Source organism: Pseudomonas sp. FG98, assembly GCF_057808595.1.
The window spans coordinates 1-49,872 of sequence record NZ_JBMDIJ010000048.1 but is presented as its reverse complement, the minus strand read 5'-3'; the positions used below and the strand labels follow the sequence as shown (position 1 = coordinate 49,872).

The window sequence follows — 49,872 nt, the reverse complement described above, 5'->3', positions numbered from 1 at the left end:
AGAATCTCCCACAGAGTTCGTGTTGCGCCTAATTGAGATGTGTAGATACCCATGCCTATCGCTGGCAAGCCAGCTCCCACAGGTTCAGCGGTGCACGCGGTCACTGTGGGAGTTGGCTTGCCAGCGATGAGGCCACCAGCATCACAGCACCCCCAACGCCTTCACCCGCCACTCCCGCGGCTGCTGGAAGCGCTCCACCCACTCCACCACCTGCCCCGCCGGCATCGGTCGGGAGATGCCATAGCCCTGGGCGATATCACAGCCCAGGTCCATCAGCAACTCGCCGTGGGCCACGGTCTCCACGCCTTCGGCAATCACCTGGCGATCGAACTCCCGGGCCAGCCCGATCACCGCACGGGTCAGCGCCAGGTCGTCCTGGTCATGGAGGATGTCCTGGATAAAGGACTTGTCGATCTTCATGGTCTGGGTCGGTAGTCGCTTGAGGTAGCTGAGCGAGGAATACCCAGTACCGAAATCATCCAGGGAGAAGCGCACGCCAAGGCGCTGGCAAGCTTCCAGGCAGTCGCTGACGCGCTGGATATTCTCGATCGCCACCGACTCGACAATCTCCAGATCGAGCATCTGCGGCGCCACCGAGGCATGCCGCGCCAGCAAGCGTTGCAGACGCACGACAAAGTCATCGCGCTGGAAATGCCGGGCGGCGATATTCACGCTCACCGGCCAGTGGCAGCCCAGCGCCTGCCATTGCTGCATCTGCGCCAGCGCCCGGTCGATCACCCATTCGCCGATATCGACGATCAGGTCGGTGCGTTCCACCAACGGCAGGAAATCCCCTGGCGGCACCACGCCGCGGACCGGGTGGTTCCAGCGCAACAACGCCTCGAAACCCACCACCGCGCCGCTGCGCATGTTGACCTTGGGCTGGTAATAGAGCGACAGGTCACCGTGGTGCAGGGCATGGCGCACCTGCTCGACGGTCTGGTGCGTGGCCTTGACTTCCTTGTCCAAGGACACATCGAACAGATGGTAACGGTTGCGCCCGCGCTGCTTGGCCAGGTACATGGCCTGGTCGGCATGGCGCAGCAGGGTATCGGCGTCATCGTTGTCATGGGGGAAGCGGGTCACGCCGATGCTGGCGCTGACGCTGATGGAGCGGCCGCGGATCATGCAGGGTACGGCCATGGCGCGAAGGATCTGCTCAAGAACATCCTGCAGGCACGGCGGCCCCTGGATATCCCCCAGGATCAGCACGAACTCATCGCCGGACAGCCGCGCCAGGGCATCCCCCGCGCCGAGGAAACGCTTCAGGCGGCGCGCCACTTCCACCAGCAGCAGGTCGCCGCTGTCATGGCCGTAACCGTCGTTGACCGCCTTGAAACCATCGAGGTCGAGCATGCATACCGCCAGCGAGCCCTTCGCGGCGCGCGCCCGCTGCAGCGCCTCGTCGAGCAACTCGCCCAGGCAGGACCGATTGGGCAGGCCGGTCAACATGTCGTGGCCGACCCGCCATTGCAAGGTATGCAGGAGCTGACGCTTGTGGGTGACGTCAAAGCGAATGGAGGCGTATTTGCGCAGCTCGCCGGTGTCCCGGTCGAAGAGCGGCACGATGGTGCTGTCGACCCAGAACAGCGACCCATCCTTGGCCCGGTTGCACAACTCGCCCTTCCACACCTGACCGTCGGTCAGGGTGCGCCACATCTCGCTGAACACCTGGGGCTCGTGCTGGCCCGAATTGAGGATGCGGTGGTCGGCCCCCAGCAGTTCCTCGCGGGTATAGCCGGAAATGGCGCAGAACTGATCGTTGACGTAGGTGATACGCCCGTCCAGATCGGTCTCGGAAAAGATCGCGGCGGCGTCGACGGCCGTACGGTAACTCTCACCCATGCCCCACTCCATCGGGCACCAAGGCTCGAAGCGTCTGTTTCGCTGGTTCCAGCCCGAAGGGCGGCGGTAGCAGGTAATCTGCGCACATCAGCCGTTGCGGGTAGGAAAATGTCTGCCGGGCGGCAGTGATTGGCAACTTGGGACGCACGATAAAGCTCCATGAGCCGCAGGAAATACACGGGTTGTTCTCTCCGAAACCCGCTGCGGGAAAACCTGTCCAGGGAGCAAATTCTACGAGAAGCATCACCTTTTGCAATCCAAGGTGATGGCACCGGAGGTTGTCCTTTAAAATTATTTATCGTTAAGTTCTTGATTCTAAAAGGGAATTGAGCGATGGAAATTTCAAGTTTGGGGTCAGCCATCAGACGCTATCGCAAGGTCGCGGGGCTCACCCAGGCAGAACTGGGGGAGAAGTCCGGATTCGATCCCAAAACCATAAGCCGCTTTGAAACCGGTACCTACACACCCAGCGTCGAAGCCCTCTTTGTTTTTGCCCGGATCCTGGGCGTCAGACTCACCGCCTTTTTCACCGACCTCGACAGCGAGGACGAGCAACGCGCCTACCTGTTCGGCGTCATCCATAAAGCCCCGCGCAAGGACCTGAGCAAACTGATTGCCGCCGTCGACCAGGCGATGTCCGAGCCATAAATAACGGCACCGCGACAGAATGGTTCGCACCTAGCAAGAACAGTATCATTGCGCCATTACTGGTCAGACCGGTAAAACCAATTGTCGGGTGACCTCTTGCGAAAGCTGAAAACCAGTGGGTATAGTGGCCGCGCACTGGACATACCGGTAAGACCACAATAATTAAGTCCGACGCGCCATCTTCGTCATGGCAGCCAGGACACCGATCAGAGATCCCTCCCATGCTCAAATGGTGCTCGCGTTCGATCTTTCTCCAAGTAGTGCTCGGCCTGATGCTCGGCATCGCCTGCGGTCTGAGCTTCCCCGACCTCTCCCTGCAACTCAAACCCCTCGGTGACGGTTTCATCAAGCTGATCAAGATGCTGATCGGCCTGATCGTGTTCTGCGTGGTGGTCAGCGGCATTTCCGGCGCCGGCGACCTTAAGAAAGTCGGGCGCATCGGCCTGAAATCGGTGATCTATTTCGAAATACTCACCACCATCGCCCTGGTCCTGGGCCTGGTGTTCGCCTTCACTACCGGCATCGGTAGCGGCGCCAACATCCATCTGGACCAGCTCTCGGCCACCGACGCCGGCGCCCTCGCCGAACGCGGCCAGCATATCCACAGCACCACTACCTTCCTGATGGATCTGATCCCCACCTCGGTGATCGGTGCCTTCGCCGACAACAACATCCTCCAGGTCCTGCTGTTCTCCGTGCTGTTCGGCAGCGCCCTGAACCTGGTGGGCGAATCGGCCTCGGGGATCTCGCGGCTGATCAACGAACTGAGCCACGTGATCTTCCGCATCATGGGCATGATCGTGCGCCTGGCCCCCATCGGCGTTTTCGGCGCCATCGCTTTCACCACCAGCAAGTACGGCCTCGATTCGCTGCAGCACCTGGGCGGCCTGGTCGCGCTGTTCTACCTGACCTGCGCCGGCTTCGTACTGATCATCCTCGGCGTGGTGATGCGCGTGTCGGGCCTGAAGATGCTGCCCTTCCTCAAGTACCTGCGCGAGGAGCTGACCATCGTCCTCGGTACCGCTTCGTCCGATGCCGTGCTGCCGCAGATCATGCGCAAGCTTGAACACCTGGGCATCGGCAGCTCCACCGTGGGCCTGGTGATTCCCACTGGCTACTCCTTCAACCTCGATGGCTTCTCCATCTACCTGACCCTGGCCATCGTGTTCATCGCCAATGCCACCGGCACGCCACTGGCCATGACCGACCTGCTGACCATCCTGCTGGTGTCGCTGGTCACCTCCAAAGGCGCCCACGGCATCCCTGGTTCGGCCCTGGTGATCCTCGCCGCCACCCTGACCGCGATCCCGGCGATCCCGGTGGTAGGCCTGGTGCTGGTGCTGGCGGTGGACTGGTTCATGGGCATCGGCCGCGCCCTGACCAACCTGATCGGCAACTGTGTCGCCACCGTGGCCATCGCCCGCTGGGAGAAGGACATCGACCTGGATCGCGCGCACAACGTACTTAGCGGCAAGCAGGGCTATACCTTTCAACCGCGCAAAACGGCCCACCAACAAGAGTTCTGAGCCTTGACCGATTTATCCTGGAGCGACCTGTGATCACCTCATCGACCGTAGTCAACGCAGTTGTGGAAAAACTGCGCCAGGCCCTGGCCCGAGGCCAATGGCGCTCCGGCGACATGCTGCCCGGGCAGCGCGAGCTGGCCGAGCAGTTGGGCATCAGCCGGCCCAGCCTGCGCGAAGCGGTGACGGTACTGGAAACCCTCGGCCTGGTGCGTTCGATGCCAGGCAAGGGGGTGCTGGTACTCGACCCGGACAGCGCCGAACCGACCCTGGTCCCGGCTTCGGTGGCCGAGGCCAGCCTCGAGGATGTACTGCAACTGCGCTACACCCTGGAGCCCTTCATCGTCGGGCTGGTGGCGCAGTCCATCAGCAGCAGCGAGACCGGGCAACTGCGCCTGACCCTGATGGACATGCGCGAGGCCCTCGAAGCCGACGACGCGGAGGCCGGGGTCAACGCCTACATCGCCTTCCACGAAGCGCTGTTCGCCCTGACCTCCAACCCGATCTTCCAGAGCGTGGTGCAGCAGACCAGCAACGCCCTCAAGCAGAGCGCCCAGGTGCTGCGCAAGTCCCCCGAGCACCTGGCCGCGCGACTGGCCGAGAACGAAGCGGTGGTGCGTGCCATCCGCAACAAGGACAGCGCCCAGGCCAGCGCACAGATGCGCCGGCACATCCTTGAGGAAGGCCGACGCATGGGTATCGAACTGAAGATCCCGGACGAACAGCCGGGTTACTGAATCCAGGAGCGCGAGAATGAATACTTCCCTGCCCTTCCTCATGGCTGGCGGCGGACGCCGGATGTCCGCCGAAGAAATCTATCCGCAACTGTTCGACGCAATCCTCGAACAGCGGCTGACTCCGGGCACGCCGCTAACCGAACTGGCCCTCGGCCAGGCCTTCGGCGTCAGCCGCACGGTGATCCGCCGGGTGCTGGGACGGCTATCGGACCAGCAGGTGATCGTTCAGCGCCCGGCCCACACCGCGCGCCTGGCCGCACCGGATCCGCAGCAGGCGCGGCAGGTACTGAGCGCCCGGCGGCTGGCGGAAACCACCCTGATCGAACTGGCCGCGCGCCGCTCGCGGCCGGGGCAGTTGCGTCAGTTGCGCGAGCTGATCGCCCGCGAGCGCCTCAGCCATGAGCAGGGCCAACGCTGCACGGCGATCCGCCTGGGCGGCGAGTTTCACCTGAAGCTGGCGGAGATCGCCGACAACGCGCCGCTGACGCGCTTTCTCAACGGCCTGGTGCCGATGACCTCGTTGATCATCGCCAAGTACGAGCAGCATGGCTGCGAGCATTGCGCCTGGGAGGAACATGCAGCGCTGGTGGATGCACTGGAGGATGGTGACAGCGAGGCCGCGCTGCGCCTGATGCATGTGCATCTGGATCGCATCGAGGCCAAGCTGGATCTGGATTAACTGCGATTGACCGGGGACTGGTGATTGGACCAGTCCACCAGCAGGCTGTAGCCCACCGCCAGCAGGGTCGGGCCGATGAACAGGCCGATGAAGCCGAAGGCCAGCAACCCTCCGAAGACACCCAGCAACACGATTACCAAGGGCAGATCACCACCGCGGCTGATCAGGTACGGCTTCAGCACGTTGTCGACACCACTGATGATGAAGGTGCCCCAGATTCCGAGGAAGACCGCCATGCCGTACTCGCCCTGCCAGGCCAGCCAGGCGGTGGCCGGAATCCAGGCCAGCGGCGGGCCCATGGGAATCAGGCTGAGCATGAAGGTCACCAGGCCGAGCACCAGCGCCCCCGGAACCCCGGCGATGAGGAAACCGATCAGCGCCAGCAGGCCCTGGGCGGCGGCGGTGCCGATCACGCCGTTGACCACCCGCTGCACGGTGCCGGCCACCAGGTCGAGGTAGTAGTTGCCGCGATCGCCGACCAGGCGCTCCAGCAGGCGCAGGACGAAGGCCGCCAGGCGCGGCCCGTCGCGATAGAAGAAGAACACGAAGACCAGGCTGAGGATCAGCTCGACAATACCGCTGCCGATCTGCGCGCTGCGCGCCAGCAGCCAGTTGCCCACCTGGCCGAGATAAGGCTTGACCGTCGCCAGCAACGCCGCGCCCTGCTGGTCGATGGAGTTCCAGTAGCCCACCAGGCGCTCGCCGACGAAGGGCACGCCGGCCAGCCAGGACGGCGCGTCGGGCAGGCCGTCGACCTGCACATCACGTATGAAGGCGGTGGCATCACGGACATGGTCGGCCAGGTTGAAGCCCAGCCAGACCAGGGGCAAGGCCACCAGCAGCAGCCACAGGGTAGTGAGGAAGCTTGCCGCAAGGGTTTCCCGCCCGCCACACAGGCGCGTGACCAGGCGCATCAGCGGCCAGCTGGCATAGGCCAGGATCGCGCCCCAGAGCAGCGCGGAAATGAACGGCGCCATGACCCACAAGGCGGCCCCGAGCAGGGCCAGCAAGAGGATCTGCACCAATAGCCGGTCGTTGTTGAGCATGCGTTCTCTCTCTTGAAACCCGGAAGAATCATGGATCTGATCGCTGGCAAGCCAGCTCCCACAAGATGCCGGGCCAGCCGCAGGATTTGTGCCCGACGCGGGCCCTGTGGGAGCTGGCTTGTCGGACCGCCGCACCGCAGCGATGAGGCCGACACTGGCCCCACAAGGTCAGCGAATCAGTTCCACATGCAAGCCACTGGCCGACTGGCTACCCACCTCGAGACGCGCCGAACGAACCCCCGCCGCACTCAACTGATCAAGCCAACCCTGGGCCTGGCCCCCGGTCAGGCTGACCCGCAGGCTGCTGTCCAGGTTCAGGCTGCGCGCCAGCAACTGCACCCAGGCCTTGGGCGGTTCGGCATTCAGGTCGGGGTAATCGAGCTTGCCGGTACTGCGCAGCTCGCGCAGGACGGTGGCCGGGGTCGGCAGCACCTCGCCCAGCGGGGCATTGGCCTCGAATTGCTCGGCATGCAGGTAGGCGCGCTTGTTGCCGCGGGTAATCGCATAGAGCGCCACCAGGGTGTCGTCGTTGTCACCGGAGCGGCGCAGGAGGATGTAGAACTGATCCTGGTCGGAGCCGGAGAGCCGGGCGCTGCCGAAGATCTCGTTGTTCCACAGGCTGTTTTCACCACAGTCGCGCCGCTCGCACCAGAACAGCGGATAACCGCCATCGGCCTGCAGCGCTTCACGGGCACTGGTGAAGGCCTCCTCGGCGCGACGCTCGGGCGGCAACTCCCAGGTCATGGAACGGATGTCGCCGCGGGCTTCGATCCGCCCTTCCATGCGCAACTGGCCGCTGATCTTGCGCAGCGCCCCCAAGGGGTAGATGCGTTCCTGATCGGTGGCGGAGCGCTCGTCGACCACCTTGGAATCCTGGGGAATCGGCAACTCGCCGCCGGCATGGACTGCGCCCGCTACCAGCAGGAGGCCGGTCAGACCGGCGCGAAAGGCTTGCATGGCGCTCATCGGCGAACCCCGCCGCAGCACACGGCGTGGCGAACGAAACGGGGGCTGCTGTCGTGCTGGGTCATGATTGTCTCCCTGATCAAAACCCGCCAAGCCTCGACAGTTGCCCGATACAAGTCAAGGAATGGCAAAGAAGCGATTGAAACAGTCTGCAACAAGGGTTGCGCCAGCCTCATCGTTCAGGTGCAGGTGATGGCCACCGGGCAAGCGTTCCAGACTGAAGGGTAGCTGTTCGAGGAGACTCGTGTTGCGCGCCAGCATGCCGTCCTCGGCCACCACCAGGGTGGTCGGGCAGGCAATCCGGCGCACGAAGCTCAGCGCCTGCTCTTCGCTCATGCGCATTGGCGACGGCAGGGTCAGGCGGCTGTCGCTGCGCCAGCTGAACCCGCCCGGCACCGGCACCAGGCCGCGCTGGGCCAGCAACTCGGCGGCTTCACGGCTGACCGCTACCATGCCTTTCATCCGCGCTTCGACCGCCTTGTCCAGCTCGGCATGCACCGTTTTGCGCTTGCCGTCATGGCGCAGTTGCGCCTCCAGGGCCATGCCCATGCGCTCGGCGGCGTCCTGTGCCGAGGCACCGGGGGGAATCACCCCATCGATCAGCGCCAGGCGCACGACCCGCTCGGGCAGGCTGCCGGCGAGAATCACCGAAACGATGGCCCCCAGCGAATGCCCGAGGAGGGAAAACCGCTCCCAACCCAGTTGCCCGGCAACCCGCAGCACATCGTGGGCGTAATCCCACAGCGCATAGCCGGCCCCCGGCGGACGATGCCCGGAATAGCCGTGCCCGGCGAAATCCAGGGCAACAATGCGCAGCCCAAGCAGCTTCGGCGCCAAGCGGGCGAAGCTGTTGGCGTTGTCCAGCCAGCCGTGCAAGGCGATAACCGGGCGACCGTCTTCGGGGCCATACAGGTGCGCGGCCAGTTCGACATGGCCCAGGTCGAGGCGGATTTCTTCAACGGAATGGCTCATGCCGATTGCTCCTGCCAGCGCTGGAACACCGAACGGATCAGGCGTGCGGTATCGTCCGGACGCTCAAGCGGAAACATATGCCCGCCGGTGACGCTATGGTTCTCCCCCAGCGGCATGCGTCGCACCGCTTGTGCATGGTGGGGGCGGACGATGCGGCTATCGCTGCCGCGCACCATCGCCAGCGGCACCTTCAGCTTGCCCGGGGAAGCCGGCCGGGTGTGCGGGATGCTGCGGTAGATGCGCATCTCGATGGCCGGGTCGAAGGCCAGACGCCAGCCATCGCCCTCCTGCTTCAGGCCATGTTGCAGGTAGGCTTCCAGGCATTCCGGATCGAACGCCCGAAACAGCGACTTGCCGGCGAAGTAGGCCCGCGCCTGTTCGAGGTCGTCGAAGGCTTCGCGGCGCCCTTCGGTACGTCCGGCCGGGGTGATGCGGTCGATGAAGCCCCAGCGCTTGGCCAGGCGGATCAGCCACTGATCGGCAAGGGTCAGCACCGGCGAGTCGAGCATCACTACGCCGCGATACAACTGCGGACAGCGCAGCGCCGCATGCAGGTGCAGTACCCCGCCCAGGGAATGGCCAACGCCCCAGACCGGCTCCGCCTGTTGTTCCAGGTGATGGATCAGCTCGTCCACCAGCAACAGCCAGTTGTCCCCCACGGGAAAGCGCGGGTCGTGGGCGTGTTGGGGCAAATGATGGACCTGGTAGTCCGGCGCCAGGCCGGCGAACAGCTTGCCGTAAGTGGCCGAGGGGAAGCCGTTGGCGTGGGCGAAGAAGATCTGCTGCGACATATCGGACGGCCTGCTGCGAAAAAAACTGACAACGATTGTCCGCAACCGCCGGGGATCGGGCAATGACCGGAACAGCCATCGGGGATGGCAGTCCGGTCAGCACCAGGGATTCAGAAACCTTCGAACGAACGGTGCATGCACGCCTGGATGTAAGCCACCTGGTACTCATAGGCCTCGCGGACCTGATGGCGCTCCTGCTCACCCAACTGGGCCCGCTGCATGGCCAGGCACGACACCTGGAGCATCTTCGCCATCTGCTCGCAGGCCAGCTGGAACTGCTGCAACTGTTCGGACTCGCGACGATTGCCATAACGCCGAACCAGGGCATCCAGCCGTGCATCGGCGGCATCGTGCAGCACCTGGAACTCGGCGAAGTCCAGGTGATAGCTGAAGTTGCACTCGTCCAGGACCTGACGCAGATCGGCTGAACAGGCTTGCATTCCATTAAGTCCAGTCATGGGAATCTCCTCGCGAAGCATGCTGCTTGTACGATCCCACGCTAGCAATTCGAAGCAGGGCCAACAACTGACAAAAATATCAGGTCGAGCGATCCGCAGCGCAAACGTGAAGAGCACCCCATACCCTTCACAACTGATATTTTTGTCAGGTTTCAACATGAAGAAACGGCGATATAAGTGTCCCCGTACCGTCCCGGTCAAATGGAATTACGAAGTCATTTTTCAATTTGCACTTCACATGCCAGGAGCTCACTTCATGTACGCAGACCAATCCCTCGGCAGCGCCTCGTCCCTCGCTCCCGCCCAGAGCATGCGCGGCTTCCCGGACGATCCCATCAGGCTGACCCCCAAGGAATCCGTGGTCCTGCAGTGGAGCGCCGAAGGCAAGACCTCCTGGGAAATCGCCCATATCCTGCAATGCAGCGAGTCGGCGGTGAATTTCCACTTCAGCAATATCCGCCGCAAGTTCGGCGTCACCACGCGCAGCGCAGCCATGCTCAAGGCCTTCGAGCAAGGCCTGATCAGGCTGCGCTGATAGCGCACCGGGCCGGCCAGCCGCGCCGGCCTGCGTCGCTCAAACGGACGAGGTAATCGGATGGACTCACCCCCGCCCTCACGCCCCCGGCGTCAATCATCAGGCTCGCCACCCGACTCCGCACTGCCAGGTACAGAAGCACTGCGATAGCCATGGGCGGTGTAGGCCAGCGCCGTTGACGTCGCGCCCACCACGCTCTCCTGAAGCACGGTGTTCTTCTGGTCGCAACCGAGCAACAGGCTGATCTCATCCAGCTGGTGCTCCGCCAGCAGATTGCCGGCGCCGCGCATGAAGGTGCTGCCCTGCCCGCCCTGGACCAGGTTGGCCAGGTCCTGCTCGCGATAGAAACGCTGCTCGGTACCCTCTACGCCGGTCAGGCTGGCCAGGCGATCGAGGGGATCGTAGCGGTAGTTGCCGGAGGCCACGCCAGTGTCGTCGCCCACGCTGACCAGCCGGCCAAGGGCATCGTAGTCCAGGCGCCGGCCCTGCTCGTCGCGGATCAGGTTGCCGTCGGCGTCGTACTCCAGAAGGATCAGTTGCGGGTAGTCCTCATGCCTGTTGGTAACCGAGGTCAGTTGGGTAGGATCGGCCGGATTGTCGTATTTATATTCCGCCAGGTTATTGCCACCGGGGAAGGTAGTCAGGACCTGGGTGATATTGTCCATGACATCGAAGCGGAACAACTGCGCCTGCACCGGCTTGCCATAGGCATCCAGGGGCGGCGAGCCGGTGCAGGTGTAGCCGGTCAGGCGACCACGCTGGTCATAGTCGTAGTCCTCCTGGCGCACCAGCGCGCCCTCTTCGCTCTGCGTGCGCTGGGTCAGGCGGTCCACCGCGTTCCATTGCTGGCTCAGTTGCTGGTTGGACGCCCCGAAGTCGAAGCTGCGCAGCACCTCCCGGGAGAAGTCGTCGTAGGTCAGGGTCACATGCACCTGCTCGGCATTGTCATCGGTTTCGATGGTGTGCAGCCGGCCAAGTCCGTCGTAGGTGAAGGTCGACGTGGTGGACTCCAGGATGGTCTGGTCCAGACGACCTGCCTGGTCATAGCGGTAGGTCTGGACCTGGCCGAACACGTCGGTGTAACTCAGCAGACGACCACGCAAGCTGTAGACATAGTGCATCGAGTACTCCTGGCCATCCTCGCTGCGGGTTTCGCACTTCAGATCGCCGGTGCTGTAGTACTCCCGCGTCATCACCTGGCCCTGCTCCTCGCATCCGACCAGCCGGGCGTTCTCCTTGTCGTAGTCATAGGTGGCGGATACCCCGGGCGCCAATTGGCGACTCCGCGGTTCGTCACCCAGCTCCGGCTGGTAGTCGTAAGTGATCTCCACCCCGGCCGGGGTCGTCACCGTTCTGGGCTGCATGCGCCCCGGATCGTAGCTGAAGGTGCGCTCGCGTCCCCCGGTCACGGCACTGACCATACGCGACAGGCCGTCGAAGGTCTGCTGACCGAGCTCCCGCTCATTGACGCTGATATGGATCGGCAGGTCTTCGTCGCTGTGGAGGGCAAAGCGGCGCTGCACCCGCGACAGGTCCGGGAGGATGTTCTCCACCAGACGATCGAAGGCGTCGTAGCGATACTGGGTGACGTGATTGAGGCCATCCACCTCGCGCGAGGTCCGCCCCAGGCCATCGTAGAAGTACTCGTGCAGGCTGACGCGCTTGTTATCCGTATCGAGGCGCTCGACATGGATCGGCTTGCCAAACAGGTTGATCCAGGTCTCGGTCACGCCAGTGGACTGCTTGCCGGCCTGGCTTGCACGCCAGGAACGGACAATGGGACAGCGCGATTGCGCGCTGCCGATCGGGTCGGTTTCCTCGTACACCACCACCTGGTCCGGGCCGGTGTCGCTGAGTTGCTGACCCCAATCGTCGTACTCGAAGGTATGCCGCAGCGGCAGGTCGAACCTCACCGGCGCATCACCCTCGCCTTCCTCCGGATCGCGCACCAGCCAGTCGAACTCGCATTCCTCGACCTTGCGCCCCAGGCCATCGAAGCTGGCCGTATAGGTGGTGCGCCAGGCACCGTCGCCGCCATCGACATCCTGGCGTTGCTCCAGCACCGGCCGGTTGAGGCCATCGACGATGGTCTGGGTTTGTACGCCCTTGACATCGGTCATCTCCTGGATGGCCCGCTGACCGTCAATGCGGGTCAGGGTGTAGGTGTAGCTGCGGGTCGCGCCGTAATCGGAATCCGGCGCCACGGTCTCGCTGGTGACCCGGCGCAGGGTGTCGTAGGTGTAGCGAATCTTCACGTCGCTCTCGTCGTAGGTCTGCACCGGCTCGCCGATCAGCAGGCCGTGCTGGAGCACGAGGATCTTGCTGGTCTGGTCGAAGCCGTGAAGGGTTTCGGTGGTTTGCAGCACGCCCTCCGCCGTCATCAGTTCGTACGTGTAGTCGGTGAAGGTCGGCAGCCCGTTGAGGGTTTCGCTGTCGCTGGCGAGACGACCATGGAGCATGGGATCGCCCGGGCTGTCGTGGTACTCGTGATGTACCGTTTTCAGCACCGTGCTGCCTTCCAGCAACTGCTCGTCGAACAGCACCATCCAGCGATTCTTGTCGACGCCATCGAGCGGCGCCTTGTCGATGTAGGTGTAATGGGTGGTCAGGGTCGGAGCCGTGCCCTCTCCACCCGCTGCCGGAGTCACCACCTGCTGCTTGATATGCCGGACAAATCCATCCGGGTCTTCGGGGCAGCCTGCCTCACCCTCGGCGATGTAGTAGGTGTTGACGGTGGTCACGCCGTCGGCCCGCACTTCCCGGGTCTGGTTGCCGTAGCCATCGAACCCGGTCTCAACGGTTTCGGTACGCGACAGGGTCGAGTTGTCGGACAGCGACCAGCGGGTGATCACCTTGCTGGGCAACTGGAACTCTGGCGGCTGGCTGGAGAACGGCCCGTCGATGTCGTGATATTCGGTGCTCACGGTCTTCACGCAGCGGCCCTGGGTGGTCACCTCTTCGGTCAGCAGGTGGAAGCGGTTGAAGCTGTAGTCCACCGCTCGCACCGGCTGGCCATCGAGCAACTGCTGGGTGAAAGTGCCGTAGGTGTAGCCGGCGCCGACCTTGTACAACTGGTCGAGGCCGTCGTTCACCCAATCGATCGCGGCACCGTTGCCGAGGAAGTTGGTCTCGGTGTAGTCGTAGCGGGTGGTCATCACCGGTTGACCGGGGCCGGGATCGATGTGGTGCTCGGTCACCCGCGGAAAGTTTGGCCGTGGGGTGCCCGGGAAGGGATGACCTTCATCGCGGTATTCGAGGGTCTCCACCCCGCCCAGCGGCGTACTCACGCGCTTGATGCAGACGACGCCAAGCACCTCCTGGTACTCCAGGCGCCAGGATGCCTGTTCCTCTACCGGCAGCACGATTTCAACCACCCGTCCACCGGTGAGATTCATGGTGAAACGGGTCAGCGGCTGGTCATCGAAGGGCGGCAGGAGCAGCTTCACACTGCTGGTCAGGCGCTGGACGCGCAACAGCTCGCCGGTAGCGTCGTGGATACTGGCCAGGCGATAGTGAGTGCCGTTGAAGTTGGCATAGGTCAGCTCGATATGGTGCCCGGTCGGCCCCAGTATCCGCCATGGCAAGGCGACCCGGCGCTCGCCGGTGCCGATGGCCTTGAGTACCTCCACCAGGCCGCTCTTGTGCACCACGCGCCAGGTGTCCTCGTCGTCATGGAAGAAGCGGAAGCTGTTCAGTTTCTTCTCTTCGATATCCGGCTCGCCACCGAGCTCATCACCAGTGACCTTGTAGGTTTCGCCGGTATACAGCGACAGGATGCGATTGTGCGGCGTGTACTGGCTCAGCCGCAGGTTCCAGCCCAGGCCATAGCCGCTGTCCTCGACATTGAGCGCGGTGTAATCGATCTTCAGCGTAAAACTGGGGCCGATCAGGGCATTGGCCTTGAGCTCGGGCAGGTCGATGGTGATGGTGTACTGGCCGGTGCGCGGATCGACACTGTTGCTCATGAAGCTTTTGAAGTTGAAGGCGTTGGAGTGCAAGGAGCTGGACATGGTCATGGCGAGGTCCCCCTGGGGAGATGGCGCTGTCGGGGCGGTACCGCCGGCAATTGGCCGGGGTACCGCCCACTCGAAGGGTGATTACTGGCGGTTGATCATCAGGGTGTTGCGACTGTCATCCTGGGTCGGTGACGGGAAGCCCACCGCCAGGCGATGGCGATTGCCCTCCATGTCGATCAGCACGAAGATCAGCGGCTGGTCGAGCAGCTGGCGGTACATCCTGTCCTTATCGCCGTAGGCCATCTCGTCGTACCAGAAGGTCATGTCGTCGACCCGGTGCAGGCTGATCATCAGTTCCCCGGGGGCAGGCCGGTAGAGGACACTCTCGAATTCCTCCCTGATCGGCAATCCGCCCTGTTGCTGATGCAGCAAGCGGTAATAAGGGTCGAAGGTGAGACGCGCCGGTGGCTTGTCGTGTTCGCCATAGACCGCCGGATAGAAGGCATGACCGGTGAAGCTGAAGAACAGCTCGTCGATCTGCTCGCTTTCCCATTGGATCGTCGAGCAATTGGCCTCGATGAACATCGTGGCGAACGGTATCTGGTAGATCCCCATGCGCCTGTAGAGCACTGTCCAGTAATCCACTGACTTCATGATGTAGTTGAATTCATCGGTGCCATCGGGGCCGGTGTAGCCCGAGTCACTGAATGCCCGTTCGCGGACGAGTTCGTAGTCATTGACAGAATCCGGGTTCGGCAGCCGCTCCCCAGTGAGATAGATATCCCCCTCGCTGAGGAACGCATCGGACTTCCAGATGCCACCGAACATGTCCTGGAACTGCGCGTAGAAGCGGCGCGGCCCCTGTGCGGTGATGTGTACATACAGCATGTGCCGCCGGACCGATTCGTCGCGTGGCGCAGGCAGCTCCGCTGGTGCTTGCCCGTTGGCGCGATTGGCATCGTACAGGTCGAAACGGTTGCGATGCTTCAGTACCGCATAAGGTATCCCGCTGCCGTACTCGATGCCCTCCTGTTCGTCGTCGAGGAAAGGCAATGGCAGGTCGGTGAGTCCATCGACGATCTGCATCGTGGCCAGCTCGCATGGCTCCAGGGGAACGTCCTGACCGTCGACCGGCTGGGTCTTCACCGTGATCAGCAAGGGGATCTGCTGGTAGCCATTGGCGTAGCACTGGTTCAGGCTGCCAGGGGCCTCGATGGCAAAGCTGTCCAGTGCACTCCAGTGCGGCTTGTCCTCCCGCCTGGACATCTGGACCGTGGCATACCCGGTCGCCATGCTGGTGCCGTTGTCCAGCATGAAGTCGCACAGGACCAGGCTGATCAGCGAGGTCACCTCGGCCGGGGGCGTGAACACCCCATCCTCGCTGATCGAACCTTCGCCGATCACGCTCCAGTGTGCGTACTCAGGAGGAACATTGGTAAAGAACTGCACGCTGGCGCCCTGCGCGATCGAGGGCACGTAGGGCGGATCGACCTCCGCGCCGGGGGTCGCACTAACGATCACCATGGCGGACTCGATGGTTTCCCCGCTAAGGGCATCCCGACATTCGATCTTCTGCAGGCTGACCAGTGGCTCCACGGTGTCCGGCGGTGTGTAGACGGCATGGCCAGCGCCCTTCACCTCCAGGCTGCCCAGACCCGGCTCCAGCAGTCGCCATTGCAACTCGCCACCGCCCAGGCTGGAGACACGGATATCCACCGCTTCCCCACCCGGCGACAAGGAGCGCGCCCGAGGCTGGACACTCATCGATTCACACCGGTCGAGCACCATGGCCGAGCTTTCCTGCATCCGCCCGTCAAGGGTATAGCGGGCAATCACCATGGAGGGCTGGCTGTCCTGGCCCAAACGCTCGACCGTCGGGGCCGAGTACAGGCCATTGGCACTGATGCTGCCGGAACTCAGTTGGCTGCCCAGGCTGTAGGTGCTCCACTGCACCCCACTGACCAGGCTGCCATCGGCGCGACGCACTTCGAACTGCCGCTGCCCACCGGCCTTGAGGCTGCTAACCAGCGGTTGCACGGTGGCACTCTGCTCTGCGCCGCGAATATTGCCGAGAACCAGCAGATCGTGGGGCTCGTGGCGCCCTCCCGCCTCTTCGACGAACAGGTTGCGCGCCGGGAACGCCATGCTCTCGGTCACATCCAGCGGACGCTCCTCGACCCACTTGCGCAGATCGGCATTGAGCGCCAGCGAGGCGGTGTACAAAGGGCCGTCGCCGTTCCTGTCGCTGGGAATCAAATAGGGGAAATCGCTGCCAAGCACCGGTTCGCGGCCATTCTCGTCGAGCCCCTTGAGACGCGTGAACAGCAACAGCGCGCCGTCGCCGTCGGTAGCACCCGGCGCGGCCTGGGTGTACAGGTGAAACGCCCTGGGGCTCAGCGGGTTGTAGCCATTGAGATCCACCAGCCCCATCTGGAACACCCGGATATTGCGCGGCTGCGCCTTGATGTAGGCGAACAATGCCTCGCCCATGCGTTGTTGCGCCGGCCATTCCGGCAGGGCATTGCAGGTCGGTTGCTCGCCCTTTTCCAGGTCGAGGGCAAAACGGGCGCTGCGGTCCACTTCGCCGAGGAGGGTAGCCATGTCCAGTTGCATGCTCAGGTTGAAGCCCTCCTCCTCGCTGAAATCGAAACAGGAGACCAGGCGGGGCGGCCCTACCGAGGCACGGCTGACCAGGCTGAAGGATCCCGCGATGATGCTGATCGCCAGGGAGACCGACGACCCGGGCAAGGCCGACGACGCGAAGGACACCTGCGGCGCACCGAACACCACATTGGTGAAAGTGGCGAACATGTTCTCTTCATCGGTGAGCGACAGCTCGATGCTCAATGGCTGCATCAGGCGGAAGTCGTTGAGCCCCGCTACGTATTGATGCCGCAGCAGATCGTTGAGGCGGTTGCGGCTGAAGGCAGCGATGGCGCCCCAGCCGAGGGTCACCGGCTGGTCCTTCATCTGCGCCAGCAGCGCTTGCAGGGTATGTTCGGACATGATCCAGACTCCTTTTATTCACGCGGCAGATTGCGCTGCAGATGAACCCGCTGGACACGCAACGCTTCGGGCATGGGCAGCAACGGTATGGGCAGGATGACGAAACCCTTCATCACCCAGCCAGGGGCGAAATCCACGATGCCGGTGATCACGGCGAATTTGTGCTGCCCCTCGGGATCGAGGGTGAAGACTCCGGTCACTTCGTCGATTTGCCCGGAGCCGGCGATCACCTTCCATTCGAATGGCTCGTCGATCGGCAGCAGGTTGCCCTGGAAGCGCGCGCGCATCTGCAACTTGTCAGGGTTGCCGATGTCCTCGTACTCGATGATCAGGGTGCCCGGGTTATGCACCACCACCACCGGACAGGATTGGCTGACGCCGTTGAGCGCGCTGGTCACCACCACTTCGTCGACGGTGACGTTGACGTCTTCCAGCCGGGGCCCCGGGCGGTAGTTGTGGTCGCCGAAGGTAATGGTGCTCGGCTTGATCGTCGCCCCGGAGCTCGGGTCGGCGATCTTCCAGGTCAGGACTCCTCCCCCCAGGGCACCGGCCGACATCTCCCGGCCGGTCTGGGTGCCGACGGGACAGGTCATCACCATGGGGTTGACGTTGATGGCACGGGTAACCACGTTGATCAATGCGCTCTGGCGATACTCGCCGACCTGCGCGGTGACCCGGATGCGGGTGTAGCTGCCACTGATCTCGCTCAGGGCCGGCGCGGTGTATTCGCCGCGGGCATCGATGCTGCCGACCGCATCGGAAGAACCCGGGACCTTCTCCACCGACCAGGTCACGCCCTCCATCTCCGGCTCGGTTGCGAACTGACGCTTCTGTCCCGGGCCGATATCGGACTCCAGCGGGGTGATCGCGAAGCGGGTCAGGCTGGGCGAAATATTACCAAAGGCTGCCAGGTCGCCGGGCAGTACTGCACTGGCAAGTTTGACCACATTCTCGCCTTTGAACAGGATGCTGTTGAGGCGGAAGATATCGATGTATGAGGCGGATTCAGCAAGCAAATCCATGTGGTACCGGATGCTTTCCAGCAAATAATTCGGAACCACCTTCTGAACCTCGTCAAATCTGGAGAAAATTTCAGGGATGTTGGCGTTTTCTCCTGCTAGAAGTTGGAAGGTCGTCACGTCACCGATGGGATCGACCACGAGTTTTAAACTGTCAGTTCCAGCGATCTGCCGAAACTCATACGGACGAGCAATATTCCAGGACCACGGGAGTGGATGCTCCGACCTAACGCCTTCTACGGTTTCCAGCGATGCACGTAGAGGTGTAGAGGCCACCCAATTAAGCAAGACTTTCCCCTCGGCGAACTTGCACAGCAAAATGGCCGCTGATCCGCTCATTGGAAAAGCGTGGTAAACCTGAAATTTCCTGAACCCCTCGACCAATGGCACGGACGAGAGGCTCCCAGCCTCACCGCCGCGCACTGCCAGATAATCTACAAACTCATTCTCCTTCCCCATCAACTCGAACGTGAACTCAGCCTGGTCGTTCGCCATCGCCCGGCAGCCTTCAGACATTATCTTGCTCATCAGAAATTCATTTCCCAGCAGCATCGTCGCCGAATGCCCTTCCGGAATCAGGTAGTGCAGATCCTCGTCCTCGACCACCAGTTCACCGTTCTCCTGATCCTTGGTGGTGATAAAGACCAGTACCGAACCCGAGCCGTATACGGCTGAACGAGGATCCCTGCCACCCGGTGCCGCATGGGTGCGGATATGGAACTCCTCAGGCACCAGGTACTGGTTGGGGCCCGCCATGATCTGGTTGAGCACATGAATCTGCTGGTCCCTTTCGATCTCGTTCTTGAAGTACCAGTCGAAGAAGTCCCCTCCCAGCTCCCGCTCGTGGTCGGTTGCAGCGAAGGTCAGACGCACATTGAAGGCCTTGTACAGGTCGAGGAACACCAGGCCCTCGTCGGTGATCTTGCCCTGGGTGGCTTCCAGCTTGATGTCCATGTACAGCAGCGGGCCGTCGAGGGCATCAATGGACTTGATCTTCGCCACATGAGGAATGCCATCGACCAGTTCCAGGGAAATCTGCGAGCCGCCGATGATGCGCATGGTCAGCCGGGCCATGGAGTCGGAAATCACCGCGTTCTCGAAGGACAGCCGGCCCGCGTCGATGATGTAGTCGTAGATGAGTTCCACGGTGCCTTCGGTGGTCTCGATCTCGGTGGTTATCGGGTCCAGGTAATGCCCGGTGGTGAAGCGCTCGATGTATTCCTGGAGCAATACCGTGTTGGTCTTGACCCGGTCATAGGCGACGATGCAGTTCCAGCCCATGGTCCGTGGTTTCTCCGACAACCATTGCAGCAGATCGTCAACGGAGGCTTTGTATTCCATGGTGCTCGTCCTCTTGCAATGGTCGGGGCGGTGTCGCCCATCAGGCGATCAGCTTCAGGTTGGTATCGCGGAACTCGATCCAGGTCTCGCCACCGTCGTAGCTGACCCGCGCCTCCAGCAGGAAGGACTGGCCCAGTTGCAACGAGGCGAGATATTCCTTCGACAACTTGGCGGTAATCTCCCTGGCCGCGAACTCGTCCGCCGTGACCGGGGCGGCATCGCGCACGATCAGGTCGCGCTGCTGATTCTGGTCATTCACGCCCCTGGCCTCGATGATCAGCAATTGTCCTTCGGCCATGTAGTACCAGTTACGCAGGCGCAGGTCGGCGCCACTTTCTGGCACCTTGGAGAGGGATAGCTCGGTGTTGGCCTGGAGGCACTCGACATTGGGATAACGATCAACCGGGAACGGCTCGATGCGCAGGTGGAACGGCACCGACTTCTGTGGTGCTCCTCCGCCGGGCGACAGGCGATAGAACACATCGAAGCGCTTGGCTTCGCCGCCGATATTGGCTGCGACGGCGGTGCTGGGCACGCGGAAGCGCCGTGGGTTGTCGGCATTGGCCGGGGTGGTAGCGACATGCTGACCACCGGCGGGATGGCCGGCCCAATGCACCTCCAGCAGATCGTCCGGTCCGAGCGGAACCCCCGACGGCACATCGACGTAGACCCCGGACACCGCGAGCGCCGCGTCCAGTACGCCCTTGTTTTCCCCGCTGCCACCTTCCGCAGTGGCCTTGTCGACGACGGGCGGCAGCAGGTCCAATGGCTGACGGATACCCAAGGACAGGGTTTCGCTGCTCAACGAGCGACCCGCGCGGGCGAATTGATGGAACACACGGACATCGCCCCCGACATTCGCCAGCAACCATTCCGGCTCGATCCAGATCTCGACGACCCCGGTATCCACCAGCGAGGCATCCATGCGCACCGACTTGATCACGCTGCCGTCGGGACGTCCACCGACCCAATGCAGCAACAACCAGTCTCCATCGCTCATCCCGGGCCAGGCCGGGACGTGCAGGTAGAGGCCGTCCGGGAAAACCCCGGGGTCGAGGTTGTCCTCGCCCTCATGGCCATCGACCCAGGGCGCGGGCTGGCGCGGCGAGGTCTCGGGGCCGATCTGGAAGATCTGCACTGGCGAATCGAGGCTGCGCTCACCCGACACGTACTCGATGTGATAGAGCACTTCGGCGTAACCACCCTCGATAAAGCTCACATTGCCCTTTGGTACCTGCCAGGCCAGCGGCTTGCCGATATCGGCCCTGGTCACGGGCTTGTCTTGCGTCCAGCGATCCTCTTCCTCGCCTTCCCAGTAGCCGATGAAGGTCAGTATCACCTTGTCGCCAGGACGCATTGCCCCGTAGGGTGGCACTACCGCCAGGGCAAAGGAGCCGGTGACATTGTCCGGGTCCAGCACCAGGTCGTGGGCATCGCGCATCTGCGCTACCGGGGGTGTACGCACGCCGACATGGCAGAACTGGCGCAGGGACTCTGGCGCAATGGCCCCCCCTTGAGGCGCCACCGAATAGGAATACAGCAACCAGCCCTGGTCCAGCGCCAGCAACAGCTCACGGGGGATACTGACAGGCAGGCCGTTCGCCTCGCTGTAGCCGTTGTCCTCGGAGACTTCCACGGCGGGCTCCACCAGGTCGTGGGCCTGACCATCGGCACCACAACCGCGCCAGACGGGATATACCCAGTCACCCAGGGCGATGCCCGGGTACTTGATATAGGTCTCCAGAACGCCGTCCAGCTCACCCAGGTCAATGGTGTCGGTGCCTTGCAGCAACGGAATGAAAGGACGCGGAAACGGGTTCATGGATCATTCCTGCACAAGTGCCTGGACTACCGGCGGATAGGGTTGGAAATCCTTGTGTTTTTTTACGCCTCGATCGTCAGCGGCGGTACTAGCAGAACTATCAGGTAGCCAAGCAGGACTGGCGGCCGCGCAGGCGCAGGCGTGCCCGCCATGCAACGCCTGGCAAAGGCTTCAAGGCATTGATCCGGCTAGATATCCGCGGGAGTCCAGTCAATCTCCGAAAGCTCGACATAGGGAATCGGCAGCAGGATGTAACCGTCCGCCTGTACCGCTTCCGACAGCCAGACTTTCAGGGTGACGATGGAAAACAGCCAGGGTGATTCGCCCCCCGGGGTGAATACACCCGAGGTCGGATCGACGCTGCCGGCACCAAGCAGCACCTTCCACTCCCGCCTCATTTGCGCCGGGATCTCGGTACCGCCGCTGTAGCCCGTCAATTGAACGGTGTCGCCGCTGCCGATGCGTTGCGACTTGACGATAATTGCCAGCGGGTGATGAGTGACCAGTACGTAGGCGAGCTGGCTGTCCCATCCGCTGGAAACCTTGATCTGGTCGATGGAAAAGCTGGTGTTCGGCAGGACCGGGCCAGGGAAGTAGGTGTGGTCGCCCTCCGGGTCCTCGCTGGGCACGATGCGCGCGCCGGATGCCGGGTCGACCACCTCCCAGTCGAGCGCGCCCGAACCACGGGTGCCGGCGCGCATCTCCCGGCCGCGACTGGAACCGGCGCTGTGCACCATCACCTGCGGGCTGATACTGATGGCGCTGGCCAGTACCGTCACCAGCGCGCTGCTGGTGTAGCCGCTGGCGCCGTCGGTAGCGCTGACCTTGACCCGGATGTAGCGGCTGGGCAGGTCCCGGGGCGAGGTATACAGGCCAAGGGCATTGATGGTGCCGACCGGCCCGCTCTCGCCCTCCGGGTTCTCCACTTTCCAGGTCACGCTGCGCAGGGGATAGGTCACGAACAACTTGACCTGTCCGGGGCCCATGGCGAACTCCATGGGGGACACAACGAACACGTCGGTCAATGGCAGGACCTTGCCATGCAAGGCCAGGTCGCGAGAGAAACCGAATTTTTCCAGATGCACGTTATCGCCTTCGCCAAACAGCGGCTCGACCATTTGATCGCAGGGGATATCGGTCAATGCGGCCAGGAACTGCTGGAGGCCTGCTTCAGTCCGGGCAATGACCTGATCACGCAGAAACGGCCCCACTTCGGAATTGAACTTGCTCACCGGAGAGGGAAAGGACGACTGATCAACGAGCTTGATTGTGCAGGTGTTTACCGCGCTTACCTGCTGCTCCCTGATCTCGACAAGGCCTTCAACTTTTTTCAGATGCATCCTGTAGCTGCGCTTGAAGAAGAATTCGATTGTCACCTGGCCTGTAAAACTCCATCCCAGGGAGCGGAGAACAAACTTCACCGGCGTGGTATAGAGGCCCGACCAGGTCAATAAGGTAGTGCTGCTGGTGAAATCCAGCGTGAACGAACTCAGCGGAAGACGAATGTCATCCAGCGTGACATCGCTGAATGTCGACGTGCTGGTATTCAATGAATATCGCGCCATCGCTCCCGAAGTGGCATGCAGGTAATGCTGTCCCGGAACATCCGAAACCTCCATTCGCCCGACAAAGGGCGAACTGGAGTGGGTGATCTTCTCGCATGCCGGGACGAAGTATTTTTTGACCATCAGCTCCCGGGCAACAAGCATGATGAAGCTGTAGCCCAGACCGTTATCGAGCAGATAGCGCATATCCGCGTCGCTGGGTGGCTCACTACCGTTGCCATCCCCCTCCATCCTGATCAGCAGCAGTACCGCGCCAGCCTGCGGATCTCCCGGTTTGCCGTGAGTGCGCACCTTGAAATCCGCCGGTTTGAGAAAACTCCCGTCCGGGATTCCCACTTCGCCTAATACGAAGATCTTCTTGTCGTCGTCCAGCGCCTCGAACTTTTTCTGGAAATACGCGCCACTCAAGCGCCGTTGCTCGACGGTATCGGCGAAGCTCATCTCGAAATCACCGCCCTCGGCGATGTTCAGGACCATCTTGCCCGCCGACACCAGCCCCGGCATCCGGTTGATGGCCAGGTTCATATGCAGGACAGGACCGTTGAGCACATCGATCGCCGAGATCCTGGCCAGGCGTGGCGAGCCATCCTGGTGCTGTTCCACCGACAATTGCGAACCGCCCACCACTTTCATGCGCAGACGCGCCCGGGAATCGCTGATCGTGGCATTTTCGAAGGACAGCCGCGGACAATCCAGGGTGTAGTCGTAGATCAACTCTGCCGTGACATCGGAGGTAATGATGGTTTCGTTGAAAGGCGGCAGATAACTGCCACTGGAGAAATCGCTCACATATTTCTGCACCAACAAGGTATTGATCCGATTGCGATCCATCGCCACCAGACAACCCCAGCCGTAGGTACGATCACCCTGGTCCAACCATTCGATAAAGTCCTGCCAAGGATCGGACATAGTGGCCTCCTGCACGCCTGGGTAATTGCCTGAAGTGAGCTACGGACTTCAGTACAGCGCCCTTACCAGCCCCCCGCAACCTAGCAGTTCTGCCAAGTAGGCAACGGTCGTGAACGGGTATTAACTGGGCAAACGACCCGGTCAATAACTGCGGCAAGTACAAAGATCCAGGTCCCGCCCCCTCATGCAAAAGGCAGACACGCCATGAACATGAAACCCCTGTTCGGCATTCTCATGATGGGCCTCGCGCTCCCCGTCCTCGCCACGCAAGTGAGCGAGCGTTCGGCCGGCGGATATATCCAGCTTCGTGACGAGCTGCCAGAAAAAGACACAATTACCTGCAATCTTCCGGTAGGGCCTGCTGGCAGTGGGCAGACCCGCATCTATGAACTGCCCGCCGATGAAAGCCCCTGCCGCTCATTCATGAACAAGACCAACGAGATCTATTTCTCCGAACTGCCCTCGGCCGCCCAGATAACCCTGACCGGTAATAGTCTCTGCAACACGACCGACCCTGACATGGAGGACAACTTCTGGATAAAACTCAAGACCACCTTGAAGTTCACCTCCCCTGAAAGCATGAGCATGCAGTACTTCTTCAGCCAAACCAAAGGCACCATCATCAAACCCGGCCTGTTATTGGTGGACTACTACCTGAAAGGTGAGGCAGCGGATGCCGTGGACCAGCTTTCCTGCGTCAAGGTCGTTACCTCCCGGGCTACCCTGCCCAAACCGATCGAATGGCCAGGCCTCGAGAATCTAATCTGGACAGGGCTGAAACCCGACGGCAGTTATACGTTCAATTGCCCAGCCAATCGCATCATGACCGGATCCGGCTTCGAGATGTGGGAGGATTATTCTGTCCTGTATCAATGCGCAACTCCCATGCTGAATGGAACGGAAGTTGTCGTGAAAAACTACAGGCAATCCGCCCACAACTCAGGGCCAAACAACTATTACCTCTGCCCCATAAACACCATCATGACTGGTATGGCTACGAATGATGGCTACCGGTATTCATGTGCCGAAGCCTGGCTTGGCGACACCCGTCTCGAAGTAATGCCGGATGATACCGTTGGCCAAATGCACCCCATTTTTGAACACCGTTTCGCCTGTCCAACTGGCAAGGCCCTTATCTCGCGTTACTTTTCGGACGGAGAGAAAATCGGTTACCGCTGCGGAAAACTCTTCCTCCCTGCTCCACCTTGACAGCAGCCTCTCCAAGCTGTCCCTCGCAACCTAGCAGTTCTGCCAAGTAGGCAATGGCCGTGAACGGGTATTAACTGGGAAAACGACCCGTTCAATCACTGTGACCCATGCCCTCTCATGCAAAAAGGCCGATTCGCCATGAACATGAAACCCTTGTTCGGCATTCTCCTGATGGGCATCGCGCTCCCCGCCCTCGCCACACAAGCGAACGAGCGTTCGGCCGGCGGATATATCCAGCTTCGTGACGAAATCCCGAACGATGGCACAAAGACCTGCAACCTTCCGGTGGGCCCTGCCGGCAGCGGACAGACCCGAATTTATGAACTGCCCGCCGATGAAAGTCCGTGTCGCGCATTCATGAACAAGACCGATGATATCTACTTCTCCGAGTTGCCCTCGGCCGCCCAGATAACCCTGACCGGTAATAGTGTCTGCAATACCGATGGACCTGATACCGAGGACAACTTCTGGATAAAACTCAAGACCACCTTGAAGTTCACCTCCCCTGAAAGCATGAGCATGCAGTACTTCTTCAGCCAAACCAAAGGCACCATCATCAAACCCGGACTGTTATTGGTGGACTACTACCTGAAAGGTGAGGCAGCGGATGCCATTGACCAACTTTCCTGCGTCAAGGTGGTTACCTCCCGGGCCACCCTGCCCAAACCGATCGAGTGGCCAGACCTCGTGGATCATCGCTGGACAAGTTTCCATCCCGACGGCGGTCTCACTTACAACTGTGGAGGTAATCGCCTCATGACTGGCGCCGGCCTGGATGTATTTGACGACGATGACCCTGTGTCGTATCAATGCGCAACCCCCGTATTGAAAGGAACTGAAGTTACCCTTAAAAACCATAGGCAATCCGCAAAAAATACAGGGCCAAACAACTATTATGTTTGCCCTATAAACACCATCTTGACGGGAATCAAAACTGATGGCGGTAGCCGATATACATGCACCGAAGCCTGGCTTGGCGACACCCGTCTCGAAGTAACGCCTGATAATACCTTCGGCGAAATGCTTCCCTCTATTGGCCACCGTTTCGCCTGTCCAAGCGGCAAGGCCCTCATCTCGCGTTACTTTTCGGACGGGGATAAAGTCGGCTACCGCTGCGGAAAACTCTTCCTCCCCGCTCCCCCCTGACAGCAGCCTCGCCAAACCACACCACGCTTCCCACCCCGCCGCTCAAGAGGTGCCCTGGACATGACGACCAACAGCACAGTCAGCTCCAATGCCTTCAACTACCTGGACTTCTTGAAGGGCAACGTCGATCCGCGCACCGGGCAATACACCCTGTCCCTCGACCTGCCCGAGCTCAAGGCCAACGCCCTGAGCGGCCCGGACGTGCTACTTATGCTCGACTACAGCCCGCTCAACCCCTACGACAGCGGCTACGGCCTCGGCTGGAATCTGCGCCTGAGCCAGTACACCCCGCACAACAGCATGCTCTCGCTGCATACCGGCGAGAGCTTCAAGGTCACCGGCAGCAACGGCAACGAACTGCTGTTCCAGGAAAAGAAGCTGAACACCTTCCGTTTCCTGCAGATCGACAGCCAGACCTGGCGCATCGTGCACAAGAACGGCCTGGTGGAAATACTCGAGCTAGGCGGCAGCCTGGACCGCAGTGTGGCCCTGCCGACAGCGATCTACGCAGCGTCCGGACACGGCATCAGTCTGGAGTACGAGGGCTTCCAGGGCGGCCAGCGCCTGGCGCGGATCCGCGACCCCCAGGGTGAGTTGCTGCGGATCGAGCGGCATGCCTCAGAGGTCAGGCTATTGCTGCCGCCCTTCGATAACCAGCCGCTGAACCGCTACCTGATGAAGCTCACCGGCGGCCGGGTGATGGAGATCGTCCTGCCGGTAGCGGAACAGGCATCCTGGCGCTTCACCTACACGGAAATCCGCGGAACCACCTGCATCAAGTCGGTGAAGACACCCCTCGGCGCCCATGAAACCCTCGACTATCTCGACGAGGGCCACCGCTATCCAGGAAAAAACCCGCCCCCCAACCTGCCCCGGGTCACCCACCACCAGATCGACAGCGGCCCCGGCGCTGCGCCGATGAAACTGCGCTACGACTACAGCGAGCACAACTTCCTCGGCTTCGGCACAGCCATCGACTGGATAAGCGAGGGCCTGGACCAGTTGTACAAGTACGACAGCGACTACGAGTACACCACCACCATCGACCATCTGGTGGACGACACGGTGGCCAGCACGATGAAGCGCTTCTACAACCGCTTCCATCTGCAAACCAAGGAATGCGTGACCCGCGGACAGTGCATCAGGAGCAGCATCGTCACCTACCACGACGAAGACACTAAATTCGAGCTGCAACCGCCGTACTTCCAGTTGCCGAAAAGCGTGGAAACTCGCTGGGAGCTGGGCAACGACTCGACCGTCGTACGCAGCGAGACCGAGTACAGCGAGTTCGACCTCGAAGGCAATCCGACCCTGGAAATCCGTAGCGACGGCGTCACCACCGAGACCCGCTATTACAACAAGGACGGCGAGGATGGCTACCCGGGAGACCCGAACGGCTTCGTCCGGCATGTCAAGGAAACCATCGTCACCCCGCCGGCGGATGCCCCGGGCGATGCACCGACCCTGGTCACCCGCTATCGCTATAGCGCACACGCCCCGCTGGCCGGGGCTCCGCTCGAGAACTGGCTGAGCGTCAGCGACGAGTTTCTCTACGAAGTCCGCGGCGACCAGGAAGTGCTGCTCAACCACACCCAGCGCAGCTACTACGAAACCCCCGACGATCCGCACCTGCATGGTCGCAATCTGCAGCAGGTCGAGCGCCTCGGCGGCACCTGCAACACTCTCGACTTCGTCTACGCCATTGTCAGGGACCAAGTGCTGGATGAAGACTGCCTGCAACACAGCGAACACTTCACCGGCTTCGATGACTTGACCAGGACCCTGACCCACCATGAGTCACTGGCGCATGGCCAGACGTTGATGACCTACGATGAAAACGATGTGCAGGTCCGCTATAGCTACGACAGCCTGCACCGTCTGACCGGCGAGACCGTCGCCCCGAACACCGAATTCGCCGCCAGCCGCAGCTACGAGCATGTGCTGGTCGCCCGTGATGAGCAGCGCGCCAGTGTCATCGTCACCGACGTCAAGCAGGTGCGGGCGCGCACCTGCTTCGACGGGCTGGGGCGCGCGGTGCTCAGCGAAATCGACAGCGGCGACGGCTGGAAAGCAGTCTCCAGCGCAACCTACGACGCGCTTGGTCAATTGTGCGAGGAGACCAGTCACGACTGGCTTGGGTCGCACCAAGTGAGCCTGACCACCCGCTACGAGTACGACGACTGGGGCCAGGTCTGCCGGACCACCCTGCCGGATGGGGTGGTGCTGGTCAGCGAACGCTCGCCCTTCGGCGAGGGCGGCGACCTGCTGTGCACCCGCAAGGAGAGCAGCGACCAGCCCCCCGTGGTCAGCGAGCGCAGCCAGGTGCAGTACAACCGCTACGACAAGGTCGACTGGAGCGAGCGCCGCGACGGCGAGGACAACGTGGTGGGCCGCCAGGCATTCATCTACAACGGCTACGGCGAATGTATCCGCAACGACGAGGAAGTCGCGGGGGAAACCCGTACCACCCTCTTCGAGTATGACGCCAGGCGGCGCGTGGCCCGCACCCAGTTGCCCGGTGGTGCGTGGGTGGAGCGCTGCTTCGCCGAGCACAGCCGCAGCGAACTGCCCACCGCGATCCGGGTGGTTCCCGGCAACACCCAGAAGCCCACGGTACTGCTCGGCGAGCAGACCTTCGACAGCCTCGAGCGCCTGACCAGCGTCACCGTCGGACCGCGGGTCGAGCACTATCGCTACCAAGGCCACAAGAGCCGCGTCAGCGAGCGCACGACACCGGCGAACAACCTCATCCAGTACTTCTACGAGAACAGCCTGGGCGAGCTGCCCAAGGAAATCGTCACCCCGGAAGGCACCGCGACCTACCGCTTCGACAAGGAGGATGCCGGGATCGACAGCGCCAGCAATGCCGCCGGCGACCGCGAGTATCTATATGACGCAAATGGTCACCTGCAACTGGAACGCTGGACCGACGCAGATGGCAGCACTCACGAAACCCGTTACACCACCTCACTGCTCGGCCGGCCGCTGCAGCGTAATGACGACCGGGTCTTTACCTTGTACAAGTACGACACCCTCGGCCGGCTCGAACAGTTGACCCAGGCCCGCTTGCAGGCGGACTTCGCGTACGACAGCAGCGGCCGCCAGCACCTCACCACCACCCGCGACCTGGACAGCGGCGACGTTCTGGTCAGCGAAAACCACTACGACAGCCTCGGCCGCATCTGCCAGCGCACCCTACAGCTCAACGACAGCCCGCTGCGTACCCTCTGCCATGTCTGGGGCGACGACGACCAGTTGTCCAGCCGCCACTACCAGATGGACGGACGCAGTCTGCTGATGGAAAACTTCGTCTACGATTTTCGCGGCCGCCTGGAGCAGCACACCTGCTCCGGCGAGCGCCTGCCCAGCGACCGTTATGGCAACGCCATCGTCGACCAGTTGTTCCGCTTCGATGACCTGGACAATATCGAGCTCTGCCTGACCACCTTCGCCAATGGCGACAGCAACCGGGCCAGATTCACCTACGCCGAGGACGACAGCTGCCAACTGGTCGAGGTGAGCAATACCTATCTGGAGGGTGGTTATCCGCAAACCCAGGCATTCGAGTACGACCTGGACGGCAACCTACTCAACGACGAGCAAGGCCAGCAATTGCGCTACGACAGCCAGGGCCGCTTGCTGGAGGTCAGCAGCGCCGATGGCAGCCGCTCGCTCGTCCACTACCGCTACGATGGCCATCAGCATCTGGTTGGGGCGCGGCAGGAGGACGAGGAGGCGGAGACCCTGCGCTTCTACCAGGGCTATCGCCTCAGCTACACGGTGCGCGATGGCGTGCAGGTCCACTACTTCAGCGATGGCGAACGGGCACTGGGCCAACAGCAGATCGGCGATCACCAGCGCACCCTGCTCCTGCTGACCGATGCCAGCCCCAGCGTGATCGCCGAAAGCCTGGCCGGCAGCCTGCGCCAGGCCACCTATAGCGCCTACGGCGAACAACAGGACGACCTGCGCCTGGACAGCCTGATGGGCTTCAACGGCGAACTGCGCGAACCCGGCAATGGCTGGTACCTGCTTGGCCGCGGTTACCGCGCCTACAACCCGAGCCTGATGCGCTTCCACAGCCCGGACAGCCTCAGTCCGTTCGAGGAAGGCGGGCTCAACTGCTACATGTACGGCCTGGGCAACCCGGTGCGCTTCAGCGACCCCAGCGGACACAAGCCAAACCCCGACAACCCCGAGGGATACCGGGTGCGCGGGACGGACGAGGATGTGAGATATGTCCCGCTGCCCAAGCCCCCGGAGCGCAAGAAGAGCTGGATGGACTGGCTGCCGGTGGCAGGGATGGTTGTAGGGTTGATCCTCACGGCGGCCTTCGTACCCTGGAGCGCACCCGCGCTGAGTGCCGGCTTCATCATCGGCATGGGCGCGATGGCGACCACCGTGGCCGGGGTCGGAGCTGCTGTGGTGGGGACCGTGACTGAAGATGCGCAATTGATGAGTATCGCCAACATGCTGACCATGGTGGGCTCGGTCATGTCGATGGGGGCTGGTTCGCTTGCAAGGGCTGCGGCAACGAAGGCAAAGGAAAAAGCTCTGAGGCTGGTTCAGGAGGGTACCGTCAAAGCTGTAATGCAATCGACAATTGTGCCGACAGCAATACACAAGCTGCCCAGCCTGATCAACATCAGCAAATCGCTGCCACAATCCAAATCATTGTTGAAGACAGTCATATCGTCGGTTCGAAGCTTGAGAGGCGGTAAGACCGCAGGGGCATCACCTGGGAAGACCAACCCCGTCGCTCAGAGAGCCCGACCATCGTCACTCAAAGCGAACAGCGCATCCACCAACGGACCTGCGGATTCGTCCATTCCAATGCCAGGGATGACGCCTCAAGTGAGCTCGCCCGTACAACCTGTCAACCGCGCCGGACCACTTGTTCAAGGCGCCGACGCCGGAATGTCGAAGGGCAGCACTCCTGCGTCGGCCAAGATGCCTCACCTTTCCTGGCTATTGACCCGTTGAGCGGCACGCCTGCAGCAAGCCGCCCTGCCTCGAAGCCTGGGCCTTCAGGCATGCCGCAGGCTATGCAAGGTCATCCCCCCCGCCAGCGCCCAGTCACCGTCCAGCTCGGCCAGGCTGGCGGTGCTCATCGGCGCGCTGTCCTGGCGCGAGCCGCTGTGCAGCAGCCCGACCAGTTGCCCGACCAGCGGCTGGTGGCTGACCAGCAGCACATTGGCCAGGCCCAGACTGTCCAGCTCGCGGAGCACCCGGTCCGGGTCGCTGTCCGGGGTCAGCCAGGGTACGGTCACCACATCCTTGCCGAAGACCAGCGCCTGGTGCACCAGCGCCGCCGTCTGCTGGGCGCGGACATAGGGGCTGGCGATGATCGCGTCGAGGGGTTGCCCGAGCAGGTGCGCGGCACTGCGCAGGACCTGCCGACGCCCATGTTCGGTGAGGTTGCGCTGGTCGTCGCTGCGGGCCTGGGGCTCGGCCTCGCCGTGACGCAGGACCCAGAGCTTCACAGTTTCGGCTCTTCGTCACGCACCGGGTGCGGCGCTGGCGGCACGCTGTGGGCGGCTTCGCCTTCGGCCGGGCGCGGGGTCGGCCAGTCGGCGAACGGCCAGGGCTTCTGCTCGGTGTGGAAGCTGCCGAAGCGGCCGATCTGGGCGAGGAACTGGCTCAGGCTGTCGCCGAAGTTCATCAGGCTGGCATTTGGCGCGCCGTACACCAGGCGGTAGACCAACTGCACCAGGACCAGGGCGCCGAGCAGGGTCTGGGCGACCTGCCAGACCAGCAGGAACAACAGCATCCACAACACCCGGAGGACGATGGACTCACGCTGCATCTGCTTGGGGGATTCACTCATGTCGTGCTCCTGTCTCGCTCAATTGAAACCGCTGGTGGAAATGAAATCGACGTCGGTCTTCGGCTCGCCGCGCATCAGCAGCTCGATGACCTGGGCCAGGGTCCGGCCCTCGAACAGAATGGCGTGCAAACCGGCGACCAGCGGCATGTACACCCCGACTTCCTGGGACTTGGCCTTGAGTACCTTGAGGGTGTTGACCCCCTCGGCCACCTCGCCGAGGCGATTGACCGCCTCGTCCAGGCTCAGGCCCTGGCCGAGGGCGTGGCCGACCTGGTAGTTGCGGCTCTTGGGCGAGGAACAGGTGACGATCAGGTCACCCACGCCGGCGAGGCCGAGGAAAGTCATGGGGTTGGCGCCCTGGCTCACGGCGAAGCGGGTCATCTCGGCCAGCGCGCGGGTGATCAGCATGCTCTTGGTGTTCTCGCCCATGTCCAGGGCCACCGCCATGCCGGCGATGATCGCGTAGACGTTCTTCAAGGCGCCGCCGAGCTCGACGCCGAAGCGGTCGGCGCTGGCATAGACGCGGAAGGTGCGGCCGTGGAGTACGGCCTGGACCCGCTGGCAGAGCGCCTCGTCCTCGCTGGCGACCACCGTGGCGGTCAGCGCGTGCTCGGCGATTTCCCGCGCCAGGTTCGGCCCGGACAGCACGCCGATGCGCGCCTTGGGCGCGATGTCTTCGAGAATCTGGCTCATCAGCTTGAAGGTCTGCGCCTCGATGCCCTTGGTCAGGCTGACCAGCATCTTGCCTTCGAGCAAGGCGGCGTGGGGCGCCAGGACACTGCGCAGCGCGCTGGACGGCAGGGCGACGAAGATCAGCTCGCTGCCTTCGAGGACCGGCAGCAGGTCGCTGACCGGGTCGACACCCGGATGCACCTTGATGCCCTTGAGGTAACGCGGGTTTTCCCGGGTCGTGCGCATGGCTTCGGCCTGTTCGGGGTCGCGCATCCATTGGCGTACCCCGACGCCGTTTTCCGCCAGCAGGTTGGCCACGGCGGTGCCGAAACTGCCGCCCCCCAGAACCGCAACAGGTTGCTGTTCAGTCATATCCAATCCGTTAAAGCCATTAGTCAGTGGCGAAGCCGGCATTATACGGAGCGCCCGTGCCACCACCAGCGCCAGATCACTGGAAAATGCCGGATACTCGGTTAACATGCCGTTTCGTTTACCCGATCAAGGCCGCCCCGTGTTCCCAGGCCCACGCCCTTCACACCCCGTATTGCTCCTGGCCGCCCTGCTCGGCGGGCCGGCTGCTGCCGACGATCTGTTCGTCGACAGCCAGGCGCTCCCCGAGATATTGACCGCCACTCGCCTGAAACAATCCCCGGCTGCGGTGCCCGGCAGCATGACCGTGCTCGATGCCGAGCTGATCAAGGCCAGTGGCGCCCGGGATATCCCCGAACTGCTGCGCCTGGTGCCGGGGATGATGATCGGCTATGGCGCCGGCAACCAGCCGACGGTCAACTACCACGGCAGCAACGTCAACGACGCGCGGCGCATGCAGGTGCTGATCGACGGCCGCTCGGTATACCGCGCCGGCCTGGCCACGGTGGACTGGAGCGACATCCCCCTGGCCATGGAAGACATCGAGCGCATCGAAGTGTTCCGCGGGCCGAACACCGTCAGCTACGGCGCCAACGCCCTGATGGCGGTGGTCAATATCCTTACCCGCAGCCCGGCCGACAGCCATGGCACCCGACTCAAGGTCACCCGCGGTCAGCGCGGCATCGACGATTTCTACGCCAGCCAGGGCATGGGCTGGGATGGCGGCGACCTGCGCCTGTCGCTGTCGGGGATGCAGGACGACGGGTTCGACCACAACGCCACGGGCGGCGACTACCGCGACAGCCGCCGGCTGACCCGCTTCAACATCAGCGCCAGCCATACCCTGGACCCGAGCCAGAGCCTCGACTGGCAATTGTCGGCCAAGGAAGGCAGCGACCAGCGCCCCTACACCTATCAACCGGTGTTCCCCTACGTTACCGAGCGCGGCGACAACGCCGACGTCAAGGCCAAGGACTACGCCGGCTCGCTGCGCTGGAACATCGATTTCGACCCGAGCCACAGCCTGTATATCCAGGGTTCGGCGCAGCACTGGGACCGCCAGCAGGTGTGGCGCGCCTGCGATGCGCAGATCGCCTTCAGCCCGGAGCTGACCCGGCTCTGGCAGTTGAATCCGGACTACGCCGAGCAGGTCGCGCGCAACGCCAACAACCCGCCGCCGAATGCCGATCCGGTGTTGCAGGACCTGGCCAGCCAGGTCGGCGCGCAATGGAACAGCGGCGGCAAGAACGTGGTCTGCGGCGACGTCGACCAGAGCACCCGGGAAACCCGCTACGACCTGGAGATCCAGGACACCCTGAGCCTGGCCGACAATCTGCGCCTGCTCAGCGGGGTCAACTACCGCTACGACCGCGCCGACTCCGAGACCTACTTCAACGGCAGCCTCGACGACCAGACCTGGCGCCTGTTCGGCCAACTGGAGTGGCGGGTCGACGAACACTGGATCGTCCAGGGCGGGGCGATGTACGAGAATTCCCGGCTGGCGGGCGACTCGCTGACCCCGCGGGTCGCGGTGAACTACCTGATCACCCCGCGCCATGGCCTGCGCGCGGTGTACTCCGAGGCGGTGCGTTCGCCGGACATGTTCGAGAACAACGTCAACTGGAGCTACCGGGTCAGCAACCTGACGCCGCCGGCCTTCGGCCAGAGCACCGCCGAGTACTTCGTCAAGACCCGCGGCCCGGGCAATCTGGATCAGGAACTGATGCGCTCGCGCGAACTGGGCTACAACGGCTACTTCGCCGACCTCGACCTGAGCGTCGACATCAAGCTGTTCCATGACCGCATCACCGGAATGATCAGCGAGCCGCTGCGCAACAACCAGTACATCGCCAGCAACAGCAACGAGGCACGCTTCACCGGCACCGAGACCCAGCTCGACTGGCGGGTCAGCGGCGCCGATCGCCTGCGCCTGACCTACGCTTACGTCGACGCCGAGGCCAGCAACCCCGCCGACCAGCGCCTCAGCGCGCAAAACAGCGGTTCCGCCGGCTGGATGCGCGACTGGGGACGGGGCTGGTCCAGCGCCCTCTTCTATTACGGAGACGATGCCCTGAACCAATACCGCTTCGAACGGGTCGACCTGCGCGTGGCCAAGCGCATTGCCCTGGCCAGGGCCAGCCTGGAGTTGTCCGGTACCCTGCAACAGCGTCTCGACGACGAACCCACCGCCAATATCGATAACCGCTACGACAGCCGCCACCTGCTGTACTTCAGCGCGGAGCTGGAATTCTGATGCGTTTCTGGCGGCGCTGCCTGCTGCTGATGGTGCTTTGGCCATTGGTATCAGTGGCCGGCGGCGAGATTCTGCTCACCGGCGCCCAGGACAGCGCCGGCGTGCGCGATTTCGTCGACGCCCTGAAGGCCCGCCGCCCCGCCGATACCGTGCGTTTCGTGCCCCTGGCAGAGTTGCCCGAGCCCGCCCGGCTGCGCAGCGATACCCGCCTGATCCTGCTCGACCCCGAAGCCCTCGACTGGCGCCTGCGCGAGCCGGCCGGACCGTCCGCCCTGGTGCTGCGCATCAGCCGGGTGCAGGCCCAGCAGCGCCTGGGCGACCTGCGCCCGAGCTACCTCAGCCTGCTGTGGAGCGACCCACCGCTTGCCCGCCAATTGCACCTGATCCAGTACCTGCTGCCCCAGGCGCGCCGGGTCGGCGTGCTGTACAGCGAGCAGAGCCGCTTTCTCCTCGATGAACTGCGCCAGGCAGCCCATCCCCTGGGCCTGGATATCGAGGCCCAGCCATGGCCCGACCTGCGCGACAACCGGCCCGTGCAAAACCTGCTGCGGGACACCGATGTCCTGCTCGGCCTCGACGACCCCTCGCTGTACAACCCGAAGACCGCAAAGAACCTGCTGCTCAGCGCCTACGCCCGGCAGATGGCGCTGGTCGGTCCGAACGTCGGCTTCGTCCGTGCCGGGGCGCTGGCCAGCACCCTGAGCGACCAGAATGCCTGGCTGGCGGAGCTCGACCGCCTGCTCGACCAGCCGGCGGACAAGTGGCCGCGCAGCCACTATCCCGAATATTTCAGCGTTTCCGGCAACCAGCAGGTGGCCCGTGCCCTGGGCATCGAGGCAATCGACCCCGATGCCGCGCGGCGGGCCGTGTCCGCAGGAGAGTCCTCCCGATGAAAAGCTGGGACATCAGTACCCGCACCCAGATCATCAGCCTCGGCCCGGCGCTGGTGCTGACCCTGCTGCTGATCAGTTTCTTCACCTTCGTGCGGATCCAGGACCTGCGCCAGGAGTTGAACCACACCGGCCAACTGATCGCCAACCAGCTCGCCCCGGCCTCGGAATACGGGGTGATTTCCGGCAACGACGAAGTGCTCGAAGGCCTGATGCGGGCGACCCTGACCATTCCCCACGTGCGCTTCCTCGAAGTGCAGGACAACGCCAACCACATCCTGGTCTACGTCGAGCAACCGGACGAGCACGTCAACCGTGCCCAGGAAGTGGAAGTGTTCCAGGCGCCGATCCGCCTGCAACGGATCAGCCTCGACGGTGACTTCCTGCAGAACGGCGAGCCACCCGCCAGCATCACTGCGGACGACTACCTGGGACGGGTGATCGTCGGCATGTCCGATGACGCGTTCAGCCAGCGCCAGCAGGAAATCGTGATCAAGGCAGGGATCCTCGCCCTGTTCGCGCTGATCTTCACCTTCCTCCTCGCCCGTCGCCTGGCCCGCAGCCTGGCCACGCCGATCGCCGACATGGGCCATGCGGTCAAGGCCATCCAGAAAGGCGACTTCGACACGCCGCTGCCGGTGGTGGACGACAGCGAACTGGGCCATCTGGCAAGGCATATCAACAACCTCGCCAGCGGCCTGGCCCAGGCCTCCCGCGAACAGCAGGAGGCCATGGCGCAGATGATCCAGGCCCGCGAAGAAGCCGAGCAGGCGAACAAGGCCAAGTCGGAGTTCCTGGCGATGATGAGCCACGAACTGCGCACGCCGATGAATGGCGTGCTGGGCATGCTGCAATTGCTGCAGACCACCGAACTGAGCGACGAGCAGAACGAGTACACGGTGGTGGCCAGCGAATCCACCGGGCATCTGCTCAAGGTGATCAACGACATCCTCGACTTCTCGCGGATCGAGCGCACCGCCCTGCAACTGGAACAGATCGACTTCAACCTGGCCGACCTGATCGGCAGTTGCGTGCAGTCCTTCCTGCATGCCGCCCAGCAGCGTCACCTGGCCCTGGACCTGGAGATGCCCGAGGGCCTGGAACAGTTGCAGGTGTGCGGCGATCCGACACGGATCCGCCAGGTACTGGTCAACCTGATCGGCAACGCCCTGAAGTTCACCGAACAAGGCAGCGTCCGCGTGCTACCGCGCTGGCAGGTGCTGGATCGCCAGCTGATCTGGTTCACCTGTGCGGTGCACGACACCGGCATCGGCATCGACAACGCGCGCCTGGAAACCATGTTCGTCGCCTTCCAGCAGGCCGACAGCTCGATTTCCCGGCGCTATGGCGGCACCGGCCTGGGCCTGTCCATCGCCCGCAACCTGGCCGAGCGCATGGGCGGCAGCCTGCGTGCGGAAAGCCGCGAGGGCGTGGGATCGGTCTTCACCCTGGAAATGCCCCTGACCCTGCGCCAGCGCGGCAACCCGCAGGAGCTGCCGGGGAGTGCCGCCCGCGCCGCCGACCTGGAGGGCCAGCCGGTGCTGCTGGTGGAGGACAATCCGGTGAACCAGGCGGTGATCCAGGCCATGTTGCGCAGCCTGGGCTTCGAGGTGCATGTCGCGGTCGACGGCGCCCAGGCCATCAGCCTGGTGGCCCGGCAATCCTTCGCTGCGGTACTGATGGATTGCCGCCTGCCGATCGTCGACGGCTACGAGGCTACCCGGCGCATCCGCCAGCTGCCTCAGGGCCGCGACCTGCCGATCATCGCCCTGACCGCCAACGCCTTGCAGGGCGACCGTGAGCGTTGCCTCGACGCGGGGATGAACGATTACCTGGCCAAACCGTTCAAACGCAATGATCTGCAGCAGATTCTGCAACGTTGGCTGCCCACTCGGGCAAGCGCGACTGGCGAATAATGCAAAATTGCGGCAGTCTTACAGGCCGCACCGACCTATAAGAAAGGTCTGTCGGAAAAATTTCAGTGCACAAGTGTACATCTTCGTCCTCTGTGCTGTGACTTTCACTACAACGCAATAGTCTATGAGTAGGCTGCCGCCCAAGGCCAAGGGCTTTGGGACGGATCGGGAAAGAACAGATCCCTGCCGCACGAGGATTATTGAGGAGCTCGCATGACCAAACAAAACGCCTTTACCCGGGAAGACCTGCTGCGCTGCAGTCGCGGTGAGCTGTTCGGCCCTGGTAACGCGCAACTGCCCGCACCCAACATGCTGATGGTGGATCGCATCACCCACATCAGTGCCGAGGGCGGCAAGTACGGTAAAGGTGAATTGGTCGCCGAGCTGGATATCAACCCGGACCTGTGGTTCTTCGCCTGCCACTTCGAAGGCGATCCGGTGATGCCGGGCTGCCTGGGCCTCGACGCCATGTGGCAGCTGGTTGGCTTCTTCCTCGGCTGGCAGGGTCTGCCGGGCCGCGGCCGCGCCCTGGGTTCGGGCGAAGTGAAGTTCTTCGGCCAGGTGCTGCCGGAGGCGAAAAAGGTTACCTACAACATTCATATCAAGCGCGTCCTGAAGGGCAAGCTGAACATGGCCATCGCCGATGGTTCGGTCAGCGTCGACGGTCGCGAGATCTACACCGCCGAAGCACTTCGCGTCGGTGTATTCACCTCCACTGAAAATTTCTAAGGGTTATTCGCATGCGCCGCGTCGTAATCACAGGTCTGGGCATCGTTTCTTGCCTGGGCAATGACAAAGAGACCGTCTCCGAAAACCTGCGTAAAAGCCGTCCGGGCATCCGTTTCAACCCGGAATACAAGGAAATGGGGCTGCGCAGCCAGGTTTCCGGTTCCATCGACCTGAACCTCGAAGAACTGATCGACCGCAAGGTCTATCGCTTCGTCGGCCACGCCGCGGCCTATGCCTACCTGGCGATGCAGGATGCGATCAAGGACTCCGGCCTGACCGAAGAGCAGATCTCCAACCCGCGTACCGGCCTGGTTGCCGGCTCCGGCGGCGCATCGACCCTGAACCAGATGGAAGCGCTGGACACCCTGCGCGAGAAAGGCGTCAAGCGCGTCGGTCCGTACCGCGTCACCCGCACCATGGGCAGCACCGTCTCCGCCTGCCTGGCCACGCCGTTCAAGATCAAGGGCATCAACTACTCGATCTCCTCGGCCTGCGCCACTTCCGCACACTGCATCGGCACCGCCATGGAGCAGATCCAGTGGGGCAAGCAGGACATCGTCTTCGCCGGCGGCGGTGAAGAAGAGCACTGGAGCCAGTCGTTCCTGTTCGATGCCATGGGCGCCCTGTCGACCAAGCGCAACGAAGATCCAAGCAAGGCCTCCCGCGCCTACGACGCCGACCGTGATGGCTTCGTCATCGCCGGCGGTGGCGGCATGGTAGTGGTCGAGGAGCTGGAACACGCCCTGGCCCGTGGCGCCAAGATCTACGCGGAAATCGTCGGCTACGGCGCTACTTCCGACGGCTACGACATGGTCGCCCCAAGCGGCGAAGGCGCGATCCGCTGCATGCAGCAGGCGCTGTCCACTGTCGACACCCCGATCGACTACCTGAACACCCACGGCACCTCGACTCCGGTCGGCGACGTCGCGGAAATGAAAGGCGTGCGTGAAGTGTTCGGCGACAAGGCTCCGGCCATCAGCTCGACCAAGAGCCTGTCCGGTCACTCCCTGGGCGCCGCTGGCGTGCACGAAGCGATCTACTGCCTGCTGATGATGGAAGGCAAGTTCATCGCCGGTTCCGCCAACATCGACGAGCTGGATCCGGAAGTCGCCGACCTGCCGGTGATTCGCGAAACCCGCGAAAACGCCAAGATCGACACCGTGATGAGCAACAGCTTCGGCTTCGGCGGCACCAACGCCACCCTGGTGCTGAAGCGCTGGGAAGGCAAGTAAGACTTAGCCCGTAGCACTGAAAACGCCCCGGCCATGTCCGGGGCGTTTTTGTTTCCGGGCCTTCAGGACCTCATCGCTGGCAAGCCAGCTCCCACAGAGTTTGGCGGTGCCCGCGATATCTGTGGGAGTCCACCCAGCCTTTCAGGCTGCGCTGTCGTGCAGATAACAGGCCTAAAGGGCGACATGGACCCTGTGGGAGCTGGCGTTGCCAGCGATGAGGCCCGAAAGCCCTACACCGAGAAGCGCCTCACCAACCCGTTCAGGTCCACCGCCAGCTGCGACAGGGCCTGGCTCGCCTCCACCGTCTGGCTGGCCCCGGCCGAACTCTGCAAGGCCAGGTCGCGGATATTGGTGAGGTTGCGATCCACCTCCCGCGCCACCTGCGCCTGCTGTTCCGAGGCACTGGCAATCACCAGGTTGCGCTCGTTGATCCGGCTGATCGCCGCGGCAATCTCTTCCAGCGCCGCTCCCGCCGCATGGGCGCCATCCAGGGTGCTGCGGGCCCGCTCGCGAGTCTGCTGCATACCATCCACGGCTCGGTCGGTGCCCTGCTGGATGCCGTCGATCATCTGCTCGATCTCCCGGGTCGACTGCTGGGTGCGATGGGCCAAAGCCCGCACCTCGTCGGCGACCACGGCGAACCCACGCCCGGCATCCCCCGCCCGGGCCGCCTCGATCGCTGCGTTCAGCGCCAGCAGGTTGGTCTGTTCGGCAATCGAGCCGATCACATCGAGCACCTTGGAAATGCCGTGGACCTGCTCCGCCAGTTGCCCGACCTCGTCGACGTTGAGGCTCACCCCGGCCGCCAGCTCCTCGATCGACACCACCGTCTGCTGCACCTGGGCCGCGCCCTGACGGGCAATGCGGTCCGACTCGCGGGACGCCTCCGAGGTAGCCACAGCGTTGCTGGCCACCTCCTCCACCGCTGCCGTCATCTGGTTGACCGCCGTGGCTGCCTGTTCGATTTCCTGGGTCTGCTGCTGCAGGCCACGGGTAGCATCCTCGGTGACCGCACTGAGCTCCTCCGAAGCCGAGGCCAACTGGTTGGACGAGTCGGAAATGCGCCCGATGGTGTCGCGCAGGCTCTGTTGCATCTGCTTCAGCGCCACCAACAGGCGCGCCGGCTCGTCACGACCGTGGACGGTGATCTGCGGGGTCAGGTCGCCGGTGGCCACCACTTCCGCCACCTGCAGCGATTGCGCCAGTGGACGGACGATGCTGCGGGTCAGTACCAGCGCCAGGATCACCGTCAGCACCAGTGCACCGAGCAACAGACCGATCACCCAAACCCGCGCACCGGCGTACACCGCCTGGGATTTGTCGGTAGCCATGTGGGCATGCTGGTTATTGAGATCGATCAGCTGATTGAGGGTCGCGGTGAGGGTATCGGCCAACTGGTTCATTTCACCGTTGACCAAGGCCACCGCCGCTTCGACCTGACCGCCGGTGGCCAGGCTCATGACCTGGGCCTGCAGCGTCAGGTACTGCTTCTGCAAGTCGAGGTAGCGATCGAACAGCACCCGCTCCTCGGGCAGCACGATCAGCGCATCGTAGTCGGCCTGCGCCTTGGCCAGGGCCTGCTTGAGGCCGTCGATACGGGTGACGCTCTGCTGCCGTGTCGCAGGGTCACTGGTGATCAGCAGCCGCAGGGTCAGGGCACGAATGCGCAGCATGTCCTGACTCATGGTGCCGACATTGATGACACTGGGCAGCCAGTTGCTTTCCACCTGCTCGGACTGCTCGCGCATGCTCGACATCTGCGCCAGCGCGAACAACCCCAGGGTCACCACCAATAGCGCCAGCAGGCCGAACCCCAATCCAGCCCGGGGCGCTATGTTCAAGCTTCTCAGACTCATCGTACGGTTCCTTCCGAAAGCGCTGCATCGGTCATGCAGCAGACACTTCTTTAGAAGGTATCGGACCGTAGATTTTTTGCGTAAGAAGAAATGGTGATATCAAATCGCCCAACCATCGCGACAGCTGCCGCAGAGGAAAGTTCAGCGAACGGTGAAACGTTTCTCCGCCAGCAGCCGATCCCCTTGGAACACCATGAAATGCCAGTCGCCTGGAATCGCTTCGTGATGCTCGGTGAATTCGTAGGCCATGACGTCCTGCGGGGCACCCGGAACCAGCTTCTGGATCACCTCGAACTTGTCGTGGCGCTTGCCATCCGGGGTGACGATGCCTGGAGTGAGATACAGCAGGGTCAGCGGAGTGTCGTCGGCAGTCTTGCCTTCCAGGCGATAGCGGATGCCGAACTTGCTGCCCAGTTTGGCCGGTACCACGTCGGTGGCCTGGATGTTCTGGCTGCTCATGGTGATCACGCGCTCACCGGGCTGGGGGTTCTTGATGTTGGTCTCGAACACGCCATATTCCACCGGGCCTTGCACGCGCACCTCGGCCTGGGCCAGGCCGGCGATGCACATCAGCCCGAGCAGGGCGCTAAAACGGCTAGTCAACATACTGCGCTTCCTCTGTTGTGGATCGCGGCAGACTATGACCTTGGCATGACAGGCTGATGACAATCCCGCTCAACGCGTCCTGGGCAGCACCGCGAGGAAGTTGTCCCTGGCCACCTTGCGCGCGACTTCCTCCGGCAAGGCATCGAGGAACGGATCGAAACCGTGCAGTTGCTCGCCCAGGCTACCGAATCGCCCGACCACGTCGGAACCGAGCATGAAGCGCTCGGGGAAGCGTTTGACCAGCGCCAGCCAGGCATCCCTGGGCTTGCCCTGGTCGTCCAGCAGATACGGCTGCAGCACGCTCCAGGACAGGTCGACGTAGAGGTTCGGGTAATCCTCCAGCAGCCGTGTCAGGGTCGGTAGCAGAAAGTCCATCTGCGTCTGATGCCGATGGATTTCCATGCTGCTGCCAGCATGGGCCCAGATGAAGCGGGTGTGCGGATGGTTGCGCAGCGGCTCCTCGATCTCCGCCAGGTACAACGGATTGCGCTCGCGCTTGGAGGTGATATTGGAGTGCAGCAGCACCGGCATGTCCTGCTCTGCGGCCAGGTGGTAGATGCGTGTCATCGCCTCGTTGTTGGCCCGGGGCGTGTCGCCGCTGGTAAGGGCGGTGAGATCATCGTGACGGGTGAACACCTCGCCTATGCCCTGCCAGAGCCCGGGATGCAGTTCCAGCATGCGCTCGATATGCGCCACCGCGTTCTTGTCCACGGGGTTGAAGCCGGTCAGGAACGGGTGGAAGCGCTTGCGCTGCTCGGGCGCGAGCTTCTCCAGGGCCGCGGCGACGTAGATATCGGTGGCGCTGTACCAATAGGCGTCGGCATCGTCGCCGGCGTAATAGCGCGGACGCTTGGGTTCGTCCTCGTGCCATTTCTTCGCCACCGGAATGCCGCTGATCATCGACTGCTCGATACCCGCCTTGTCCATGGCCTCCAGCAGCGCCGGCATACCCTCGGTTTCCTGGAAGAAATCCACGTAATGGAGGTGGGCGTCGCTGTAGCGGTAGTCCCGTGCCTGCGCCTCGCCGAACAATAGCCCGGCGAACAGCAGTCCACCCAAGGTTCTTGCGAACATTCCCACCCTCCTTCGTCATGCTTCGGACAGGTTGGACCGCGCGCCTCCTACGACGGTTCGCTATGCTAGGCCGACTTCATCCTGGCTGGAGCCCGTCATGACCTCGCCCCTGGTAATCCGCCCCCGCGCCGAGTCGGTGGAGGGCCAACCCATCCTGCGCCCGCTGCCCTCGGCCAAATGTCGCAGCGTCGGGCCCTTCGTGTTCTTCGACCATATGCTCGAGACCACCTATCAACCGGGGCACGGCATGGACATCCGCCAGCATCCGCATATCGGTCTGTCGACCCTGACCTACCTGTTCGAGGGTGAACTGCTGCACAAGGACAGCCTGGGCTCCGAGCAGAGGGTCAAGCCTGGCGAAGTGAGCTGGATGACCGCAGGCGCGGCCATCGCCCACGTCGAGCGCACGCCACAGGATCTACTGGAAAAAGGCTCGCGGCTGCACGGTTTGCAGATCTGGCTGGCTTCGCCGAAAGCAGCGGAACAAGGCGCCGGCCACTACAGCCATCACCCCGCCACCAGCCTGCCCTTCAGCGAGTCGCTGGGAGTGAGGATCCGCATGATCGCCGGCAGCGGCTTCTGCCTGGAATCGCCGGTGCCGGTACTGTCGCCGACGCTATATGCGGAGGTGTTCATGGAGGCCGCTACCACCCTGTGCGTGCCGACCGAGCATCAGGAGCGGGCGGTGTATGTGCTGTCCGGGGAGGTGCGCCTGGATGATGAGGTGCTGGAGCCGCAGACGCTGGTGGTGCTTGCCGAGGGCGAGGAAGCCAGCCTCTATTCCGAGGGGGAAAGTCATCTGGCGATCATCGGCGGCGCACCACTGGATGGGCCGCGGCGGATGAACTGGAATTTCGTGGCGAGCGATCCGGGGTTGATCGATCGGGCCCGGGAAAAGTGGGCGGCCGGGGATTGGCCGGTGGTTGCGGGGGAGTCAGGGAGGATAGAGCTGCCCTGAGCTGGCAATGCCCCCTTGTGGGAGCGGGTTCACCCGCGATTGCTCCAGTGAATTCACTACTGCAATCGCGGGTGAACCCGCTCCCACAGGTCTCTGGCACTCAAGCCTTGAACACTTCATCCAGCAGATTGTGCATCGCCTGGAACGCCCGCTTTGAGGTGCGCGCGTCGTACTTCATCTTGCCCGGTACATTGGCCGACGGATCAGTGAAGGAATGCACCGCACCGCCGTAGCTGAGCAGTTGCCAGTCCACTTTCGCCGCGTCCATCTCGGCTTCGAAGGCCGGCAGTTGCTCCTTGGGCACCAGCGGGTCGGCGGCACCATGCAGCACCAGCACCGAACCCTTGATGTTCTGCGCATCGGCCGGATTCGGCGTGTCCAGGGTGCCATGGAACGACACGGCAGCCTGCAACGGCGCCCCATCGCGGGCCAGCTCCAGGGCGCAGCAGCCACCGAAGCAGAAACCGAAGGCCGCCAGCTTGCCGGGGGTCAGCACCGCCTTCGACTGGCCCAGCAACTGGGCCAGGGCCGCCTGCATGCGCTTGCGCAGCTCGGCACGATCGTTCTTCAGCGGCATCATCGCCGCGCCGGCCTCGTCACCGTTCTGCGGACGTACCGATTGGCCATAGAGGTCGGCGATCAACACCACGTAGCCCTGCTCGGCCACAGCCCGGGCGATACGCTCGGCCCCCTCGCTGATGCCCATCCAGTTCGGCGCCATGATCAGGCCCGGCTGTTGCGTGGCGCCATGGGTGTAGACCAGGCGGCTTTCATAGGCCTTGCCGGCGACGTGATAGACCAGCGATTCGATTGTCACCTTGCTCATTCAATTCTCCTTGGACCATGAAAAAAGCCCGCCGAAGCGGGCTTTCCTGTGTCAGGTCAAACCGACAGTTCGACCAGCAGCTTGTTCAGACGGCGCACGTAGGCGGCCGGATCTTTCAGGCTGTCGCCGGCAGCCAGCGCGGCCTGATCGAAGAGGATGTGCGAGAAGTCGGCGAAACGGTCTTCGCTCTGCTCGTTGTCCAGTTTCTCGATCAGCGGATGGCTCGGGTTGAATTCGAAGATCGGCTTGGAGTCCGGCACCTTCTGCCCACTGGCTTCGAGGATCTGGCGCATCTGCAGGCCAAGGTCCTGTTCACCGATGGCGAGGATCGCCGGCGAGTCGGTCAGGCGGTGCGACACGCGCACTTCGCTGACGCTGTCACCCAGCGCGGCCTTGAGGCGCTCGACCAGGCCTTCCTTGTCCTTGGCGATCTCTTCCTGGGCCTTCTTGTCCTCTTCCGAGTCCAGCTTGCCGAGGTCGAGGTCGCCGCGGGCAACGTCGACGAAGCTCTTGCCGTCGAATTCGTTGAGGTAGCTCATCAGCCACTCGTCGATACGGTCGGTCAGCAGCAGCACTTCGATGCCTTTCTTGCGGAAGACCTCCAGGTGCGGGCTGTTCTTGACCTGGGCGTAGGACTCGCCGGTGAGGAAGTAGATCTTGTCCTGACCTTCCTTGGCGCGGGCCAGATAGTCGGCCAGGGAGACGTTCTGCTCGCCGCCTTCCTCATGGGTCGAGGCGAAGCGCAGCAGGCCGGCGATCTTCTCCTTGTTGGCGAAGTCTTCCGCCGGGCCTTCCTTGAGGACCTGGCCGAAGTTTTTCCAGAACGACTTGTATTGCTCAGGCTCGTTCTTCGCCAGTTTCTCCAGCATGTCCAGCACGCGCTTGGTCAGCGCCGACTTCATCGAGTCGATGATCGGGTCTTTCTGCAGGATCTCGCGGGAAACGTTCAGCGACAGGTCGTTGGAGTCGACCACACCCTTGATGAAGCGCAGGTACAGCGGCAGGAAGGATTCCGCCTGGTCCATGATGAACACGCGCTGCACGTACAGTTTCAGGCCGCGTGGCGCTTCACGCTGGTACAGGTCGAACGGCGCACGGGCCGGGACGAACAGCAGCGAGTTGTATTCCAGCTTGCCTTCGACCTTGTTGTGGCTCCAGGCCAGCGGATTCTCGAAATCGTGACCGATATGCTTGTAGAACTCCTGGTATTCCTCGTCCTTGATCTCGGTACGCGGACGGGTCCACAGGGCGCTGGCGCGGTTGACGGTTTCCCACTCCTGGGCCGGCTTCTCCTCGCCTTCGGCCGCTTCGGCATCCTTCGGCAGCTCGATCGGCAGGGCGATATGGTCGGAGTATTTCTTGACGATGTTGCGCAGGCGCCAACCGTCGGCGAACTCTTCCTCACCCTTCTTCAGGTGCAGGACGATACGGGTACCGCGCTCGGCTTTTTCGATGGTGGCGACTTCGAATTCGCCCTCGCCTTTCGACGACCAGTGCACGCCTTCGGCGGCCGGCAGGCCGGCACGACGGCTGAACACTTCGACCTGGTCGGCGACGATGAAGGCAGAGTAGAAGCCCACGCCGAACTGACCGATCAGGTGCGAGTCCTTCTTCTGGTCGCCGGTGAGGTTCTTCATGAAGTCGGCAGTGCCGGACTTGGCGATGGTGCCGAGGTGCGCGATGACTTCGTCACGGCTCATGCCGATGCCGTTGTCTTCGAGGATGACGGTGTTGGCGTCCTTGTCGAAGCTGACGCGGATCTTCAGATCGGCGCCGCCTTCGAGCAGTTCAGGCTTGGCCAGGGCCTCGAAACGCAGCTTGTCGACGGCGTCGGAGGCGTTGGAGATCAGTTCGCGAAGGAAGATCTCTTTATTCGAATACAGCGAATGGATCATGAGGTGCAGCAGTTGCTTCACCTCGGTCTGGAAGCCCAGGGTTTCTTTTTGAGTCTCCACACTCATGGTCTTCAAAACTCCGATCTGATGGCATTGGTCGCGCTGGCAGGCGGGCCTTCCGGGCTCGCACTCCGCCAGTCGCAGCGGGATGAACAGCAGATGGGGCCGGGCCTGACTATTTCAAGGGTGCGGACAGTTCTTTGATCTTGAAATGTGCCCGGGCCGTGGCGATGGGCTCGTTGACGTCGCCTTGCCAGGCGGTAATCGCCACGTTGGTCACCCGCCGCCCCTGGCGCCACAACTGGCAACGTGCCCAGGTGTCGCGGAAATGCCCGGCGCGCAGGTAATCGATGGAGAAGTCGATGATCTTCGGGATGCTCGCGCTCTCGCTGAAGATCAGCAGGTACAGCGCTGCCGAGAGCTCCATGAAGCCGGCGATCACGCCGCCGTGTATCGCCGGCAGCAGCGGGTTGCCGATGTTGTCCGGATTGGCCGGCAGGCGAAACAGCAGATCGTCGCCATCACGGCTGCACTCGATGCCGATCAGCCCGGCATAGGGAATCAGTTGCAACAGGGCCGAGTAATCGCCACGACCGTGGGCTTCACGCAATTGCTGATGGATGTCGGCAGGAATCATTGCCCCTCCCCCTTGAGCTTGCGGGCGAAGGTGAGGCCACCCTTGATGTCCTTGCCCAGGCGCATGTAGGTGCCGACCACCTGGGCAATGGGCTGCTCGGGATCGTCCTGGTAGGCGGTACCACGGATGAAGATCACCTCGCGGCTGACCCGGTAGCAGTGGGCGTGGCCGAACAAATCCTGGTTGGCGACGCCGGGGCTCATGTAGTCGATGCGCAGGTCAAGGGTCGGGCAGACTTCGAATTCGGGCAGCGAACAGAGCGTGGCCATGCCCAGGGCTGTGTCCATCAGGGTAGTGATGGCACCGCCATGAACCGCTCCAGTCTGCGGGTTGCCGACCAGCGAAGCGCTGTAGGGCAAACGCAGGACAATGCCTTCGCTGTCTACGGAGTGAACTTGCATGTTCAATACCTGGCAATGACGCAAGGCGGAAAGAAAGCGCTCGGCACGCTCCTGCAACGTCGAATCATTCATTCCCGAAGATTTCTCCGTAATTGTGCGGACCTGCACAAGACCGACAAAAAGTCCATATGGATCCGTAACTTATATATGTGTATCGTGCGCGGAACTTAAATCCCGAGGGACAACTCAAAGGATTCAAGTACTGCTATTCCACAAGGAGAAACACCCCATGCGTAAACCTTTTGCTTATGCCGTCATGATCGCCGCCGCTCTGGGCCTCGCCGCTTGCGATAAAGCCAGCGAAAACAAGGCACAGGATGCTCAACAACATGCCGAGCAAGCCCAGCAGAAGATGGACGAAGCTCAGGATAAAGTGAACGAGGCCGCTAAAGAAAACGCTGAAGCCGCCAAAGATTCCGCTGAAGCTGAACAAAAAGCCGCTGAAGAAGCTGCTAAAGAAGCTGCTCCAGCCACCCCGGCTCCAGAAGCTGCTCCAGCTGCACCGGCAGAACCTGCCAAGCAATAAGTCTTGCTGGAATAAAAAAACCCGACTCAGGTCGGGTTTTTTATTGTCCCGGAAAGTTCAATAAAACTTTCCGCGAACAGCTGGTCATTCATATGGATGGCATTCAAGCGGCGTCCCTGGACACTTCAGCTGGCGTGCTTTCGGTCGGGGTATAGACCATCACTTCCAGCACGTCCGAATGGAACTCACGGCGGTATAACACCAGTACCACCCCTGCACTCATCGCCATGAACGCCCATGGACTGACGAACCAACTCAACATGGCCATGCCGAAATAGTAAGAACGCAAACCGAAGTTGAACTGGTTGGCGGCCATGGAAATCACCCTCGCCGCCCGAGCGGCAAAAGCCTTGCGCTCCTGCTCGCTGACCTGGCGTTCGCCGATCATCGGCGCCGAACCCACCAGCACGGCGGCGAAGTTGTACTGGCGCATGCACCAACTGAAGGTGAAGAAGGCATAGACAAAGACGATGGCCAGGCACAGCAGCTTGATTTCCGACATGCTTTGCGAGGCTTGCTGGACCAGTGGCAGGTCGGCCAGCAACGACAGCGCCCGGTCGGAGGCACCGAGTACGGTGAGAATACCGGCGAGGATGATCAGGGTGCTGGACGCGAAGAACGAAGCGTTGCGCTCCAGATTGCCGATCACGCTGGCGTCGGCGATGCGGTTGTCGCGCAGCAGCATGCGGCGCATCCAGTCTTCCCGGTACAGGTGCATCACACTGGCCAGGCAGGCGGTATCGCGGCCTTTCCAGGTGGCGTAACGGGTGTAGCCGCCCCAACAGAGGATGAACCAGAGGGCGGCCAGCAGATTGGTCAGGTTGCTCAGAATGAAGCTCATGGAGGGTTCCGTTGGGCAGTGACGGGATTTCGACGCCCATAAGCAGGAAAAGACACGTTTTATCTGTATTGCACAGACCCTGTGGCAGTCCGCCCAGCCTCTCAGGCTGCGCTGCCGCGCAGAGAACAGATCTAGGAGCGGCGCGGACCCTGTGGGAGCGGGTTTACCGGAACGCCGGACCGCCGCGATG

Annotated in this window: 37 protein-coding genes; 15 read left to right on the top strand and 22 right to left on the bottom strand. The window is 62.6% G+C overall.

What is annotated here, in order from left to right:
- Positions 1-141 precede the first annotated feature (141 nt).
- Complete coding sequence (locus tag ACODSK_RS22740; protein WP_489019339.1) at positions 142-1,845, bottom strand: putative bifunctional diguanylate cyclase/phosphodiesterase; 1,704 nt, start codon at positions 1,843-1,845, stop codon at positions 142-144.
- A 333-nt stretch (positions 1,846-2,178) separates the two neighbouring features.
- Here ACODSK_RS22740 and ACODSK_RS22735 point away from each other — a divergent pair, with 333 nt between their 5' ends.
- The 4 genes from ACODSK_RS22735 to ACODSK_RS22720 all read left to right on the top strand — a co-directional run bounded on the left by ACODSK_RS22735 (position 2,179) and on the right by ACODSK_RS22720 (position 5,432).
- Entirely contained in the window at positions 2,179-2,493 is a 315-nt protein-coding gene (locus ACODSK_RS22735; RefSeq protein ID WP_489019338.1) for a helix-turn-helix domain-containing protein, read from the top strand.
- A gap of 221 nt (positions 2,494-2,714) precedes the next feature.
- A complete protein-coding gene (locus ACODSK_RS22730) occupies positions 2,715-4,019 on the top strand; it encodes a C4-dicarboxylate transporter DctA (protein WP_489019337.1) in 1,305 nt (434 codons plus the stop codon).
- A 29-nt stretch (positions 4,020-4,048) separates the two neighbouring features.
- Positions 4,049-4,753, top strand: a complete 705-nt coding sequence (locus tag ACODSK_RS22725; RefSeq protein ID WP_489019336.1) for a FadR/GntR family transcriptional regulator — start codon at positions 4,049-4,051, stop codon at positions 4,751-4,753.
- A 16-nt stretch (positions 4,754-4,769) separates the two neighbouring features.
- Complete coding sequence (locus ACODSK_RS22720; RefSeq protein WP_489019335.1) at positions 4,770-5,432, top strand: GntR family transcriptional regulator; 663 nt, start codon at positions 4,770-4,772, stop codon at positions 5,430-5,432.
- Here ACODSK_RS22720 and ACODSK_RS22715 read toward each other — a convergent pair.
- The 5 genes from ACODSK_RS22715 to ACODSK_RS22695 all read right to left on the bottom strand — a co-directional run bounded on the left by ACODSK_RS22715 (position 5,429) and on the right by ACODSK_RS22695 (position 9,647).
- On the bottom strand, positions 5,429-6,478 hold the full coding sequence (locus ACODSK_RS22715; protein ID WP_489019334.1) for an AI-2E family transporter: 1,050 nt from the start codon (positions 6,476-6,478) through the stop codon (positions 5,429-5,431). The genes ACODSK_RS22720 and ACODSK_RS22715 overlap by 4 nt on opposite strands.
- A gap of 168 nt (positions 6,479-6,646) precedes the next feature.
- A complete protein-coding gene (locus ACODSK_RS22710) occupies positions 6,647-7,444 on the bottom strand; it encodes a DUF4892 domain-containing protein (RefSeq protein ID WP_489019333.1) in 798 nt (265 codons plus the stop codon).
- Positions 7,445-7,561: 117 nt separating this feature from the next.
- Complete coding sequence (locus ACODSK_RS22705) at positions 7,562-8,416, bottom strand: alpha/beta fold hydrolase (protein WP_489019332.1); 855 nt, start codon at positions 8,414-8,416, stop codon at positions 7,562-7,564.
- A complete protein-coding gene (locus tag ACODSK_RS22700; RefSeq protein WP_489019331.1) occupies positions 8,413-9,207 on the bottom strand; it encodes an alpha/beta fold hydrolase in 795 nt (264 codons plus the stop codon). The genes ACODSK_RS22705 and ACODSK_RS22700 overlap by 4 nt, the downstream gene beginning before the upstream one ends.
- Positions 9,208-9,317: 110 nt before the next feature.
- On the bottom strand, positions 9,318-9,647 hold the full coding sequence (locus ACODSK_RS22695) for a hypothetical protein (RefSeq protein WP_489019330.1): 330 nt from the start codon (positions 9,645-9,647) through the stop codon (positions 9,318-9,320).
- A 328-nt stretch (positions 9,648-9,975) separates the two neighbouring features.
- On the opposite strand from ACODSK_RS22695, the gene ACODSK_RS22690 reads away from it, so the two are divergent.
- Positions 9,976-10,200, top strand: a complete 225-nt coding sequence (locus tag ACODSK_RS22690) for a response regulator transcription factor (protein WP_489019340.1) — start codon at positions 9,976-9,978, stop codon at positions 10,198-10,200.
- Positions 10,201-10,292: 92 nt separating this feature from the next.
- On the opposite strand, the gene ACODSK_RS22685 is transcribed toward ACODSK_RS22690, so the two are convergent.
- The 5 genes from ACODSK_RS22685 to ACODSK_RS22665 all read right to left on the bottom strand — a co-directional run bounded on the left by ACODSK_RS22685 (position 10,293) and on the right by ACODSK_RS22665 (position 23,818).
- Positions 10,293-14,216, bottom strand: coding sequence for an RHS repeat domain-containing protein (locus tag ACODSK_RS22685; RefSeq protein WP_489019329.1), 3,924 nt, complete (start codon positions 14,214-14,216; stop codon positions 10,293-10,295).
- 81 nt (positions 14,217-14,297) lie between these two features.
- A complete protein-coding gene (locus ACODSK_RS22680; protein WP_489019328.1) occupies positions 14,298-17,162 on the bottom strand; it encodes a hypothetical protein in 2,865 nt (954 codons plus the stop codon).
- 14 nt (positions 17,163-17,176) lie between these two features.
- Positions 17,177-19,522, bottom strand: coding sequence for a hypothetical protein (locus ACODSK_RS22675; RefSeq protein WP_489019327.1), 2,346 nt, complete (start codon positions 19,520-19,522; stop codon positions 17,177-17,179).
- Between the two features lie 40 nt (positions 19,523-19,562).
- Positions 19,563-21,344, bottom strand: a complete 1,782-nt coding sequence (locus ACODSK_RS22670) for a hypothetical protein (protein WP_489019326.1) — start codon at positions 21,342-21,344, stop codon at positions 19,563-19,565.
- A 188-nt stretch (positions 21,345-21,532) separates the two neighbouring features.
- On the bottom strand, positions 21,533-23,818 hold the full coding sequence (locus tag ACODSK_RS22665; protein WP_489019325.1) for a hypothetical protein: 2,286 nt from the start codon (positions 23,816-23,818) through the stop codon (positions 21,533-21,535).
- Positions 23,819-24,022: 204 nt separating this feature from the next.
- Here ACODSK_RS22665 and ACODSK_RS22660 point away from each other — a divergent pair, with 204 nt between their 5' ends.
- The 3 genes from ACODSK_RS22660 to ACODSK_RS22650 all read left to right on the top strand — a co-directional run bounded on the left by ACODSK_RS22660 (position 24,023) and on the right by ACODSK_RS22650 (position 31,156).
- Positions 24,023-25,027, top strand: a complete 1,005-nt coding sequence (locus tag ACODSK_RS22660) for a hypothetical protein (RefSeq protein ID WP_489019324.1) — start codon at positions 24,023-24,025, stop codon at positions 25,025-25,027.
- 138 nt (positions 25,028-25,165) lie between these two features.
- Entirely contained in the window at positions 25,166-26,173 is a 1,008-nt protein-coding gene (locus tag ACODSK_RS22655) for a hypothetical protein (protein ID WP_489019323.1), read from the top strand.
- 60 nt (positions 26,174-26,233) lie between these two features.
- Entirely contained in the window at positions 26,234-31,156 is a 4,923-nt protein-coding gene (locus tag ACODSK_RS22650; protein ID WP_489019322.1) for an RHS repeat domain-containing protein, read from the top strand.
- Between the two features lie 44 nt (positions 31,157-31,200).
- On the opposite strand, the gene sixA is transcribed toward ACODSK_RS22650, so the two are convergent.
- From sixA to ACODSK_RS22635, 3 genes are read right to left on the bottom strand one after another with little or no spacing between them, the layout of a single operon-like run.
- On the bottom strand, positions 31,201-31,656 hold the full coding sequence (gene sixA / locus ACODSK_RS22645) for a phosphohistidine phosphatase SixA (protein WP_489019321.1): 456 nt from the start codon (positions 31,654-31,656) through the stop codon (positions 31,201-31,203).
- Entirely contained in the window at positions 31,653-32,000 is a 348-nt protein-coding gene (locus ACODSK_RS22640; protein ID WP_489019320.1) for a DUF4389 domain-containing protein, read from the bottom strand. Before ACODSK_RS22640 ends, sixA begins: the two co-directional genes overlap by 4 nt.
- 18 nt (positions 32,001-32,018) lie before the next feature.
- Positions 32,019-33,044 (bottom strand): NAD(P)H-dependent glycerol-3-phosphate dehydrogenase, encoded by a 1,026-nt coding sequence (locus ACODSK_RS22635; protein WP_489019319.1) that lies wholly within the window; start codon positions 33,042-33,044, stop codon positions 32,019-32,021.
- Positions 33,045-33,150: 106 nt separating this feature from the next.
- On the opposite strand from ACODSK_RS22635, the gene ACODSK_RS22630 reads away from it, so the two are divergent.
- The 5 genes from ACODSK_RS22630 (at position 33,151) to fabB (ending at position 40,062) form a co-directional block, all read left to right on the top strand.
- Entirely contained in the window at positions 33,151-35,295 is a 2,145-nt protein-coding gene (locus ACODSK_RS22630; protein ID WP_489019318.1) for a TonB-dependent receptor plug domain-containing protein, read from the top strand.
- Complete coding sequence (locus ACODSK_RS22625; protein ID WP_489019317.1) at positions 35,295-36,188, top strand: ABC transporter substrate-binding protein; 894 nt, start codon at positions 35,295-35,297, stop codon at positions 36,186-36,188. The genes ACODSK_RS22630 and ACODSK_RS22625 overlap by 1 nt, the downstream gene beginning before the upstream one ends.
- Positions 36,185-38,101, top strand: a complete 1,917-nt coding sequence (locus ACODSK_RS22620) for a response regulator (protein ID WP_489019316.1) — start codon at positions 36,185-36,187, stop codon at positions 38,099-38,101. Before ACODSK_RS22625 ends, ACODSK_RS22620 begins: the two co-directional genes overlap by 4 nt.
- Before the next feature lie 213 nt (positions 38,102-38,314).
- A complete protein-coding gene (gene fabA, locus ACODSK_RS22615) occupies positions 38,315-38,830 on the top strand; it encodes a 3-hydroxyacyl-[acyl-carrier-protein] dehydratase FabA (protein ID WP_489019315.1) in 516 nt (171 codons plus the stop codon).
- An 11-nt stretch (positions 38,831-38,841) separates the two neighbouring features.
- A complete protein-coding gene (gene fabB / locus ACODSK_RS22610) occupies positions 38,842-40,062 on the top strand; it encodes a beta-ketoacyl-ACP synthase I (RefSeq protein ID WP_458978203.1) in 1,221 nt (406 codons plus the stop codon).
- 230 nt (positions 40,063-40,292) lie between these two features.
- Here the strand turns inward: fabB and ACODSK_RS22605 are convergent, their stop codons facing one another.
- From ACODSK_RS22605 to ACODSK_RS22595, 3 genes are all read right to left on the bottom strand, one after another.
- A complete protein-coding gene (locus tag ACODSK_RS22605) occupies positions 40,293-41,918 on the bottom strand; it encodes a methyl-accepting chemotaxis protein (RefSeq protein ID WP_489019314.1) in 1,626 nt (541 codons plus the stop codon).
- Between the two features lie 141 nt (positions 41,919-42,059).
- Positions 42,060-42,524: a DUF3859 domain-containing protein gene (locus ACODSK_RS22600; RefSeq protein WP_489019313.1), complete on the bottom strand. Its 465-nt coding sequence runs from the start codon at positions 42,522-42,524 to the stop codon at positions 42,060-42,062.
- Between the two features lie 69 nt (positions 42,525-42,593).
- Positions 42,594-43,598: an amidohydrolase family protein gene (locus ACODSK_RS22595; protein WP_489019312.1), complete on the bottom strand. Its 1,005-nt coding sequence runs from the start codon at positions 43,596-43,598 to the stop codon at positions 42,594-42,596.
- A gap of 97 nt (positions 43,599-43,695) precedes the next feature.
- Between ACODSK_RS22595 and ACODSK_RS22590 the strand changes: the two genes are divergently transcribed.
- Positions 43,696-44,556 carry a pirin family protein gene (locus tag ACODSK_RS22590; protein ID WP_489019311.1) on the top strand — a complete coding sequence of 287 codons (861 nt, stop codon included), beginning with the start codon at positions 43,696-43,698 and terminating at the stop codon, positions 44,554-44,556.
- 100 nt (positions 44,557-44,656) lie between these two features.
- On the opposite strand, the gene ACODSK_RS22585 is transcribed toward ACODSK_RS22590, so the two are convergent.
- From ACODSK_RS22585 to ACODSK_RS22570, 4 genes are all read right to left on the bottom strand, one after another.
- The gene (locus tag ACODSK_RS22585; protein WP_489019310.1) at positions 44,657-45,382 is read right to left on the bottom strand and encodes a dienelactone hydrolase family protein; all 726 of its coding nucleotides are present in this window, start codon (positions 45,380-45,382) and stop codon (positions 44,657-44,659) included.
- Positions 45,383-45,438: 56 nt separating this feature from the next.
- Positions 45,439-47,343: a molecular chaperone HtpG gene (gene htpG / locus ACODSK_RS22580; RefSeq protein WP_489019309.1), complete on the bottom strand. Its 1,905-nt coding sequence runs from the start codon at positions 47,341-47,343 to the stop codon at positions 45,439-45,441.
- A 109-nt stretch (positions 47,344-47,452) separates the two neighbouring features.
- Positions 47,453-47,914: a PaaI family thioesterase gene (locus tag ACODSK_RS22575; protein WP_489019308.1), complete on the bottom strand. Its 462-nt coding sequence runs from the start codon at positions 47,912-47,914 to the stop codon at positions 47,453-47,455.
- Complete coding sequence (locus tag ACODSK_RS22570) at positions 47,911-48,387, bottom strand: PaaI family thioesterase (protein WP_489019307.1); 477 nt, start codon at positions 48,385-48,387, stop codon at positions 47,911-47,913. The genes ACODSK_RS22575 and ACODSK_RS22570 overlap by 4 nt, the downstream gene beginning before the upstream one ends.
- Positions 48,388-48,544: 157 nt before the next feature.
- Between ACODSK_RS22570 and ACODSK_RS22565 the strand changes: the two genes are divergently transcribed.
- Positions 48,545-48,841, top strand: a complete 297-nt coding sequence (locus ACODSK_RS22565; protein ID WP_489019306.1) for a hypothetical protein — start codon at positions 48,545-48,547, stop codon at positions 48,839-48,841.
- Positions 48,842-48,944: 103 nt separating this feature from the next.
- On the opposite strand, the gene ACODSK_RS22560 is transcribed toward ACODSK_RS22565, so the two are convergent.
- Positions 48,945-49,682 carry a DUF599 domain-containing protein gene (locus ACODSK_RS22560; protein ID WP_489019305.1) on the bottom strand — a complete coding sequence of 246 codons (738 nt, stop codon included), beginning with the start codon at positions 49,680-49,682 and terminating at the stop codon, positions 48,945-48,947.
- Between the last annotated feature and the right edge of the window lie 190 nt (positions 49,683-49,872).

Excerpts from the sequence above, each read along its gene's own strand:
- ACODSK_RS22740 (WP_489019339.1), bottom strand. The coding sequence starts at position 1,845 with ATGGGTGAGAGTTACCGTACGGCCGTCGACGCCGCCGCGATCTTTTCC.
- ACODSK_RS22735 (WP_489019338.1), top strand. The coding sequence starts at position 2,179 with ATGGAAATTTCAAGTTTGGGGTCAGCCATCAGACGCTATCGCAAGGTC.
- ACODSK_RS22730 (WP_489019337.1), top strand. The coding sequence starts at position 2,715 with ATGCTCAAATGGTGCTCGCGTTCGATCTTTCTCCAAGTAGTGCTCGGC.
- ACODSK_RS22720 (WP_489019335.1), top strand. The coding sequence starts at position 4,770 with ATGAATACTTCCCTGCCCTTCCTCATGGCTGGCGGCGGACGCCGGATG.
- ACODSK_RS22715 (WP_489019334.1), bottom strand. The coding sequence starts at position 6,478 with ATGCTCAACAACGACCGGCTATTGGTGCAGATCCTCTTGCTGGCCCTG.
- ACODSK_RS22710 (WP_489019333.1), bottom strand. The coding sequence starts at position 7,444 with ATGAGCGCCATGCAAGCCTTTCGCGCCGGTCTGACCGGCCTCCTGCTG.
- ACODSK_RS22705 (WP_489019332.1), bottom strand. The coding sequence starts at position 8,416 with ATGAGCCATTCCGTTGAAGAAATCCGCCTCGACCTGGGCCATGTCGAA.
- ACODSK_RS22700 (WP_489019331.1), bottom strand. The coding sequence starts at position 9,207 with ATGTCGCAGCAGATCTTCTTCGCCCACGCCAACGGCTTCCCCTCGGCC.
- ACODSK_RS22695 (WP_489019330.1), bottom strand. The coding sequence starts at position 9,647 with ATGCAAGCCTGTTCAGCCGATCTGCGTCAGGTCCTGGACGAGTGCAAC.
- ACODSK_RS22690 (WP_489019340.1), top strand. The coding sequence starts at position 9,976 with ATGCGCGGCTTCCCGGACGATCCCATCAGGCTGACCCCCAAGGAATCC.
- ACODSK_RS22685 (WP_489019329.1), bottom strand. The coding sequence starts at position 14,216 with ATGACCATGTCCAGCTCCTTGCACTCCAACGCCTTCAACTTCAAAAGC.
- ACODSK_RS22680 (WP_489019328.1), bottom strand. The coding sequence starts at position 17,162 with ATGTCCGAACATACCCTGCAAGCGCTGCTGGCGCAGATGAAGGACCAG.
- ACODSK_RS22675 (WP_489019327.1), bottom strand. The coding sequence starts at position 19,522 with ATGGAATACAAAGCCTCCGTTGACGATCTGCTGCAATGGTTGTCGGAG.
- ACODSK_RS22670 (WP_489019326.1), bottom strand. The coding sequence starts at position 21,344 with ATGAACCCGTTTCCGCGTCCTTTCATTCCGTTGCTGCAAGGCACCGAC.
- ACODSK_RS22665 (WP_489019325.1), bottom strand. The coding sequence starts at position 23,818 with ATGTCCGATCCTTGGCAGGACTTTATCGAATGGTTGGACCAGGGTGAT.
- ACODSK_RS22660 (WP_489019324.1), top strand. The coding sequence starts at position 24,023 with ATGAACATGAAACCCCTGTTCGGCATTCTCATGATGGGCCTCGCGCTC.
- ACODSK_RS22655 (WP_489019323.1), top strand. The coding sequence starts at position 25,166 with ATGAACATGAAACCCTTGTTCGGCATTCTCCTGATGGGCATCGCGCTC.
- ACODSK_RS22650 (WP_489019322.1), top strand. The coding sequence starts at position 26,234 with ATGACGACCAACAGCACAGTCAGCTCCAATGCCTTCAACTACCTGGAC.
- ACODSK_RS22640 (WP_489019320.1), bottom strand. The coding sequence starts at position 32,000 with ATGAGTGAATCCCCCAAGCAGATGCAGCGTGAGTCCATCGTCCTCCGG.
- ACODSK_RS22635 (WP_489019319.1), bottom strand. The coding sequence starts at position 33,044 with ATGACTGAACAGCAACCTGTTGCGGTTCTGGGGGGCGGCAGTTTCGGC.
- ACODSK_RS22630 (WP_489019318.1), top strand. The coding sequence starts at position 33,151 with ATGCCGTTTCGTTTACCCGATCAAGGCCGCCCCGTGTTCCCAGGCCCA.
- ACODSK_RS22625 (WP_489019317.1), top strand. The coding sequence starts at position 35,295 with ATGCGTTTCTGGCGGCGCTGCCTGCTGCTGATGGTGCTTTGGCCATTG.
- ACODSK_RS22620 (WP_489019316.1), top strand. The coding sequence starts at position 36,185 with ATGAAAAGCTGGGACATCAGTACCCGCACCCAGATCATCAGCCTCGGC.
- fabA (WP_489019315.1), top strand. The coding sequence starts at position 38,315 with ATGACCAAACAAAACGCCTTTACCCGGGAAGACCTGCTGCGCTGCAGT.
- fabB (WP_458978203.1), top strand. The coding sequence starts at position 38,842 with ATGCGCCGCGTCGTAATCACAGGTCTGGGCATCGTTTCTTGCCTGGGC.
- ACODSK_RS22605 (WP_489019314.1), bottom strand. The coding sequence starts at position 41,918 with ATGAGTCTGAGAAGCTTGAACATAGCGCCCCGGGCTGGATTGGGGTTC.
- ACODSK_RS22600 (WP_489019313.1), bottom strand. The coding sequence starts at position 42,524 with ATGTTGACTAGCCGTTTTAGCGCCCTGCTCGGGCTGATGTGCATCGCC.
- ACODSK_RS22595 (WP_489019312.1), bottom strand. The coding sequence starts at position 43,598 with ATGTTCGCAAGAACCTTGGGTGGACTGCTGTTCGCCGGGCTATTGTTC.
- ACODSK_RS22590 (WP_489019311.1), top strand. The coding sequence starts at position 43,696 with ATGACCTCGCCCCTGGTAATCCGCCCCCGCGCCGAGTCGGTGGAGGGC.
- ACODSK_RS22585 (WP_489019310.1), bottom strand. The coding sequence starts at position 45,382 with ATGAGCAAGGTGACAATCGAATCGCTGGTCTATCACGTCGCCGGCAAG.
- htpG (WP_489019309.1), bottom strand. The coding sequence starts at position 47,343 with ATGAGTGTGGAGACTCAAAAAGAAACCCTGGGCTTCCAGACCGAGGTG.
- ACODSK_RS22575 (WP_489019308.1), bottom strand. The coding sequence starts at position 47,914 with ATGATTCCTGCCGACATCCATCAGCAATTGCGTGAAGCCCACGGTCGT.
- ACODSK_RS22570 (WP_489019307.1), bottom strand. The coding sequence starts at position 48,387 with ATGAATGATTCGACGTTGCAGGAGCGTGCCGAGCGCTTTCTTTCCGCC.
- ACODSK_RS22565 (WP_489019306.1), top strand. The coding sequence starts at position 48,545 with ATGCGTAAACCTTTTGCTTATGCCGTCATGATCGCCGCCGCTCTGGGC.
- ACODSK_RS22560 (WP_489019305.1), bottom strand. The coding sequence starts at position 49,682 with ATGAGCTTCATTCTGAGCAACCTGACCAATCTGCTGGCCGCCCTCTGG.